We start from the raw sequence: 57,671 nt of genomic DNA, 5'->3' as shown, positions 1-57,671 counted from the left end.
GGTATAGAGACTAATGTTTAGCTATAAAAATGATTATATAATATCAAAATCGCAAAGGTTTATGCATTTTATCTTTTAAAGCCAGATAAATTAACCCTGAGTAATGACAGATGCCATAATAAAAAGATCAATTAGGAATACATATAAGTGCAGGGACAGCGCATTAAGACCATTTTAATTTATACATTTGTCTGATTTCAAAAAATTAATATTCAATACCTCTCCATGAGCGTCTTTCCAGAACCTAAAAATGAGCCTTTACGCTTAAAAGCCTTACAATCTTACGGGGTTTTGGATACGCTTCCAGATATTGATTTTGATGAGCTCACCGTGCTGGCTTCCGAAATCTGTCAGTCGCCAATTGCCCTGATCAGTTTATTGGATGATAAAAGACAATGGTTTAAAAGTCACTTTGGCCTAAATGCCACCGAAACACCTAAAGAACAGGCTTTTTGTTCGCATGCCATTATGCAGCCAAGAGAGCTGATGATAATAAATGATGCCCGTGCCGACCGCCGTTTTGCTAATAATCCATTGGTAACCGGAAGCCCGAATATTGTATTTTATGCTGGTGTGCCCCTGGTTAACAGCGAAGGCTTCCCTTTAGGAACACTTTGTGTAATAGACCGCAAACCACGCGAACTGAGTGAACAGCAGCAAAATTCGCTAAGGATCCTGGCTAAACAGGTAATGACGCAATTAGAACTTAAAAGAAAAGTTGTTGAACTGGAAAAAGCGAACAATGTGCTCGAAGAAACAAATGCATTTATCAGGCAGTTTGCCCTTTCTGCGGCTCATGATATCAAAAACCCGCTGAGTTCGATAAAAATGACTTCACAGATGCTGCAGAAACGCCTGCTTACATCGGGTGATACAGATAACCTGAAACTGGTTGACATGAGTCTTGCTTCGGCACAGAAATTACTGAACCTGGTAGACGACATGCTTGATTATTCTTTTAAACCGGAATTACTCACCTCTGCACAAGCCGAAATAGACCTGAATAAACTACTGGAAAGGATTTCGACAATGATTAAAGTTGATACCGGGGTAAACATCACCTTCCCTGCTTTAACACAGCCCATTTATTGCTCTGTTATTGCTGTTGAACAGATTTTCTTAAACCTGTTAACCAACGCAATCAGGTATAACGACAAAGCAGCGGTTGAAATAAAAATAGTTTTTGAGGAAAGTGATCAGCAATATCATTTTGAAGTGCACGACAATGGAATGGGTATAGATAACAACCATTTAGCAAAGATATTTGATAAACACGTTACACTAAATAAAACCGATCGTTTTGACCAAAAAGGGACAGGCATCGGGTTGGCCAGTGTAAAAAGCCTGGTAGAAAAACTTAACGGACAAATCGCGGTAGAATCGGAACCTGGTTTAGGAAGCATCTTTAAATTTAGCTTAGGTAAGGTTAAACTGTAGCGGTTTAATTAATCGTGGCCCTTTTCAACCTAACCTTTTTTCCGTACCGGAAGCAATGTTAAAAAAATACTTTCCCGTATATTTTATTTAAATGAAATAATTCTAACTTTAGCCCATACGATTCTATCCATCTACTTTTAATAGCAGCAGAAATCGTAATTCCGCAAGCCAATATGCATCCCGATCTACTGGCAGGCGATTTAACATTTACATAAGAAAATCAAAGCTGAAAAATGCCCTATGAGCAACAGTTTTATAACCTTAACAATTTAACCGTTGCCATAGGGCAAAAAGGTATTTAACAGAATTTTGGCTTTAAAATACAGCCAGTTAAAAGAGCATTCCTGTTTAATACTTACACGGGATGGTGGATGATTTTGGGATATGGAAACAGCAGGAAACTTGCCCTGATTAAAGGCAAACGGATTGTGAATTACGTTTGTTTCCTGTAACATCTGATATATGATAATGGCGTAATAAATAAAAGCGAATGAACAAAATTTACAATGACAGCAGACATCACATGTTAAATATACTTAAGGTGTAATCCCCCATTAAGGTAAAACGCCATACTGGCTTAAACCCGTATTGATACTTTGTTATTCAATCAAATATAAAAAATTAATTTAAAATACGGTAATAAATAACCGCAAATATTTTGAATAAGTTGGAGACTTTGGGCTCAGAACTATTTAACCCCAATGATTAAAAAGGAAGGCTCAGCTATTCAGAATAATTTCGGTTTCAATTTGAAGAAAATCAGGAACAGCAAGGGCTTGAGTTTACGTGCAATGGCAAGAAACTGCGACATTGACGATAGCAATATTTCCAAAATCGAGAATGGTAAATTTGACGTTCAGTTATCTACCATTTTTGAACTGGCCAAAGGGCTTGATATCCATCCGAAAGATTTACTTGATTTTTAGCTTCCGGTAGTGTACCCTACCATATCTTTATCCAAAAGCAACGAAGCCAGCTCGTCGTATTCTTCAGTTTCCAGTTCCATCAATCCATTAAACAATTCGAATAATTGTACACGTTGATCTGAGTGCAGTAAAAGATCGATCAAATGCACTAAAGTTTTTTTCTGGTCGGTATTTAAGCTGCTAAATAACTTAGGTTCTATCTCATACAAAGCTTTCAATAAATTTACGAGCTTTGGTTTCTTTAATTGCTTATCACGTTCATTGGCGTAAACGGGAAATATTTCATCCTGCTCGTAAGAATCAATCAGCCGGTTTGCATATTCTTTTAAAAAGGGTTTACGTTTTTCTTTAAGGTATGCAGTAAGTTCTTTAATTAAAAAGCGGTATTCAGGCGAAGATTTAGCTGCACCAAATATGGCCACCTGTCCTTCGTTTTCGAAACTCTTAAAATCAAAGTCCCTGAAGAAATCGCTGTCTATATAAATGCTGTGGAAATAATCGTCGCTCTTTTTATTCAGCGTGGTATAATCCTTATAAATTTCTTCCCCTCCTGCCAGGAAATAATATTTAGACAGTTCTTTATGCAGGTTTTCTTTCCAATGCACATATTTAATTTTGAAGGTAACAGCCGTATCCGGATAAAAAAGATTAAACTCTTCAAGGGTTTTTACGTTAGTGCTAAAATCCAATGCTTCTCCATTTACTACAATAGAATAGTTTTTATGTCTGTTCAGCTCAATAAACCAGCAAAACTCATTGATCAGATAAGGCAAAACCAATTCTTTCATTTCCTGTTCGCCTATGCGCAGGTTAGTAAAAGAAACAGTAGTGCCTGTATTACCCGTAGCGGTTGGAATGGTGGTAAAATCGTGACTATAACTATTTAAGCCGCCGGTACTAATGTGTATTTCACCAGAACGAAAGCCTTGGTCGGCCTGGTAGGTGGTTTGCCAGGTGGCATCATGCGCAAAGGTAAAAAAGGTAAGCCGGCCTACCCCGTTACGTCCATGCATTTTTGAAGTGTGTTTTGGTGCTACAATCTGCAGTGATTTTTCTGATTCGTAAAAGGGATCGAATTTTTGCTGTAAACGTTCAAAATTAATTCCGTAACCATTATCGGCAATGGTTAAACTTTCCAAAAGCCCCAGGGCGTTGGCAGTATAATCTATCTCAATGGTATCTGCATTAGCATCAAAACCATTCCAGATGTACTCGGCAATGGCCTGTTTTTCGTTATAGTTTTTGAGTACCTTTTGTATTCCTTTTGAAGTGATGTTAACCTTTACCGACATATACTTACTAAATTAATTAGCAAATATATTATTTAATCTGATGATTGGAAGTGCCGGCAGCCATAAGTTTTAAACATCTTTAATTCCGTTCAGAATTAAACTGAAAATTATTCATCACGCTGACTAAAATGCCTGCGCAGTTTTTCTTCTTCTAAATCGAGCAATTCTAATTGTTCTTTAATCAGCTGATCGTTAATCTGTTCCTTTTTATTCAATCCTTTTAGCAAGGTGCGCTGTTCATTCATGATATCTTCGAGCGCCAAACGATAATCGTGGTAAAAGTCTTCGGCCCTCTGTGTATTCTCTTCCTTTTCCCAATCACTGAGCAGTTCCATTTCGGCTTCGATACGGATTTTTATCGATCTGATCATATCATTATGTTCAAGGGCATCATGGTATTTTTCATCGAGGATTTTGAGTGACAGCATGGATAATTTCTTCCTCACCATCTGTTTTTGCTGTTCAAAAGAAATGGTATAATCGGGATCGGGCATATCTACCCATTTAATCAGCCAGGGCAATGTTAAACCCTGCAATACCAATGTAACCAATATCACGCTGAAGGTAATAAATAGGATCAGGTTGCGCTGGGGAAAAGCTTCTCCTGATTTTAAGGCTATCGGGATAGAAAGTGCCGCCGCCAGAGAAACCACTCCACGCATACCTGCCCATCCGAAAAGCAATGGTGCCTTCCAATCTGGATTTGGATCTGCAGTGGTAATGTAACGGCTAATAAAGCGGGTAAAAAATAAGGCACCGTAAGTGCTTGCCAGTCGCCCGAGGATTAAAACCATACAAATAATGGCGCTATAGCGGATGGCCGGCAAAAGACCATCGCTGCCCAAACCATGTATAATAACCGGAAATTCTAAACCAATTAGCAGGAAAACAAAACCATTAAGTACAAAGGCAACCGCTTCCCAAACGTTAATTCCCTGCAAACGGCTCCGGTGGGTAAGAATACGGTCTCTGCGGGCAGAAAGAAATAGTCCTCCGCTCACAACAGCCAGCACCCCCGAAAAATGAAACTCCTCAGCCGCCATGTACATTACATAAGGCGTTAAAAAGGTAAGAATGATATCAATATTAGTTGTAGTGGGCAACCACCGGTGCAGCGCATAAAAAACAAGGGCTACTGCAATGCCGATTAAGATGCCCATTGCAATGACCATAACAAAATTGCCCGCGGCTTTTGTGAGCACAAAACTCCCCGTCATTACTGCAGCCAGAGCAAAACGGAACACCACTAAACTGGATGCATCGTTAAGCAAGCTTTCTCCTTCTAAAATGGTGGTAAGCCTTTTGGGCACTTTTATATTTCTAAGGATGGCAGTTGCAGAAACTGCATCAGGTGGAGAAATGATTCCGCCCAATAAAAACCCCAGGGCTAAAGTAAAACCAGGAATTAAACTCCGGGAAATTAAGGCTACAATAGTGGAGGTGAAAATAACAATCGGAAAGGCAAAACTGCTGATTACCCTCCGCCATTTCCAAAAATCTTTCCATGAGGTATTCCAGGCTGCTTCGTATAATAAAGGCGGTAAAAAAATCACAAAAATAAGATCGGGTTCTATTTCAATATCCTGAAGGATGGGCAAAAAGCTTAATGCCAGGCCTGCAATTACCAGTAAAATAGGATATGCCACGCGGATTTTTTGTGCCAGCATAACAACGAAAAGAATTACCGCGAGTAAAAAAGCATACTGTATAATGAGTTGGTGCATAAAATTTCTGGCTTGGTTCTAAAATACAACTTTTGTACCGAACCGCAAACGCTGGCAGATTGTTCTTTTTTTTAAGATTAAATTTGGTTTTTCTATTATAAAGCCATAATTTCTGCCCTGTAATAGGTCATCCCAACTCTTTTACATTGGTTTAATTAATGAAGACCATTTTTTTTCTTCTTGTTTTCATTATCGGAAACAGTCTATGCATTGCTCAGCCTGTTATTCAGGTAGAGAAACAATCTTTTGTTAATGTAGGCAAATCAGGATATTATTGGCAGGACAGTCTCGGGAAAGCCTCATTCGGGGAGGTAGAGCAATTTAAGGCAACGCGGTTTTTAAAAGGAACTTCCTCAATTTTTAATGGTGGTACCAGCGGAAAAGTATGGTGGATGAAGCTCAGGTTTAAACGGAACAGCCAAACCATCCCTTACCTTTTTATCGGTTACGCCAACATCGATTCTATCAGTTTATATTATCGGGATGCAAAAGGAAACATCAAGATGATCAGTTCCGGCATGTACAATCTCAAAAAAAGCGATGCTTTACTGGGTACAGGTTATGTATTTCCGTTACAGCAGGTAAAAGCACCGGTTGGCGATATCTACATCAAAATGCAGGCTATGAATACCCTCCTGGTACCTGTTAAACTGGTTACCGAATCGGTATTAAACCACGCACTTATTAAGGCCTACAGCATACAACTGATTTATGTGGGTATAGCGCTGATGATCCTTATTTTCCACATTTTCATGTACATCATTACTCGGAGTAAACTTTTTGCACTTTACATTGCAAGGGTTATACTACTTTATTATATTGTAATGGTTTGTTACCTGCAGGGATATGGTTTACTGTTAGGACCACTGGTTGCTAAATTTATCCTGGTGCATGCTCATTTTTTTATCGCTTTGGGCTACATCTGTACCATCTTGTTTAACAGTCATTTCTTAAAACTTAAACGGCAGTTACCACAGCTTAATAAAATATTTAATGCACTGATGTTTGGCTGGAGCATCGTACTGATCTGTTCTTTATGGGATGCACGGAGCCTGACCAATATACTTACGCAGGCTTTATTTTTATTAACCTCCGTGCTTTTTCTTTTTAGCAGCGTTCAGGTAATTATTATACGCGGATATGCAAAAAACAACCTGCTCATCTGGTGTTATGTTTTGGGCTGGATTCCGGTAGCGCTGGTTTCCATTTACCTGGTTTTTAGCCTGATGGCCATTATCCCTTTTCAATCTTATAGTTTCAACCTGCTCACCTTTGCCGGGATAGTGGAGGGAATCCTGATCAGTCTGGGGCTTTTTGGTCAGCGCTTAAAATTGTTGTCCCGTCATAATGCCCATTTCCGCAGGCAACGCATTCTTTTACATGAGCAAATGTTAGGTTACCGCGAACAGCTCAATCAGAAAAATGAACAACCGGCAGAGCAGCTATCGCTGAAAGACCTTACCGCACTTGCGCAATCACAGGATCCTTCATTTATGAAAAAGTTTAGAGAAACCGAGGGACAGTTTATTGCTGAATTGCTCCGTATTTCTCCGCAGCTGCTGTTATCGGAACTGGAACTTTGTGCTTACATCAGGCTGAATTTCGACACGAAAGAAATAGCCCGCACCTGCAGGCTAAGTGTACGCGCAGTAGAAAGCCGGAAATACAGGGTGCGCAAAAAACTGGGGATCGATGGCGAAACAAATATGCAGGCCTGGATGCTGAATCTCACCAAATCGTCCTAAATAATATACAAAAATAACCAGAAAATATCTTTCACGTCAATTTAACGTTTAACTCAGCCCCGATAGCTAAAACGCTTTACTACAATCCTTTGAGTGAGCTTGCGTAGAAATGCGTATGGCGTAAAACCAGCTACCGCACCCTCTTTGCATATACATACACGAGTGCAAACGGTGCGATGCCGTATAAATTAAACAGACAAATCATTTGTCTGAATTGTACTCAAATTTTAGCCATGTCGACAGAAACGGTCTTATCCGGGATGATTTGTTACACGACTGACGGCATGGCTTATTAAAAACGTTAAATCACCCGAATCCATATCCCATGAAAGTTAACAATAATGCTGTTTTAATTTTACAACTGTAAACCAGGCACTTAAAAACGCTGCGTAATACTGCGTAGATAAAAATTTTGATTAGCCTTAAACACGCTATTCCTTTGTCCTATCTCTAATGTAACATTTAAAGTATTGCTGTGCTGCCGGAGGAGTAAATACGGGACAGTTTATCCTTCTGCATAACAACATATTAAACAAACTATGAAACCGAATAACACACCTGCCCAGATTATTGGTAGTATTCAGGAATTTTACAATGGCCGAGAGCCAGAAGAAATCTGCGCTGAACTGGCTATCGACAAGCCTTTATTTGATGCCTGGATAAGAGAGTTTGGCAGCATAGCCAATGAGCTTTTAGAGCTGAGAGATGAAAATGAAGCACTGCGGACGATGTTTACCAACCTAAGCCTTGTTAACCAAAGTCTGCGCAACTCACTTGACAGTCTTACCAAATCGGATTCGAAAATATTTGAATTATTACTTAAAAAGCGGGGAACCGGCAACCTCACCTTTCCTTAAACACCTTAAATGCGCTCCCTAAGCAAACCTAAAATATTAATTATCGAAGATCATCATGCAACGCTTGATGCAATCAGGATGATCTTCGAATTTGAAGGTTATGAAGTTCTCGGCCTTTCCAATGCAGTAGCTTTGCATCAGGAAGTAACCACTTTTGCACCGGATGTGATTTTAATCGATGTGCTGTTAGGCACTACCGATGGACGGTCGATATGCACCGAATTAAAATTATCGGTGCATGCACACATTCCTATTTTATTAATGTCGTCCAGAAGTGGTTTTCAGAACAGTTCTTATTATAAAGCCCATTGGGATGACTATATTGATAAACCCTTTGAAATGGAAGCCATAACCGAAAGGATAAAAAATCTCATCTTAAGTAAAAAACAGTAATGATTTTATCCAAAAAGATCGCTGCTGAGGTAACGGTCGCCACGATCGCAGGTAATGAATACGATGGTACCGTGATCCAGCTCCGAAGCCAGTTTCAGAGCCGCTGCACAGGCACCGCCCGAGCTCATGCCGGCAAATAAACCTTCTTCTTTAGCCATCCTCCTTGCCATGATTGTGGCTTCTTCCTGCGCAATGTCCATCACACGGTCAACACGCTCCGGTTCAAATATTTTTGGCAGGTATTCTGTCGGCCATCTTCTGATACCGGGTATAGATGAACCTTCAGTAGGCTGGCAGCCAACAATCTGAATATCCTGATTCTTTTCTTTAAAAAACCTGGAGCAGCCCATAATCGTACCTGTAGTACCCATCGAACTTACAAAATGGGTTATCTGTCCTTCGGTATCTTTCCAAATTTCAGGGCCAGTAGTTTTGTAATGTGCCATATAATTATCGGGGTTGGAAAACTGGTTGAGCAGGAAATAACCTTTGTTACTGCCCTTTTCTTCGGCATAATCGCGGCAGTCTTCAATGCTTTCGAGCAAAGTTACTTTTGCCCCAAAAGCTTCCATTGTTACTTTACGCTCGCGGGTAGAATTGGCTGGCATCACCAGTTCGATATCTAAATTGTATAAACTGGCAATCATGGCCAGTGCAATGCCCGTGTTACCGCTGGTTGCTTCAACCAGTTTTGTGCCTTTTGCTATTTCGCCGCGTTCAATTGCGCTTCTGATCATGTTGAGCGATGCCCTGTCTTTAACACTCCCGCCCGGATTATTGCCTTCTAGTTTTGCAAAAACCTTTACAGCCGGATTGATATTCATTTTTTGAAGCTCGGCCATTGGCGTATTTCCGATCAGATCGATTATTCCTGCCATTATAATATATATTAATTGGTTTCTTTATGATTTCTTATGGTAATGATTGGAGAGTGATATGCGATAGAAAAAGCCGGAATACTTTCAGTAAGCCATACGTTGCCCCCAATGATGCTATCGTGCCCGATAACGGTTTCGCCGCCTAAAATGGTGGCTCCGGAATAAATCACCACCCGGTCCTCTACAGTTGGATGGCGTTTGCTGCCGGCCAAAGTTTTTTTAACACTCAAAGCCCCCAGGGTTACGCCCTGATACAGTTTTACATAACGGCCAATGGTACTTGTTTCGCCGATTACAATTCCGGTGCCATGATCGATATGAAAATATTCGCCAATACTGGCAGCCGGATGGATATCGATCCCTGTTTTAGAGTGGGCATATTCTGTGAGTATTCTTGGTACCAGCGGTATGCCAAAATTATACAGTAAATGTGCTATGCGGTAAAAACAGATGGCATAAAAACCGGGGTAAGTTCTAATCACTTCGAACCTGCTTTGTGCCGCCGGGTCGCCTTCGTAAATGGCCACAATATCGGTATTTAATACGCGGTAAAGTTCCGGAAGTTCTGTAAAGAACTGCCCTGCTGCGTTTTTACACTCGTTGTTTTTTAATTTACAACTTGCCGAAATAATGTCGTAAAGCTCGAGCTCTAAAGCCGATACCTGTGCTTTAACTTCCTCAACCGTAGAAAATACTTTGGCTGCATTTTCCGGAAAAAGTACCTGGATCAGCCTCTCCGCCCAACGGGATATTATTTCATTCGGTGGTATATTGTGCTGCTCAAGCGGATTCTTAAATATTTGTTCAAAAAAATGGTTATCCATAATTGGTGGTCAAACCTGGCCGATCTGCTCATCGACTAGATATATAGATTTAATCGCTAATGTAGGTTTTGTTTTTTTAAACCAAAACAACTCCTTAAGTTTTATTATAAAAATTGCGGGGAAATAACAGAAAATGCCGTGAGTCTGCAGTCCATAACCGGAAGTCGATTAGCCTGGAGTTTGGAGTAGATTGAGATAACCTGAAGGCTCAGCCAGGCTAATCTGTCTGGATAGATCTCTCCGCTTCGCGTTGCTCCGGTCGAGATGACGATGCGACTAACAAACCAATGACTAATAAACCAATGACCAATAAACCAATGACAAATGAACCAATGACAAATGAACCAATGACCAATAAACTAATGACCAATAAACTAATCACCAATGACTAATGAACCAATATCCACTCCTTTTAGGAATAAGAATAACATCTTTTGTCAAAACAAGACTTACATGGCAATGTTAGCAATATATGGTGATTACTGTGGAAACGACTATAAAAGAATTAGATAAGATTTATATCGGTGAGGAGATCACTTTTGAGAAGAAGTCGGGCCTGGTGTACCGCATTGCGATTTTTAAGTCGGTAAGCATTTGCAGTTACATCTTTCAGTTGGTGAACGGAGAAATTATTATTATCCGCAGGAATTAATATAAAAGCATTTCCGATCGTCATATCGACCGGAAATGCTATTAATGATTATTTTTTCTGTTCTGATAAAAAGGTAACCAAAGAGGCAAGTTCTTCATAAGATAAAGAATTGGCCAAACCCTCCGGCATCATGGAGTTTTCCATCTCTTTGCGCGATAAAATATCACCGGCTTTAATGGTAAAAACCTCGCCTGCAATATTACGCATCACTACTTTAGCTGCAGTTTCTTCGGTAATAAAGCCCATATACGTGCGATCGCCTTTTGCTGTGATCATTACGGTAGCAAAGCCTTGTGAAATAGAAGCACTGGGTTTTAAAATCGATTCAGCAATCTGTTCACGGTTCATAATCGAGCCGATCTGTCCCATAAACGGACCTTTCATTTTCTCGGTTTTGCTTAAACTGTGGCAGGCGATACAGCCCTGATTGTTAAAAATGTTTCTACCTTTTAAAGGGTCGCCCTGTAATTTATTGATGGCCAATAATACATCTTCAATGGATGATTTGCCAACCTGACCTTTTTTGTTTTTAATTTTTTCGAGATCAATTTTAGGCTCTTCCGTTGCAGCCACTTTTTCTTCTTCGGCAAATTCAGGGATATCCATCCTTTGGCGCGAATTTAAATCAACATAAAACTGTTTGCCTTGTGCACCGGCTTTTATTGCTTCCTCTTTTAAAAATTTCTCAATCGCAGGCGAACCTTCCCAACTTACGGCCTTAAAATAAGGACCATGAGAATCAGGACGGGTACCCCACCACCATGAGGCATCGTAAGCAATTTCCTTTTTATACAAACGCCCCAGGGTAACCAGAATCTGTTGTTTCAGTTTTTCATCTGTTGATTGTTTGTAGGTATCAATTAAACCGTTTACCACTTTTTCGTTATGCATATAACGTAGTGCCCAAAGCGCAAGGGTTGAGTTTTCAGTTTTCACAGCTGCCAGTAGAGTATCAACCGCATTAAGCTGAACCAATGCACGTACGGCAAGGTGCGGCAATATAATGGCAGCGTTTGGTGTGGCATGCGGACCTTCATTACCTTTTGCCGGCGCTACAAATGAAGCCGGAACTTTGGTTTGTAAAAGCACATTGGCAACTTCTGGCCTGCCCAAACGGTTTAAGCCAATAATAGAAGCTGCCTGCACACGTGGCGAAGCATCTTTTAATCCTTCCAAAAATGGTTCAACAGGTACTTTACTGATATACGTTTTACGATCGGCAAGTGCTTTTAAAGCAAATTCCTTTAAGGCAGCATCTTTGGTAAACCCTGCTAAAGTTTCAATGCCGTTTTCTTTTGCCAGTTGCGCATAGGTAAATAAACCGGCCACACGTACATCAAGTGCTAAACTTTGATCGGATGCTGTTTTTAAAGCGGTTTCTGCTGCCTGTTTATTGTTGCGGGAAACGAGTTCCTGCGAAGCATTTAAACGTGCAACGGCACTATTCGACTTTAACAATTCGGTTAATTTTTTAATGGAAAGTTTTTTTACATCCGGAAAAGCTTTATAAGTCCAGTTGTTTGGCACCGCACGGACAATATATCCTTTATCAGGGCTGCCAGAATAACCTGCCCCATCCCAGGCCGAAAGGTAAAGCCTTCCTGATCCATCAACATCCAGATCGGTAATCTGTGCAAGTTTAATGAACTCTTCGTCTTTTTGGGTAAAAGTTGGTCCATCGGGGCTAACCCTGTGAATATACAGCATACTTCTGCCCCAATCGGCCATCATTGGTACATGATTGTATTTTTCCGGCCAGTTGGGCTCATCCATAAATAATGCCCCCGTACCCGAGCCACCGCCTAAATCGGCCAGTGCAGGAATAATTTCATCTGTAAAATTCTGAAATAAAACCGGATAACCGTATTCTCCTGATTGAATGTGGTGCGAAAAACGCACGTTCCAACCACCCCCATCATTGGTGTTTTCGCGGGTAAAAACATTCATGTATGGATCAATGGCTACATCATACACATTTCGGGTTCCGTGTGTATAAACTTCCATTTCGGTTCCATCGGGGCGTACGCGCAATATACCGCCGCCTAACATGGTCAGTTTTTTACCTGAACGGTCTACAGCATCATGGAAGCCAAAATCGCCAACAGAGATATAAATCCAGCCGTCGATACCCATTCTGATGCCATTTGTAGCATGATCGGTACCACGCTCGCGGATATATTTTTCATTGCTGATGTGTTCAATCAGTGGTTTTTCAGGTCCGTCGGCTTTTCCATCGCCGTCTTTATCTTCAAAAACAACCAGGTTCATTCCTGTAGCCTGTTTTGTTTCTTTTGAAAATGTGGTATGCAATACAAATACCTGACTACCCTGCACAATAATTCCCCGCGGGTTATCAACTTCAGCAAAATCAATATGCTGATCCATTTTGCCATCGTTGTCTTTATCAATCAGTTTAAGGATATGGCCTTTGCCCGGATCTTTACCGAGCGAGCCGATCATATCAACACCAACATATACCTCACCTGTTGGGGCAACGGCTAAGCAAGCCGGACTAGGCGTAACATCGGGGCCAGCGAAATTGGTTATGGTTAATTCTGAAGGTGGTACAGGTTGTACCTTTGGTTCGTGGAAAAAGCTTTTTATTCCAAAAAAGAACAAAGCGAAGGAAATTAAGCTAAGAGAAAATTTAATCATTTGTGTGTATTATTGTTTTTTTGGTTAGTTGTGTGGTAAACATACAAAAAAATCTAAATTACCTATTGCCACAATTTTGTGTTATTTATCCTGAATATTAACCAGGCTTTTCAAAATCTCCGGCATTAGCAGGTATTACTCATTTAAAACATCAAAATCTCTAAATAAATAGGTCAAACAATAATATTGTACAGAAATAAGGGTAAAACAGCAGGAAAAACCTGAGATAATAAGAAATATTAGTTTTATCTCTTTTTATATTTGGTAAACAGCAGATATTTTATTATATTTACTAAATCCAACATTCATTAAATCAGTACGTTATGAAAAATATTTTTTATTTCTTCCTGACTGCCCTGATCTCCTCCATTGCGTTGTTGCTTACAAAGGATTCATTTGATCCTGAATTGGTTTACAGCACGGTGGTGTTAATATGGATTCTGTACATCTGGTACCATATTTATGCTGCTGACAAGAGGAATTACAGCGAGTAGCCTGTATCTTCGATAGTTTTTATATCCCGCAAAAATACTGTGGGCCAATCGCATACGGCCATATATTTTCAACAGCAGCGCCTACCCTACGTTTGTCGTCATATAAGGGTTTTACCACAATGCAACATTTTTTAACTAAACAGAGCTTTTATTTAACGTTTGGTGTAGGTAAATCACTAACTAAAGTTATTACCTTCGTAGAAAACTAAAACAAGCTGGTTTACGTTTGTATTAGAAGCAGGGCGAATTGCCCTTAGAAACAAAAAAGCTTAATGAACTTGGAGTATCGACCTTGTACATGGGGTAGATAAGAGTACAAGATCATGAAATTAAAAGCAAAATTCCCGTGTTTGCCGGGAAACTCCTTTTACGCTGAGGTGCGCCGCAGGGTAAACAACGACTTTAAAGAAAATAACAGAAGCACCAATGCCAATAAACTGATGTGGTTTAAGGCTTGCCTTTTCCTTACGGTATTTCTGTCCCTCTATTTAATAATATTGCTTTTACCGTTACATACCCTCATTCTTACAGGCTTAACCATTTTGCTGGGCGCAACCTGTGCATTTATTGGGTTTAACATCTGTCATGATGCCATTCACGGCTCTTTTTCAAGTTCTAAACGGATCAATTCATTTTTCAGTTTTTTGTTTAACATGGTTGGCGCCAATCCGTACGTTTGGAACATTACGCACAATGTGGTGCACCATACTTATACCAATATTCCAGGGCACGATGAAGATATTGAAGTGGCGCCCGGATTGATCCGCATTTGTAGTGAGGATGAACTAAAACCGCACCAGCGTTTTCAGCAATGGTATGCTTTTCCCTTATATAGCCTGGCTTCGCTATCGTGGGTATTTCGTAAGGATTATAAAAAGTTTTTTCAAAGAAGTGTTGGTGCTCACCAGAGTAAACACCCGAAAGTTGAATATTTCAACCTGTTTTTCTATAAATTCTTATATTATTTTGTGTTTATCGGATTGCCAATGCTGGTGATGCCGCTTTTGTGGTGGCAGGTTGTAATTGGTTTTGTGATATTACATATGGCCCAGGGCTTAACAATGGGTTTGGTTTTCCAGCTGGCCCACGTAGTGGAAGGCACTACTTTCCCGGTAACCAATAATGAAGGCAATATGGAAGAAGCCTGGGCAGAGCACCAGATGCGTACTACGGCTAATTTTGCTACAGAATGCCCTGTTTCAGCCTTTTTTCTGGGTGGTTTAAACCGACAGATCGAACATCACCTTTTTCCTAAAATCTGCCATGTGCATTACGGGAGGATATCAGGGATTGTAAAACAAACGGCTTTTGAATTCGGGCTGCCCTATCATGAAAATACAACTTTCTTATCGGCGCTGCAATCGCATTACCGGATATTAAAGAAAATGGGACGCGTTGTTTAGTCCGGAGTCTTAATTCCAAGTCGATTATACGAATAATAAAATATCGGATCTCGAGATTGGGGTGGACTAACCGATATTAATATTCTGACCATTAAGAAATTAAGAACATTAAGGTAGTTAATTTATAAAATAATATTAGTGAGAGAGAATCTTTAAACTTTCGGTAACATCTTTCAAAGCTCTCGCCGCTCCGCGTTGCTCCGGTCGGGATGATGATGAGACTATTGTTTAGTTAGGCGTTTGAAGTTTGGAGTCAGTTAACCACTTACAACAATTAACCGATTAACCAATTTAGAAATTCAGAGTTCGGTGCTTTGGCTCAGTTAACCAATTTCAACAATTAACCCATTCACCAACCCCTCCCCACTTTACACAAACTTAACACATCCTCCATTCCTATAAAAGGCAGATCTTTTTATCTTTAGCAATATGTATTGGTACGAAGAAGAGGTTAAACAATTAGAAAAAAGATACCGTTTAGACCGCGAGCATCCGGGGATTATTTTTTACGGGAGTTCTTCTATACGTTTATGGAATAGTATTGAAGATGATTTCGACTTTACCAAAGTAACCAATCTGGGTTTTGGAGGATCTACCTTAGCAGCCTGTGTTTGGTTTTTTGAGAGGATTATGACCGGTTATAAGCCAAAAGCACTTGTGGTGTATGCGGGCGATAATGACCTTGGCGATGGCAGGAACCCTGAGGAGATCTTTATCTTTTTCCAGCAATTGATGGTTAAAGTTAACCTCAGGTTGGGAACAATCCCCTGTTATTTTATTTCTTTGAAACCGAGTATTCACCGCTGGCATATTGCAGATCAGTTCAGATACACTAACAACCTGATAGAGAGCGAGATTATTAAACTTAATGGTAACTGGAAGTTTATTGATGTATTTAAAAAAATGCTCGATAAATCAGGTCACCCTAATCCGGCACTTTACGATCACGACGGACTGCATTTAAGTGAGGAAGGTTATCGGTTATGGGCAGAAACCGTTAAAGAAAAAATAGGTTAATCATTACGGTGAATTAATATCCCGGTAACATCTGAGCACTATTTTTCCATCAAGATTTTTAAACAGATGAACAGGGAATACCACAAATGGTTCAGCCATAACCTGCAAAGGGATATGGAGCTGCTGGTTTTTGGGCACAGCGGACGGGCAGTCCTCTTTTTCCCTACCCGCATGGCCAGGTTTTATGATTATGAAAACTGGGGGATCATTGCTTCGCTCAGTCATCAGCTCGAAAATGGCGAACTCCAGGTTTTTTGTGTGGATAGCATTGATGGCGAAAGTTTTTATAACGACGATGTTTTTCCTTCAGTTAGAATTGAGCGGCACCTGCAATACGAAAAATATCTTTTAGAGGAAGTAATGCCTCTGATCTATCAAAAAAACGATGGTAATTATATAGAAACGGCTGGCTGTAGCATGGGTGCTTACCACGCCATTAATCTGGCTATGAAATATCCCTGGTTATTTAAAAAAGCGGTAGGCATCAGCGGAAGGTATGATCTTACAGATAATATTGGCGATTTCAGGGACCTGTTAAACGGATTTCATAACGAAAAGGTATATTTTAATATGCCCGCACAATACCTGGCCAACCTTAATGATGATAAATTGCTTTCGGAAGTGAGAAATATGGAAATTATTTTGGCCGTAGGCGAAACAGATCCGTTTCTGAACGGAAACCAGCACTTCAGTAGTTTGCTATGGGAAAAAGGTATTCCCAATCAGTTTCATACCTGGGAAAGCAATGCCCACCGTGCCCGTTACTGGCGGAAAATGGTACCCATTTATATTTAGATTATTATAGGCAACCAAAACTATTATACCACTTCCTTAACGTTGATTGAACAAGAAAATATTAAGTTTGTGTACAAACAAATTAAATCTGCAAGAAACATGAAACAAGGATTATTAATAGATATGGACGGGGTGATTTACAGCGGGGAGGAACTGATATTTGGTGCTGATAAATTCATAAAAAACTTAATTGACGAAGATATCCCTTTCGCTTTTATGACCAATAACAGTCAAAGAACAGCTCTGGAAGTTATACGTAAATTAAAAGGATTAGGGATAAAAGTTGAAGAAAAACATGTGTACACCAGCGCCATGGCTACAGGAAAATTTCTTTCAGATCAAAGCCCCAATGGTACAGCTTATGTATTGGGAGAAGGTGGTTTATTAAGCAGTTTACACGACCATGGCATTACACTGGTAAATACCGATCCTGAATTTGTAGTGTTGGGCGAAGGAAGGAATTTTACACTCGAAATGGTTCAGCGGGCAGTAGATATGATCCTGGCCGGAGCCAAATTTATAACCACTAACAGAGATCCCTCACCTAAAAAACCAGGGTGGAATAATTTGGGGATTGCCGCTACTACAGCGATGATTGAAGAAGCAACCGGCAGAAAAGCATTTGTAACTGGCAAACCGAGCCCCGTAATGATGCGCTCGGCACGTAAATTTTTAGGCCTTGAAACCAGCGAAACTACTGTAATTGGCGATACGATGGAAACGGATATACAGGGTGGCGTACAAATGGGCTATAAAACTATCCTGGTACTTTCTGGCATCTCGAGCAAAGATACATTAGGCCATTACGCTTTTAAACCTGATATGATCGCCAGTTCTGTTGATGAGATTAAATTTCCTTTAACCTGGTGGGAGGAGAAATAGTTTGGAGCCGGGAGTTTTGAGTCCAGAGTCTTGAGTCGTTAGTCCAGAGCCTAAAAATAAGAGTCGATAAAATATGCTGTCAGATATCCCCTCTGACAGCACGACAATCCGATGTTTTGGCAGGTCTTTCTACAAACTCAGAATGACAATTAGCAATCTGACCATTGAACAAATGACCAATGAACTATTGACTATTGAACTACTTCCCTACTGATACCAAAAAATGTTCAGGCATTTCGGCTGCTTTTAACATGAAGTTGTGCAGTTCGTAATTTTTAACAAAAGGTTTTAATTGTTCCGAACCAGGACCGAACATTGTAAGTTCAACATAGTCGCCTGTATGGTTCATACCTGCCCATTGCACGTCGGTATATTTACCTAGAATTTTGCCGTACTCGTAAAAAGGAAGGTTGGCTTCATTATATAGCTGACCGGGAACAATATCCTTAAAATGGCTGAGCAACGATTTTATATCTTCACTCTTCATTTCAATACCCTGGTTTTCTTTAATCATTTCCCTAATTTTCTGCTCACTGAACGATTGATTCAATTGTGCAAGCAGCCAGGTATTGCTATGCTTAAAACGTTGCAGGCTATCGAACTTTTTGTTGGCCTCATCTGCATAAAACAAACCCGGATTTGAATTTCCGTGGTCGGTTGTAATAATGACCAAAGTTTCGCCATCTTTTTCGGCAAATTCGATCACTTTACCAACCGCCTCATCAAAAGCCAACTGATCGAAAATCAATCCGCCCAAGTCGTTAGAATGCGCGGCCCAATCTACCTTTCCACCCTCAACCTGTAAGGCAAAACCATCTTTATGGTCTTTCATTAGTCAATGGCTTTCATTGTCATTTCAGCCAGCGTTGGTACGGTTTTCTGCAATCCGGCATCGTGCATGCGGTCTACTTCATAAGGTAGTCCATCTTCTGCAAAAAGGCCTAAAACTGGTTTCGATTTATCTAAGACCAGCATTTCATTCCTGTTTTCGGCAACTTTATAACCCTGAGTTAAAAACTTCGGCAACAGGTTACCACCAGCTCTGTGTTCTCCGAAATACTTGCTGCCACCACCCATCATTACATCGAATTTTAAACCGAGGTAAATTTCTGCAATAATATCCTGTCCGCCACGGTTATCAATATTTACACAAAAACCTGCTGGTGTAGCATGTGTAATGGGAACGGTAGTTACGCAACCTACTTTCTTCCCTTTTTCTTTAAATTTCTGAAGGATAGGCTGAGGTTTTTCGCCATTCATCCCTACGTTTAGCGAGCCATTTTTAACCCGCATCCCACCGCCCCATGATGAGCTTGCTGCTGCAGAATCGGTAACCATCGAGCTGGCCGAAGCAGTATCCATTAAAGCGCGAACGGCTTTATTATCGCGGTATAAACCCAACCATTTACTGCTTCTGCCATAGGTTCGGTTAGCATATAGATCGGCCATATTTAAGGTACCTGTACTCATTCCGTCGCTCACCATCATGATGATGTTTTTTGCTTTTTTGGTCCCCCCAACCGGAGCGGCCATTACATCTTTTAGCCCCACAAGTGGAACACTTAAGCCAGCCAGCAGGCCACCTTTTAATAACGATCTTCTATTCATATTCTGGTAAAGCAATAATGCTTTTATTTATTATCTGTAATTTCGGGATTGGGTTTAACAGCCCTTTTCGCTGTAAAATCCAGTGGCTTTTGAGCAGGTAAATGGTTTACTTTAGAAAGCAGTACAGAATCAGGATGCATGGCTTTTTCATGCACATTAGCGCTGGCTTTATCCTGTTGATGTGCTTCAGTAGCAGCATGAGGCTCATTACTATGGGTAAGCAATGCAATTGCCGGTATAACCATTAAAAGACCTACGCATGAAACCAATCTCATATTATTTAACCTCTGATTCTTTTATTACAAAAATGATTTATAACTATTAGCAGTATAAACAGAAAGTGTTATGATATTATTAATATTAACGATCTGATTTTAAGTAAATATTAAGGGGAAGCAGGCAGTAAAACATTATACCGGTTGGAAGGGCAAAAAATAATGCTACTGGTTCGTGAGGATACGAACCACGGAATTCAGGGAAGCAGGAAGTAAAGCATTGCACCGGTTGGAAGGGCAAAAAATAATGCTACTGGTTCGTGAGGACACGAACCACGGAATACAGGGAGGCAGGAAGTAAAACATTACACTGGTTGGAACGGCAAAAAATAATGCTACTGGTTCGTGAGGACACGAACCACGGAATACAGGGAAGGGAAGCAGGAAGTAAAGCATTGAACCGGTTGGAAGGGCAAAAAATGATGCTACTGGTTCGTGAGGACACGAACCACGGAATACAGGGAAGCAGGAAGTAAAACATTACACTGGTTGGAAGGGCAAAAAATAATGCGACTGGTTCGTGAGGACACGAACCATGGAATACAGGGAAGCAGGAAGTAAAGCATTGCACCGGTTGGAACGGCAAAAAATAATGCTACTGGTTCGTGAGGACACGAACCACGGAATACAGGGAAGCAGGAAGTAAAACATTACACCTGTTGGAAGGGCAAAAAATAATACTATTGGTTTGTGAGGACACGAATCACGGAATACAGGGAAGCAGGAAGTAAAGCATTGAACCGGTTGGAAGGGCAAAAAATAATGCTACTGGTTCGTGAGGACACGAACCACGGAGTACAGGGAAGCAGGAAGTAAAACATTGAACCGGTTGGAAGGGCAAAAAATAATGCTGGTGGTTTGTGAGGACACGAACCACGGAATACAGGGAAGCAGGAAGTAAAGCATTGAACCGGTTGGAAGGGCAAAAAATGATGCTACTGGTTCGTGAGGACACGAACCACGGAACACACACATAAAAAAAGCCTGAAAAAACAAAGGTCTTAGCGTCCCGCTAAGACCAGTAGAAAACGCTAAGACCAGTAAGTATTCAGTTTATCGTATTAATGCTGATTTCCACTCCCATCGGTTTGGTAAGCACCGATATCATTTCCCGGAGGAGTAATAATTGCCCCAAAATTACCCGTTGTTTTTACAACTGTCATCGGCGTAAAATCTGTTTTGGCTTTATTGTGCCCTGGTGAGCTTGCCTGTAAGCTGAAGTTAGCCGTGCCAACCCTAGTAATATATGCCGGCATTAACGACGCGGTTATCGGACCCGGGTTTGCGGTATAATCGTACTGATCGGCATTGTAATTAAAAAATAACGGATTTTTATCTTTTGCTGTTGCACTTTTAACATCGGCTGATTGGTTTTTTGCTACACCATCACTGGCTAAAAACTGGGCCAGTATCCCGGAAGTACTTCCGTAATAATATTGGTTGTTGTATTTTATATTTACCTGATCGGCATCAGTGGTAATTCTTAATCCAAAACGGCAGTTCGAAATGAGGTTGTTGTAAATTAAACCCCTTGCCCCCTGTTCGTAATTGATTGATCCGCCACGGCCGGTTTTGGTTTGGCGGAACCCACAATTGGTCATGGTATTATTGTACATATTTACGTTACACTGGATGGTGGTTGCCCCTGAGTTTGATGCTTTAAGGGCATTGGTTGCCGAACCGATTAACATGTTATAAGCTAAATCGCCAACCGTTCCGCTTTTCATGTTAAAACACTCCCCACCTGCTTTTCCACAAAGCTCGAAGGTGTTCCGCATGATTGCTATCTTACCCCCAACAGTTCTGATTCCATCATCTGCACTGCCAAAAATCCAGCTGTCTTCTAAAATAAAATCCTTTTCGATGTTGGCGAAATATATCGCATAACGGGCATCACCATCTTTGTATATCGATGCGTCGTTACCATAAGATGCCGCACCTGCAAATTCGATGTGCGTCCACTTGATAATCACATCGCCACCTTTAGGATTTGGCTTTGCTGCTGTAACTGGCGCCGGACTAGCCAGAATACCACCCCACGAGCCTTTAAATACATTATCATATTTTGCCGCACTGGCTTCCGTATGGTAAGTTGCTGCATTTTGAATGGTAATATAATTCGGCTTTTCTTTAGTGCCCAAACTGATAAACGTACCGTGAACAGTAAGCTGAGGAGCTTTATCTTTAGTACCATCACCCACAGCGATGAGCGTAACTCCGCTTTGCATCAATAAAGTATCGCCATCATTTACGGTAATATCTTTATCAAAATAATAGGTTTTTCCGGCTTGCATGGTCCCTTTAACATTCCCAACAAGGTTTTCAGAACTGATTAATGAACCGGCCTGAACTACCGGCACAGAAAGGATCAAATCCTCCTCTTTATGGCATGCATTTAATAAAATGGCCAAAACCAGAATAAACAACGACTTTAAAATATTTTTCATCTGTTTAAATTTTGTTTCTGTTTGTGGTGAAGCGATCATGATCTTATAATTTATAGCGTAGGCCTAACAAATAGAATTGCTGATATTCATCTTTGCGGATAAAAACATTTTCTCCGATGGTTTGATTGGCTACATCCTGATTTACTGTTGCTGTAGTTATTTTATATGGTCGTCTGATTTCCAGTTCGGATGGCGTGTTTAACAAATTGTTTATTTTAATATAAACCGAGAAGCTTTTAGTTATTTTTTGCTCTGCTGAAAGATCTAAAGTAACGGTTCCTTTTTGCCAAACATCGTTATCCAGAAATGGTGATACGGTATAAATCCTCGCGCCGGTATATACTGCTGCCAACTGTGCATCTAAACCCGAAACGGCATCTTTAAACAATAATGATAAGTTACCGATGTGTTTAGACTGGCCCTGTAAAGGACGCGTTTGCTCTTCGGTACGCTGTGTATAAGAGGTTGTTACCGGATCTCTGTACAATACCGTTTTTGGTGTGGTAATTTTAGAATCGGTGAAGGTATAATTAGCACGGAAACCAAATTTGCTGATGTATTTGGTAAAATCCATTTCGAAGCCGTAGTTAGAAGCATTACCGAAATTACCTGCGGTGTAAAATATACTCGTAGCCTGGTTGACCAATGCATACTCAATCGGGTTTTTAATGTCTTTATAAAACACTCCCACCAATAACTGATCTAACTGTTTTGGAAAAAATTCGTATCTCAAATCATAGTTATCAGAGGTAATGCGCTTTAATTTGGGATTACCCAATTCCTGATAATCGGCATCAGGATTGCCACCTGTATGTGGAATTAATTCGTAAAATCCTGGACGACTGATTGCGGAATAATAAGATAAACGAAGATTTTGTTTATCGCCAAGTGCATATTTAAAGTTTAAACTGGGCAATAAATCAGCGTACTTATTTGAACCGATTGCACCCACGGTTTGATCTACTTTGGCCGAGGTTACCCAATCTTGCCGGGTATTTTCGTAACGCACACCACCCAATGTTTGCAATTTGCCAAGGGTAAATTTAAACTGCGCATAACCTGCGGCAATTTTTTCATTAAAAGTATAGTTTAAAGGATCATTGAGCGAACCACCAACGGTTTGTACCATAAAGGTATTATTGTTGATGTTACCATCGTAAACCTGCGTGGTACTTCCTGATAATTTCAGCGAATAATCATCATAGTTGCTGGTTCTTCTTTTATCGCGGTACATTCCACCAACGCTAAATTCTACCTTTGTATCGCCGATTTTTGGTTTATAAATAAAATTCAGGAAACCGGTTTTATCTTCATCTGCATTTTTTGCCCAGATGTGCGATTGTGCTGCACCTGTTGAATTAAACAAAGCAGGATTTTGTGCCGAACCGATTTTATTTCCGGCAGCATCCAATATAGCTGTCCGCCCGGTTACAATGGTCAATATTGCCTGATCTGGCTGGTTTGCTGTTGCTTTTGCATATACTGCAGACCAGTTCATTTCCAGTTTATCGGCCAGTTTATGCTCTCCATGCAAATTGGCACTAAAAATCTGCTGTACGGTACGGGTGCTTCTGTAGGTATTCGTTACACGTCCGGTTCCTACGCCAACACGGCCTAAATTCAGGGTAGTATCGCTCTGGAAACGGAATTCGTTCTGCGCCAGATTCATGTACGAAGCATAAAGATCAATTTTATTTTCTTTATTAAATTTATAATCCAGCCTGGTATGTAAACCGGTACGTTCCTGCTGAATGCTGTATCTTCTGCTCTGCACGCTTTTTAATGCCGGTTCGTTTGTATCCCTGTCTACATCGGTATCGTAAAAGATGGTGCTGGTACCACGAAAAGTATTCTGATAGCTGGCCGCTGCCAATGCACCGAATTTCTTGTTGGCTGAGCGGCCACCGATGCTGAATCCCAACACGGTTGATACAGGTGTATGCCTGGTTTGGTAATTAAAACCACCATTAGAGAAATCGGAAATATTTGCAGTGTAATTGCTTCCATTTGAAATGCGTGGCGATAAACCTGCACTTCCGGCATGATCGAAAGCAGTAAAGTTGTTTTTAACGGCAAAAGTACCTGCCAAACCAACGGCCGCATTGGCACGGATGGTTAAACGGTCAGGCGCGTCCTTTAAAACCAGGTTAATTCCGCCGCCAATGGCATCGCCTTCTAAATTTGGGGTTAAAGATTTATAAACCTCCATCCTATCCACAATATCAGCAGGAAAGATATCCAGTGGCACATAACGGTTTTTATTATCCGGACTTGGAATTTTTACACCGTTAACCAAAGTATAGTTATAACGTTTATCCATACCGCGGATAATGGCATACTGACCTTCGCCGTTGTTACTTCTTTCGATTGATACGCCTGAAACCCTTTGAGTAACATTGGCAATGGTTAAATCGGGAGAAATTTCGATAGCCCTGGCCGATACTGCATTTAATACCTGATCGGATTTACGTTCGATGGAACGCGATTTATAATCACCTCCTTCATCAGATTTGCCAGAAATTTTTACTTCATCCAGACTGCTCGATTTGCTTTCGATCTGAAGCGAAATAATTTTAGTTTCTCCGGCTTTAAGGTCAAAATCTTTGTCTTCATCCTTGTAGGCTACAAACTTGGCTTCTACCTCATATTTGCCGGCAGGAACATTTTTAAAAACATAACTCCCGTCGAGGCCGGTGCTTACGGCAAGCTTAAAGGTTTTCTTTTCATTTTTTAGCGTTACGGTAGCGCCTATTAATGTTTCTTTTGAATCTTTATCGGTTACAATCCCCCGCACGGTACCATTGTTCTGGGCAAGTGCAACGAGGCATAAAATCACATTAAAAAGTGTAAGTAAGAGTTTCTTCATACAGGGTTTTATTTACCCGCAAAGGAACTCTTCGAACTTTAACACTAACACCTAAACAGATTAAGTTTATGTTAATTTTTTATGGTGATTTCATTAAGGAATCCGCAACCTGATTACGATTATTTTAACTTGAGTAAATATTCGTGCATATTATCCTGAAGACCTAAGTTTAAGGTTTTCAACCGTTTGGTATAATGGTTTCTTACCGCTGTCCAGCTGTAATATGGAAAGGTTTTGGTGTTTAAACCATTAATGGCAACTTCTTTTTCGTTCAATAAAAACTTCACTAAATGGTCTCCCCCTGACTGGTTTTGATAAACAATCCACTGGATGTTGGCACTAAACGGGATTATATTTTCGGCTTTCCAAACCTGCTCAAAAGTTAAAATATTATTGGTGGCTTCGGCTGCGCCATGTACCCCCATTAGGGCGGCAAAAGGTGCAATGGTTTCAGCATGGGCAAAACGCAGGTAGGCTATTACAGGCTTGTTTTTTAGATAAGCATCAGTCGTATTGATAAAATCGGCCAGTAAAGGTGCTGCTACCCTTACCTGGATGCCATTACTGTTTAAACCCGGGGCTTTCCTTAAAAAATCTTCGGCATTGCCCAAAGTATTTAATGCGGCTAAATCGGCCGCGGTAAAATAGGCTTTGAAGTTGAGGTCTTTTTCGGTTAAACCAACAGCTTTAATTTCGGCACTTACCGCATTCAGGATGGTGTAAAAGCCATAAACATCTTCTACAAAATTAATTTTCTCGGTTTGACTTAATTTCGCCAGGTAATTGGGTTTAAAGATTTTTTGAGCAAAACGGCTGGCAATATCATTTAGTTTTTTAGCCCTTGCGAGTTTTTGATAGGCAATGGTCCAGTTGCCATTTTCTTTAAACTCATCGTAGGTTTTAGAAAAATCGTAAAAACGCAGGTGGTCATCATCGGCATAATTAAAAGTGATGTTCTGGCTTAACGGGGCCGATTTGGTTTTAAGTCCGGCCAGAAACGCTTCTGCACTTTCTTTAGTACGTCCCTTTTTAGTGGTCGAAACCAAAACCTGGTTACCCGAAGTAAAAACATTTTTCTGGTTTGTAAACATCCGCTCAGCTATTCCCTTTAACTCGTTTGCACCGCTTTGGGAAATAGAAGCCACATGGTTTTCTTCTTCTTTGCCCAGGTTTAAAATGAGTTGCTTTAAAGTTTTTCCTGCTGTGGTTAACACATTTAAACTATCGGCTTTTGAGATAACAGTATAGGCATAAGAAAGTTTAACATCCTTGGTTAAATGCCTTGCCCCATGCCTGCCTACAAAATTAATGTAAACAGCCTTAAAGCCGCTAGGTACCGGCGTAAACTTGGTTTGTTTTGGTATATATAACGTTTTTGTTCCCAGTAATGCGGTTGATGGTGTTTGCGCAAACCCAAAATAAGGAAGCCATAAAAGCAGGTAAAGTAGTTTTTTTCTCATAACAATTGAGCGCAAATTTAGCTTTCCAATATTAAGATTAAGTTAAGTAACAGGGTTTGTTAATTCAAAACAAAAAACCGTGGAAATACTTTCCCACTAAAAATTATACGGGGAAAAATATCTACACCCCCTCTTTCCTATTCCCCACATTACAGGTATAGTTAAAAAAACTTACACTCAAAAATATGGCTTAATGATCCAAATTATAAGGTTTGCTGAACAGAAACGCCTGTAAGAAATAATACATCAAATAATCAGTTCCAATACAAAATCTGTGGTTTAAATTTTGCCTGATGTTCTTTAAGTAATTACCTGATCTAATTTTTTAAGATTAACCACCAATTAAATATAACTATAATGGATTGGAGCACAGACCCTGAGCCAGTTAATGCTAAAGATAATATCACAGCTATTGATGCTGCCGATACCCTAAAGGGAGCAGGCCAGCCTGCCGTGCAGGATCCTGACCGTTCCACAACGAACACAGAAATTACCGAGATTTTGGCCTGCCATGGTGCAAAATGCACCTGCGATCAGGCTTCCGATCCATCTTACAAACCATTAAAAGTACTCAGCCATAATAAATACGTAATCAACGATAACGGTGAAACCAAACTGATTGCCACCACTTTAGAAAATAAACTGCTCAACCTTAACTTTGGCCAGTGTAAAGTACCGGATCCGGGAAAACCCGTGCCCTGTACGGCCAAGCTGCAATGGAAAGATTATTACGAAAAAGTAGAGCTCCCCAACGGGGCTTATGTGCTAACCGATAAAAGCACGGCAATATGTACAGCAAAAGGCGGAAACATAAAAATTGTTCAGCATGGCCAACAGCTTGATATCACTCCCCGCGAACTCGAAAATACCAGTGCAGGCAGCTGGGTAGCTGATGGCCCCTTGCTTACCGAGGAGTTTATGTACACCAGTGCGGTGGCAAAAAACAACGACGAAGACGGTGCGGCCGTAAAGTCAATTGCCCCGCTAACTTATGGCAAACTGCAGCCGCTCAATAGCCCTGTTACTTTCAGGGCAGAATTTTACGGACAGCCCGGCGATGCCGAAAAGCAGGGCGTAAACTGGGTAATTTACGATACAAACGGCGAGCCCATGCAATTGCGCAGCGATGCCGGCGAAACCATCACCATTACCTTCAAAAAAGCAGGAATATACCTCATTGAGGCCTATGGCAAGGCAAATGGTGATAAAAAAGTAACCAGGGCTTATACCATCAAGGAAAACACGATCGAAACGGTTACCACGGTAGACGGAAAAACCAAAGTGAGGGTACAGGTACCTGTAACATTCAGGCTGAAAAGCCTTTTTCCTGGCCTGGCCGTACCCGGCGATATCAGTACCATTAGCTGGGAAGTAACCAAAACAAGTGGTACCGGGGTGCCTGCCCTTTTAACCCCAACAGGGAACATTACCCAGGTCATCTGTAATGATGAATGCACTTACGTGGTATCGGCCTGTTTTAACGGTGTCCCAAAACAATCAGAGCAGATCCATGCCCTGAGGAATGGGATTACATCGGTGATTGCCTCTGTTGAAAGTACGAGGATAAAAGAACAGATCATATTTAGCGTAAAAGACCATTTTAAAGTTTTACCTGCCCTGCCCGAAGAAAGTGCTGCGGTAAAATGGATTTGTAAAAACGATGAAGGAAAACCTGTTGAAGCATTTGAAACCAAAACTGGTGAGACGGTAAGCCATCAATTTGAAGAGCCAGGCGAATACACCGTACAGGCCTATCTGGTACAGCCAGGTGCAAAGGTAGCGGTTAAGATAACCGTCGCCCAGCCCGCGCTTATCCTCGCACAATGGGAATACCCCGAAGGTGGCAGAAAAACAAAAACGGGCTGGGGAGAAAAAAACCACGCTTACCTTAAATTCAAAGCGGCAGAGGGCATTACCGTTAACCTGGAGTACGGCTATATCGATGGTGATGGCAATGCCAGGGCCATGCACGTCATCAATGGCTTCAAGGTGCCCAAAAACCAGGTACCAGATACCGAAAAATATCCTTTTATAGCACACGCAGCCCAATATTCAAAACTGTTAAAAGCAGGAACAGAATTTTATTTCAAGGTACATGCTGCCGATAAAAAATATGAAATTTTAAACGGGGATATCCCACAGCCACTGCAAAAACTAAAACTGGTTACAGGTGAAGAAATTGTAAGCATTGAATTTTTAACCGATGGTAAAGCAGTTATACAGGCCTTATATGGCAGTAAAATGCAATGCCGAATCCGCACCCGGAACCTTAGCGCAAAAAACATCTCGGTAAAAATATACCGTAAAGAAAGCCGGCTGGGACTGGATAACCTCAGAAACGATACCCTTGTACACCATAAAGAATATCCATTAAACCCTGACGGTACAGTTGAATTTGATTTCACACTGGACAAAAGCTGGGAAAAAAGTTATAGCGAAAAGCTGCACCGATTTTATGCCGTGATCGGAGAAATGGAGTTTTTTGGCATCAGCAATACCCTGATGGCCTTTAAGAATGATGTGCCCGCCAATGGTGGCAAAGCACTGGTGGGGATTGGAAGGCAGGAAGGTGGCAATAGTAAATGTTATTGTAAAGAAAATTCTTTTCATTGGAGTAACAGATTAACATGCGAGCAACGTAAAAAAGTATTACAGGTTTGTGCAGAGTTGTGGGGAGAAGATAAGAAAAAGGAAAAGGCAAGTGAATTGATGTCGGTAATGCACTTAGAAACAAATAATACATTTTCTCCTTCATCTGATAATGGTGTAGGATTCTCCGGTTTGATACAATTTAGCGATGCTGCAGCAAAATCTGTAGGAACAACAAGAGCTGAACTAAAGCAGATGACTTTCATAAAGCAAATGGATTATGTAAAAAAATATCTTGAGAAGAAAAAAGAGAAATTAAATGCGATATCAGATTTATATCTGATGGTATTAAAGCCTAATGCTGTTGGGCAAGGCAGCAATCCAAATTATGTATTATTTGATGAGAGTATCGAGGTGCCAAATGTTCCTTTCGACAAAGACAATATTGATAAAGAACCATGGGTAACCAAATATGGCTACTCCAGTAATTCTTCTTTCATGCAGGAAAAAGGAGAATGGGATAATAAACGGATGTTTAAAACATACTCTAAAGGAATGAAACAACGAAGAGGATTTACTAATGGAAAGACATTTGTTTGGGAGGTAACAAATGTTTTAATTGATCACCATTACAATCCTGGAAAATCAGAAATATTCATTGGTAAATGCGCAAACATTGAAGAAGAAGACCTGAAGAAAGTAACTAACAAAAGAACTCCATGGATGAAAACTGTAATAAATGAAGCGCAACTTTATGGAGGAAAAAGCCAAAGTAAAATTCAAAGTAGAGTAACTGCTTATCATAAAGTCGGAGCTAATTATTCAGGTATTGAGGATGCATGGTGTTCTTCATTTGCTTGTTGGTGTTTAGAAAACAGCGATCCAAGATTTGAAACTCCACATTCACCTGGCTCAGCATCATTTATAAACCATAAAACAGTTGAAAAGTGCGAAGCTTTCTATGGTGCAATTGCGACTTTTTCTGATTGTGATCCACAAGGAAATATAACTACGGGTAAAGGACATGTGACTTTTATATATGGAAAACTATCTGGCGATAAAATTTATGCAGTCCTTGGTGGAAATCAAAACAATATGATTAAAGTATCAAAATATGATTGTTCAGGAAATGTTTTCTTTAGTTATCAAAAGAAAAATGGAACTAAAATATATAAAAAATTCAGAGGCTTTTTCAAACCGAAAGGATATATAATCAAAGAAATTGATAAACTAGTCGACTCAGACAATTACAATAACATTGATGATGCAAATAAAAAAATTGGATTATCATCAATAAAAACTATTGCCGGAGAAAGAGATAATTAAAAAAACTACAAAATGAAAAAGAAAATTACAATATCTACAATAATCACAATATTTTTTTTAAGTTTTTCCTGTAGAGAAAAGGAGAACAGCAATAAAACAAACAGTATGATAGACTTAAATATTAGGCCAATTTTAATTGAGCAAATAAAATCTGGTAATGATCCATCTTATGGAGGGTTTGATGATTACGGAGAGAAAGACCTAAACGCACTCGTTTTAATAGAGGCTAAGATACTAAATAACAATGGTTATAAAAAAATAGATACAAAACTATTTAATCAGAAAGTTGAAGAAATTTTTGATAGGAATATTGATCAAAACTCAAAAAATAAATATATAAAAATTGAGACATATAGTGATAACAAATGTAACAAAAAATTAATTTATGCCCCATACACTGCTGATGCACAATACCTTTACATCACAAAAAAACAACAATTCATAACCGATTTCCATGCTCTTCCGCAGGTTTTGGATTATTTAAAACTCTATCCCGAACTATCTGAATATGAGAAGAAAGATATTGAGATTTATGATGCAGTGGAAAATACAAAAGTCAGAGCATCACAATGGAAAGACAATTTAAAAGAACTTACTCAAGAAAGAGAGAAAAACATTTTAACAATAGTCAATCGTAATAAGTATCTATTCAACGATGATAAAGCCAGTTTCGCATGGTTAAAATTTAACGACGATAAATTTTTAAACGATCTTGTAAAAATTTTCGGATATGTTAAAGATGAAAAATTATTATCATTTGTATTATCCAAAAACATAAATGATGAACAAGAGTTTTGTAAAATATTATGGAATCATAAATGTGATAGGAAAGCAATTTTTCATCAAGAAGTATTTAATCTTGTTAAAACTTACGATGAGAAAAAAAGACATGATTTTTTAGATAATTTATCACTTAAGATTATTAACCTAAAAAAAATTATAACCGAAAATCCAGAAATTACCTTTTCTCAAAAAGCGGAACTTTTAGGGAAAATAGCATATAATGCAGAAAAATTGGCTCAGCTCGATAATTATCAAACTTACCAATTTTTCAAAACTTTGAATGAAGATGTTTTTCAAAAAGAATTTGAAAAACAAAATTATTATAATATCCAAGATTTTAAAGAAGTTTATGACGAAGCTAAAACAGGTGGGATTAATTTTGCAGAATAAGTGCATTATAAATTAATCAAATATTTGGTTGATGTAAATAAAACTGGCGGCCATTCTAAATAAACAACTATTTCGAGAACCTGTACCTAACTGCATTTAAAAAGTGGGGAGAGTATGAACTATAGTGCCGACACTTTGATCAACGGCAACCTGAATAAAAAAAAGGTGAGCGCGACAGTCCACCGTTTTCGTATTTCAGCAAACATGATGATGCTTATAAATATAGCCGTACCAAAGACCATGCGGTGAATCAAAAGATGATCGCCAATTTAGCCTACGCCGATAAAAACAGAAGTGTAAATAACAGGGTCGGAAATACCCAGGAAGGTGATGGCTGGAATTTTAGGGGCAAAGGCCTGATCCAGCTTACCGGTAGAGAAAATTATACCAAAGCAGATGCTTATACTTTAAAATATGAAAAAACAGATATCCTTAAAAATCCTGATATCGTATCGAAAGATATTAAGATAGCAGTACTAACCTCTATGGCCTTTTTTAAATGGAAGGGGTTGATTGCCTTATCTAACGGATCTTCCGAAAGTAAACCAGTTTCTCAAGGAGTAGGTCACGAAGTTGGCAACAGTTATATACTAAAGCAGAATGCTTTTGATAATTATACATCCAAACTATTTAAGGTTATTGAATGTGACTGGAAAAATATCGATATTAAAATATTTGGTAAGCGCGCTCCTTGGATGGAAATAGCATTAAGTGAAGCCAAAGCGATGAAAGGAAATTTAGAGTCAGAAGACCCCATGTACTCTAGGGCAAAGAGCTATCTTGAATATTGCAATAATAACTATAAACCAACGAATGGAGAATATGGAGCATGGTGTGCAGCTTTCATGAATTGGTGCATTCATAAAACCAATAATCCAAAAACGAAAAAACCATATAATCATTCCAATTCCGCTAGCTCATTAGAACCTACATATAATGAAAAATACAAACAAATTCCAAACGCTATTTATGGTTGTTTAGTAGTTTATAAAAGTACAGATGGATCCGGTAAAGGACATACAGGTTTTTTATATGGAAAAACAAAGGATAATCGATTTATTTTACTAGGTGGCAATCAGGGAAATTCTATCCGCTTTAGCAGTTATGGTGAATCTTTTACTTATAAAAAAATCACAAAAAAACTTGTAGGTTTCTACATTCCAAGTGATTATGAAGTTACAGAAGTGGATAAATTGAAAAACATCGATACTTATATAAGCTCTGAGGAAATAAACAAAAAATTTGCTATAAAAGAAAAAGATAAAACAAATTAATAAATGAAAAGAATATTATTCTTTGTTATCGCCATTTCCATACTAGGCGGTTGCAAAAACAAGCAAAATAATGACAACATAGTTCAAAAAAAACAAGAACAAATGCTTTCAATAAAAATAATTGAGGAAATAAAACAACATCTAAAAGACCAAAAAAGAATACAAATTGATGAAGATGACGGTGAATTCATTGAACATCCATATCATTTAACTTCCAGAGATTTAGAATTAGCTTCTATAGTAGTAGTGTTTGAGGGATTAAAAAATAATGGTTTTAAACCTATTACGGATGATTCATTTTATCAAAGGATTAAAGAGGTATTTGGAATTGAAAATCTGAAAAGTCATCATTATAAAATGAATGTAACAATGAGTTATATTTCATTATTTGGGAACCAAAGAGAAGATTATAAAAAAAATGGTTAAAAATGAATTTGAAGACCCATTATATTACGACAACTATTTTTTACTAAGGAAAGAGCATCTCTTTTTTGGATTCCAACTGCTAGACGATCTAATCAAAGTTAATAATGATAATAGTTATACAATTCGTATTGAACCTTATCATATCCACAGGAATAAATATTTATTCAATAATGATAAAGCGAGCTTGGCATGGCTTTTAAATAACGATAAAGGCTTCTTAAGTATGTTACTTCAAAGATATGGCTACGATAAAGAGTCAAAAATAGACAAAATGATGCTTGATTCTTTATATAAAGAGAACATACAAGCAAATCCTGTAAGAGGACAATATATAGCAGATTTGTTTTTTATTAAAGACAGTTATAATAAATTACAGATCAGAAAAAATTTATTAAAATATGTGGAGGAGAATACCAGTACTACTGATAATCGTTTCATTTATGCGTTAGGCTATTTTATATTTACATTATACGATGGAGATGCAAAGGATCCTAGCTATAAAATCTTCGACGAAGATCCCTCCAAAAAATTCACTGATGTAGAAAAAGCAGAAATTGTAGCCAACATTGCCAATATCGAAAACCCTGCTATAGAAAAATACAAATCTCCTGCATCATCTGATGTATGGAATCTTCCGGGTTCTTCATTATACAACCTTTCGGTTTCGCATCCTGAAGTAATTAAAATAATAGAACAGCATAATTATTTCGGCCTGCCTAAAATGAAAGAGATCATAGCTAAGTTACAGGAAGAGGCTCCACCAACCGGTGCAGATCCGGAATAAGCCGTAAGGTTAGCCAATTTTAAACCCATAAGCAAGTAGTTGTTTATGGGTTTGACTTTAAAAAGCATTCCAGAACCTATTTATCGCTACTTCGCAGTTTATAAACATAAAGATGGAATACGTGGGCATACTATAAACTATTCCGCTAAAACTAAAATTGCGCAGCAACATCCATCGCTACGCAATCATTAACTAATCAAATAAATGTAATTGCCGCAAAATACCAGGTAACCAATCTGATTATTTAAACGGCGTGTGGTAAATTTTAGACATTCTAATCAAACGAGCATACCATGGGCTTACATTTAAATCTTTATTTAAAATCCCAGCTGATGCTGTCTTTTATGGTTTTGCCATCTTTTATTGCGGTGGTTTCAATTGTATTTTTACCTTTTTTAAGGGTTAAATTTTCGAATTTATACAATACATTACCATCTACCAGTTTAGGTTCGGCATTTACTTTCTTTCCGTTTAACGATAGCTTTGGGGCACCGATATTCGAGTACACCACCACTCCGGTAAGCTGGTGCTTGCGGATTGTTGCCCTCCTTTCGGTTAGGTACAAAACAGGTTCTTTGCTCCAGTTGGCCTTATACCAGTAAAAAGCATCTTTCTTTATTTTACGGTCGAAGGTAACCAGGCCTTTCATATTACGGGCGGGCATACTGCCACGGTTCCACATGGGGGTGGCAAAATCGAACATATTCCACACATATGAAGCCAGTATATAGGGGTGTTTGGCTATTATAGGCCATTGGATTTCGTGGGTTTTTGTTTCGTAGGTTTCCGGATAATCGGGCAGGGTATAATTGTAGGTATCCTTTAAATCTCCCTGCTCCTGCTGGTGCAAAATATTGCCATCGGCACCGTACTCTGATAAAATAACTTTATTGTTTGGGTATCTGGTTTCCAGATCTGTAGCCCATTTTTCTAAGGCATCAATTTTCCCTTCGTACCAGCCATAATACCGGTTCATGCCCTGCACATCGGCATTGAGGTTGGTTGGGCGATCCATTTCGCCGTAGCCACTTACGGTGACGGTATAACGGTACGGATCGAGTTGTTTGGCCAGGTCGTTTAAATCGCGGGTAAGTGCCGCAGGGAAATCAGCTGGCGTTTTGCCATACACTTCGTTATGCAAACCCCACAGGTAAATAGAGGGGTGATTGTAATTCTGTTTAATCAGTTCCATTAACTGCTGCCTTGCATTCTCGCCTTCCTCACCCGTGTACACATTTACAAATGGAATTTCGGCTGAAATGATAAAGCCCATACTGTCGCATTGCGAATAGAGGTATTCGGCCTGCTGATAGTGTGCCAAACGAATGGTGGTAGCCCCCATTTCTTTAATGATACCAAGATCTTCCTTATGCTGCGCATTACTAAGTGCATTACCATACTGCCACCGGTCCTGATGCCTTGAAACACCATACATGTTATAACGCTTTCCATTAAGCATCATGCCTTTTCCGGCTACCAGTTCGAACTTACGGATACCAAGGGGCTGCGTAACCTCATCAATTACCTGGTTATCTTTAATAAGCTGCGTAACGATTTTGTAGAGATATGGATGGTTAAAACCATCCCAAAGTATTGGATTTTGAACAGCCATTTGCTGAATATACTCCTGCCTGCCCTGGGTATTTACATTATAATTATCGGTTTGGTGTACCACACTTTTCCCTGCCTGGTCGTAAATGGTTGTTTTGATCAATACATCGGTTGCAGCTGTCAATTTGTTTTCTACTTTAACTTCAACTGAAATATCAGCTGATTTTTCTGAAACATTTTTCTGCGTGATGTAAATTCCCGGCGAAGCATAATCAGTAGTGGTAATGTTGAGTTTATTTGTTGCAATGAGTTCAACCGGACGATAAATGCCTCCGTAAATACCGAACAGGAAATGGTTTACGGGAATAATATCACGTTTCGCCGTATTATTCGCCTTTACCATAATCGTATTATTTTTGCCGATGTTTACCGCATAGCTGATATCTAAACAAAAAGCACTGTAAGATCCTTTGTGTTTGCCCACCAGTTTATTATTTACATAAACCTCGGCGGTTTGCCCTACACCTTCGAACTTTAAAAAGAGACGTTTATCTTTATACTCGTTTCCAAAAACGAAATCTTTTTTATAGATGCCTTCGCCTTCGTAAAAGTTTTTGGTGGTTTGCATATCAACCGCATTCCAGGTGTGCGGAAGGGTTACTTTTTCCCACTTTGTTGCGGCACTGTCTTTTGTTTTTTTAAACGACCAATCAGCATTAAAAGGTAAGGTAATCCTGGCCTGTTGTTGGGCTGATGCAAAGCCAGCTGTAAGGGCAAATAACGCGGTTAAAAGTGTTTTTCTAAATCTGGAAGTATCTATCTTCATTCTAATGTATAATTGAGGTTGGTTTAACCTCTACTTGTTTTAATAATTTATGTAAGGATCGTCATTGCTGAGGCACGAAGCAATCTTAATGCGCTCGCTAGTTTGCCTAACCTTTAGTTGCAGGATTGCTTTGTACCTCTACATCTTCGCATCCATCAGCTTCGCCGATTTTGCTTTAGGTGCAACCAGTTTCATTTTGATTACAAATGCCCTGTTTGGTTGAAAATCATTTGGAAGTATCACGTCGTAATAAGTATTCTTATCCAGATCCAAACCGATATCAGACTGTTTAAGCATTAAATTTTTAGCCCCAGTTAAAAGTTCGGCTGTGCCCGGAACCTGCCTGGCATTTTTAGGTACCGCAATACGGACTATACCATTTACAGGACGGTTAAAAACGGTTAAATATAAATTATCCTCCTTTTGTGTAAAATAACCCAGTTTTGAAGGGGTTAACTCGGCATGACGGACGCCATAAACCGCTTCGGCATTTTGTTTAACCCATTCCCCGATTTCTTTTGCCAGTTTATCTTCTTCGGGATGCATGTTTCCATTTCCATCAGGACCAAAGTTTAACACAAAATTGCCGTTCATGGATACCGAATGCATCAGCATATCCAATAAATCATCGGTGGTTTTGGTGTAAATGCCCGACCAATCTTTCATGTAACCCCAGCCATTTGGCGGAATGGTCATTACTGCATCCCAATCGTTACCGTTTAGCCATTCAAATTCTGCAGGCAACTTACGCTCCCAACCCTGCTCGTAATCGCCAAGAATATTGCCGTTTGAATCAAAATGGCGTGATCCATGCTCATCGTTACGGAAACGGGAACCGATAATTAAACCCGGGTGTTTCTCACGAAGTTCTTTTTCCAGATTATAGGTAAACCCGTAAGCGCTTTTCCATGAGGCATCCCAGGTGCCATCGAACCAGAAACCTTTAATTTTTGGATAGTTATTAAGCAGTTCTACAAGCTGGTTGCGGGTATATTGCAGAAATTTATCAAACTTTGCTTTCTCTTCATCGGTTTTTGGTGCTTTGCCCATGTAATTCGGGTTATTCCATTCCAGAACAGAAAAATAGAGGTACACATCAATGCCTTCTGCAGTGTAAGCATCTACAATCTGTTTTACGATATCCTTTTTATATGGAGATGAGGAGATATTGTAATCAGAATATTTTGTAGGCCAAAGTGCAAAACCATCATGATGTTTAGTGGTAAAAATGACATACTTGGCGCCCATCTCTTTTGCCTGTTTGGCCCAGCGTCTGGCATCGAAATTTTTCGGGTTAAACTGTTTGTACAGGTTGTCGTATATATTAGTCCAATCTTTTGGTGCAGTTGGTCCACCCCATGAACGGATCCATTCTGAAGCCGCCGCGCCCCCCCTTGCACTTACTCCATTCCACTCGTTACCGGCGATGGAATAAATTCCCCAATGGATAAACTGCCCCAGGCCATAACTGCGAAAAGCCTGCATATCGGCATCGGTACGATGAGGCGGCGTTAAAGTGCCATATTTTACCTCCACTTTTTCTGCAGCCTGTTTTTTTGGTCCCGTCCACTGTGCATCTGCGTGGTTTACAGCAACCAGAGCAGCAACAAGCAATGCAGGCTTAAGTATATTTTTCATATTTAAATTTTGTGTGTATTAATCTTCTTTATAGTTCAATGGTTTCTATCCACCGGAATATCTGGATGCAGCAATGCTTTTGATTTTGCAGGTATAAGAACAATGACATCTGTTGTATCCCCGCATCTATATAAATAAACCATAGAATTGCTATATATAAAAGCCTCTTTAATTGGTTGTTATTTTTAAAACGTAAACCGGGATCTGATTCTCTTTCTTAAAATCATCAGGCAGGTTTAACTTTAATTGCTGATCACTTAGCGCCCACCGAACTTTGTTTTTATTGCCCAATAGTTCAATCTTTTTAATGCTTAATTTATTTTTGCTGATCTGTTGGAGCGTTACATTTGCGGATGACCAGCTTCTTAAAAAAACATATACAGCTTTATCTTTTGCTGTATAATACACATCAGGTGTAATGTTTTTAGGCGTACCATCAAAAACAGCGTCTTTAAGGGCATTTTTACTTTCTTCTATAGAGAGATTTTCTTTAGCAGCACTAACATTTTCTTTTACTGCGATCCAGGGATGACTATTGTAAATGGCTTCGTGGTTAACATCCATCCATTTGCCCAGTGCTTTTAACCTTTCGGTTGCCCAATCAGGAAAAGTCCCATCGCCTTTTGGCCCAACATTTAACAAGAGGTTACCGCCATTGGCAACAACTTCTACCAGGTGACGCACCAATACTTCGGGTGATTTCCAAAGGCTATCGTGACGGTTATAAGCCCAGTTTTGTCCGATGGTCAGGCATGATTCCCATGCTTGTTTTGATGAAGGGGTTAAGGATTGTTCTGAAATGGAAAAATCGCCATATCCATTTCCAATTCTATTGTTTACCAAACAGTTTGGCTGTAGTTTATGCACTAAAGCTTTAAGATCGGCGCTTTCTTTTTTACTGATCAGTTCAGGTGTATCGAACCATAGTACCCCAATGGGACCATAGTTGGTTAATAGTTCTGTAATCTGCGGCTTAACCTTTCTTTCGAAATAACGGTTAAACACCTTTGCATCTTCATCAGGATAATCCCAGGTATTGCTCCTGCCCGCTTTTACCGGCCAGTTGGTAGGTACATCAGGATCCTGCCAATCTCTCCCTAACGAATAATAAAGGCAGAGCGTGAGTTTGTATTTTTTACAGGCTTTGGCGAGTTCTGCTACCGGATCGCGCTTAAACGGAGTTCTTTTTACGATATTGTAATCGCTGCAGGCCGAATTGTACATGGCAAAACCATCGTGATGTTTAGCCGTAAAAACGATATATTTCATGCCGGTTTCTTTCGCTTGTTTTACCCAGGTATCGGCATCAAATTTTATCGGGTTAAATTGATTGGCGATTGTTCCATATTCCTGTACGGGAATACGCTCATAAAGCATAAAATGTTCGCCCCCTTTTACTTTGTGACCTTTCCAGTCGCCAGCAGTTTGGGCATACAAGCCCCAATGCAGAAATAGTCCAAATTTTTCTGTCCTGAATTTTTCCAATGCATTATTTTGTATTGTCTGCCCAAACAATAGCTGGACAAACAATACAAATAACAGACTTACGAAAAGTGGTTTTCTCATTTTTATTTAAGGTTTAAAACGTTTAGCATAAGCCTGATTAAAAATAATAATTAAAGGGCAATTACTTTTATAGACGATGCCTTATCGTTAAAAGTAGAAACATAGGTGCTTGATGAGGTTAGCTCGATGCTGCTTCCGGTAAAGTTATCTCCATCATACATAATCACTTTCACTCCTAAACCTACATTAACAGAAGAGACATCGTTATTGCTGATGCCACGGCTGATCAGATCGGCAGTTGTATATTGGCCAATGGGTAATGATATGCCATAACCACCGTAACTGGCATTCTGGTAAAATTTAGCTGAACCATTTGTGCCTACCTGCGGCACCCCATTTAAAAAAGAGAAAGAATAGGTTTTGCTTACATTGCCGCCATTCTTTAACAGCAGCTTTACCCTGATGTTGTAAGGCTCGTTGTTCTTATAATAAAGCTCGCTAAAAGGAATAGTTGCGGAAATGGTGTTACCAGTTGCAGGTGTTGACCTCCAAGCTACAGCGTTGTAATCAGCATCGCTGCTACCTAAATCAGGATCCATGTAAATCAGGATATCGCTCACTTCTTTATTACTGGTAAATGAACCTGAAACATTAAAAGCTTGTGTTGCTGAATTATAGGCAAACAAAGCGTTGATAGAAGTTGTGGCTGCCTCGTAAGGGATTTCGGTTGGCAAGGGATTTTGAAAAACCTCATTTCTGTTAAGGATAGCTGCATCAACCTCAGTTAAAAAAGTTGGCTGACCTTTACTAAAAGTTACGTTCCCGGATCCCATTAACGAAGTACCTAAAGTTGGTTGTTCTGAAGCATATTTGGCATGATCGTGTGGTAAATTTAAGCCATGACCAAGTTCGTGTAACATGCCGCCCAATAAATTGGAGCTTGCATTCGGGATCTTATCAACGGCCATGTTTACATTATCTACGGCAAAACAGTTTTTGCCATAGCCGTAAAAAGGTTGGTCGCCGCCATCTGTCCTGTTAGGCAAGAGAATAAGGGTGTGGCTCGAATTTGAAAACTCTGAGGCGTGTGTTGCTTTATAGGCAGCAATTTCGTTCAGGATTTTAGTTGCCGAAACACCTGAATCGTATGGATAAGCAGATTGTCCGAATTGTGCGGGGATTTCGATAAAACGTACCAATCCGGTTGAATCTACTTTAGGTAAGCCCATGTATTTATCATATCCATATCTTAACATTTCGGTATGGAACCAGCCCTGAAAATGTGCAAAAAGAGTAGTTAGCCTGGTTTTGTAATCAGAAAGGGCCGGATTATCAGTTGGCACAAACATTACGATGTTCAGGTTTTTGGTGTTGCTTACAAAACCGGGCGGTGTGGTTCCGGAGCCCAGTGCTAAAGTTTTTAATTTTGCCGATGTGGTTTCTGGTTCTGAAACCTGCGCTTTTTTACAGCTACTCATTAAAATGCCGCTTGAAATGGTTAAAAGCAGGGCAAAGCAAAGTTGTTTTTTGTTTTTCATTGTTTAGTGGTTTAAGATTTTATTGGTTTATTAGTTGATTGATTGTTCATTGGTCATTAGTCATTGGTTTATTGCTAATTCAATTCCATCATCCATCTTACATTTTCCATCTTGAAAGATCCTTCGATTCCGCTCAGGATGACAAAACGAGTTAAATATTCCGTGTTTCCGCGCCTCCGTGGCTAGCTCCTGAAACACCAATTGATCATTGTTGATTCAATTCCATCATCCATCTTACATTTTCCATCCTTAAAGATCCTTCGACTACGCTCAGGATGACAATACGAGTTAAATATTCCGTGTTTCCGCGCCTCCGTGGCTAGCTCCTGAAACACCAATTGATCATTGTTGATTCAATTCCATCATCCATCCTACATTTTCCATCCTTAGAGATCCTTCGACTCCGCTCAGGATGACATTACTCAATAATTAACTCCATACCAACGACTTAGAACTTCCGACTAAAACGTAACCTTTAACACACGCCCCATACTGCTTCCGCTAATTTCTAATCCTTCTGGCACCGAAATTCGAAGTCCTTTATAATCCTGTTTCCACTCCAGTTTTTCGTTCGTTTCCTGGAGGAATACTTCTTTTACCTTTAGCTGGCTATCAGAAAGTGATTTTATGATCAGCTCCCCATATTCTTTTTCATTCAAAAAAATCTGTAGCTCATCATCCTTACCGGAATAAAATATAATTGGCTCTAATGTCCTGATTTTGGTTGTTGATGGGTTCATTAGTTCATTCGTCATTGATTCACTTGTCATTTATTTATTCGTAGATAATTCATGGTTGATCGCCTGGAGGCAAATGTGTGCGGGCTTCGGAATTCAGGCGTTAACTACCATCCCGGGTTCTGCACCAATAATCCTTTTGATTTTAGCACCTCGGCATTCGGAATCGGAACAAAATACATTTGTGGCGAGATGAATATGGTTGTTAAAGCGGTAAAGCTGGTGTATGTAAAAGATCCATTGCTTTCTCTGTAAACCTTTGTGCCGTTTACACCTTCTTTTTCGGTTTGTTCGGCAGTTCTCCATCTTCTGGTATCGTAAAACCAGTGTCCTTCCTGGTAAAATTCTACCCTGTATTCGTTTCTGATGATTGTTCTGAGGTTTTCTTTTGTAATCCCTGCAGGTATGCCATATCTGCCATCGCTACCCGGTATGATGCCTGCCCTGTCTCTGATTTTATTTAGCCAGGTTACTGCCAGTTCGGTTTGACCTAGTTCGTTCAGTGCTTCGGCATAGCCCAGATAAACCTCGGCCAACCTAATGATCGGGTAAGCACGGTCAACATTAAGCGTACTGAAAGGAAGCCTGTCGTTACACATTTTACGGCTGTAGTAACCGGTTTTTGTGTAATACTGAGTAATGCCATCTGCGGAGGTAGTTCCTGTTGCCCGATCGGTAAAAATGCTGATGGGTTTTAAAACGGTAGTGGTTTTATCAGAAACCATGGCCTGGTTATAAATAATAGAATAGTAAAACCTGGGGTCTCTGTTGTTGTAGGGATTGGTGTCAACATAGCCGGAGGAAGGATCGGTTATTGCTTTACCATTGTTCATACCAAAGGCTTTTACAATATTCTCCGTAGGGTTACTCAGCGTTGTACCGCTAAATGGGGAGGTACCCAAACTTCTTGGAAACCAATAACTTTCGAGCGTTTTTCCCTTTGCAATATTATAAACATAAATATATTCGGAATTTTTACGGCTTTCGGTAAACATTTTCCAAAAACCGTTTCCAGGGTAAGCGGCCAAAGTGTTATCAATTACCAGCGCATATTCGGGCAAATCGATTACAGCTTTACAGGCGTCAGCTGCCTTTTGCCATAAACTGACATCGTAAGTATTAGAATAGGCCACTAAAGGAGCTTGTTCAGTTGTTGCGGTAACAGGTGTTCCATTAAACAAAGGACTGGCAGCCGTGATAAATAACCGTGCTTTTAAAGCCTTGCAAGCGCCTGATGTAGCTCTTCCATAATCTACAGCATCCAAGGTAAGGGAGCCGGGTAAATCCAGCGCGGCTTTATCATATTCAGCAGCAATGTAATCCACACATTGTTTATAGGTACTTCTTTTGTACTCATAAGTAGGGAAATCATCGCTGGCGTCATCACCCATTAACTGTACTGCTCCGTATAGCCTTACCAGTGCCTGATAATAAAAGGCCCTTAAAAAACGCGCTTCGGCTGCCAAACGTTTCTTTTTAGCCGATGATAGTGGCGTTTTTGGCAAGTTATTCAGCAGTTTGTTTGTGGCCCTTATTTTCTGATAATAAGCTGCGTAAGTAGCCTGAAAAGGTCCGCTTGAAGGACTGCTTCCCCCGGTAAGAAAAACATTCTGCCCGCTTAAACCACTTCCGTTGTTGGTACTGAGGTCGTCTAAATTTCCATTGTTATCGCTGGCGCCGCCGTTGCTCACCAGATTATTCCTTAGCGGAACAACATCCATACCTGTGGCGGCATAAATATTATTTAAAAAGTTGTTGGTTAAGGCACTGTCGGCAAAAACCTTATCTTCTGATAATGGCTCGGTTTTGGGATCCAGTAATCCGTTTTTCTTGCAGGAAACCATAGCAATTATGGTGATCAGCATTCCGATGATAAAAGATCTGTTTTTCATTTCAAAAAAATTAAAGGCCAAATTGAATTCCAAAATTAATTACGCGTTGTTGCGGGTATTCGCCAACCGTGGTAGAGGCTACCGATTCAGGATCTATCGCAGCAGGCAGGTTGGTATAGAGCAGCCCCATGTTATAACCGTTGGCATACAATCTTAAACTGTTCAATCTAAGTTTTTTGTAGATTGCAGACGGGAACCTGTAACCAATTTCTACATTCTTCCACCGGATATAATCGCCTTTTTTGTACCAGAAAGTAGACTGATAAGTGGAAGAAGGATCGTTGGCATTAGGCGCGCTTCCTGAAAGTTCAGGAAAAATGGCATCAGTGCCGGTAACAGGTGTCCACCTGCCCAGGTTTAAGGGCACCGAAACACGGTCTGGCCGGGCATAACTTACCGAACCCCTGTTCATGCTCAGCACATTCCCAAACGCCCCCTGAAACAAGGTAGATACATCAAATCCCTTGTATGAGAAACCAAAGCTAAAACCTGCGGTATAAAACGGATAATTGGTACCGATATAGCCTTTATCGTTCGCATCAATAATCCCGTCACCATTTAAATCTTTAAACTTTACCGAACCTAAGAACAGATTGCTCAACGGCACGGATGTGGTTAATTTTGGTGCGGTGTACAATTCTTCAAGGGTCTGGTAAAAACCGTCAAAAGTATAGGCAAATATCGGATTCGCCGTTTGTCCGGTTTGTGCCAGCCATGGGTATGGATAATCGGGTTCGTTTCTGTAGGTAACTTTATTTTTTGCAAAACTTAAGTTCAGGTTGGTAAAAACCGAAAAATCGGAGGTTATTCTATCGTTATAGGTCAAGTTAACCTCAAACCCTTTATTTTCCTGTGTACCTAAATTATATGGCGGCAGGCTGGCGCCAAAAGTACTCGGAACAGAGCCGGGTGTAGTGAATATATTTTTCGTTTTTTTCTTGAAAAAATCCAGTTCCACAGCAAACCTTCCTTTAAACATTTTTAGCTCCATACCGATGTTGGCATCGCGTGTTTCCATCCAGGTGATGTTATTATTGCCTAGTGTAGGTTCTGCCAAACCACCATAACTAACCGGATTTTCGCCGAATACATAAGAGGCACCTGAAGATGTGGTATAACTTTTAACATACACATAGGTACTCGTACCAATATTGTCGTTACCTGTTAAGCCATAAGATCCCCTTATTTTTAGCAGGTCGATAAACTTGATGTTATTTTTAAAAAACGGCTCTTCGCTAATGTTCCAGCCCGCACCTACCGCCGGAAAAAGCTGGTACTTTTTATCTGACACAAACCTGTCGGAACCGTTATACCCTCCGCTAAAATCGATCAGGTACTTTTGTTTATAATCATAGGTAACCTTCCCTGTTAACCCGCGGATATTATAAGGTTCGGTAACAATCGCCCCGGTATTCGGGTCTTTATTATACCTTGATTGTGTAGCCAGAACCAAAGCCGTAACGTTATGGTTGCCAAAACTCCGGGTATAGTTAAGGTTAAATCTTAAACTTAAATTTTTAGACATGGGCGAGTTTGAAGAACTCCTGGTTAGCGGCCCCATTCTATACAAGCCCGTAACCACCGGATCGTAAGCTTTTGTAAAGGTGTTGTAGGTATAAGCTAAAATCTCATTGGAATTCCGCGTTAAACTTCTGCCAAAATTGTAATCGGTAGCAAAAGAAACCAATCCATTAATGGCCAAACCTTTTGTAATAAAATCAAGCTGTTGATTGGCTTCGGTAACCATATTGAGGTTATTGGTGTAGTTTCTGTTATAACCCGAATACATGAGGTTAGCCACCGGATTTGGTTTGATACCCGCCGGGTTTGTAGAACTTGCAATTAAACCGTTCGGCCAGTAAACGGGATATGAAAAAGCATTCAGTTCACCATTCCACAGGTATTGAAAAGTGCTTCCTCCGCCATTCCAGGCCGCATCGTTTGGTTCGTTGGTAATGCCAAACCTGCCCGACATGTCAATCCTGATTTTTAAGGTTTTAGTCGGTTTTAAATCTACGTTTGACCTGAAAGTATAACGGTTATAGGTGTAATTAGATTCGTATCCCTGATCTTTCGAAAATTCTTTAAATAATCCACCCTGCGAGAGGTAGCCTAAACTAATAAAGTATTTCGCATTGTTTGTGCCGCCGTTTACATCAAAGTTAATGCGGTTCTGAACACTCACTTTACGCATTACCTCATCCCACCACTGTACATTCGGGTAATTGTATGGATCGTCGTTTAAACGGTAATGTTCTAAGGCATTATTGGCGTAGAATTTAGAGAAATCGCCAGTTTCCGGCGTTCTGGTTGTCCCCACGTACTGCTCAACCAAACGCTCACGTAATAAGCTCAATGTGGTAAAACCATCATTAACTACAGGTTTTTGTGTGGGCAACTGTAAACCTGATTCGTATTTAAAGCTAAGTTCGGGTTTACCCGGATTACCTCTTCTTGTTCTGATAATCAACACACCGTTTGAACCGCGAACGCCATAAACTGCAGTGGTAGAAGCATCTTTCAAGATGGTAACGCTTTCTACCTCATTCGGATCGAGCTGGTTAACCTGATCGAGTGTGTATTCTACATCATCAACTATAATTAAAGGGCTGCTTCCTCCGGCGTAAGAATTAATTCCCCTGATCTGGAAAGCAGCACCATCTTTTCCGGGCTGACCGCTACGTTGCTGGGAGAAAAATCCCGGCAACCTGCCTGCCAGTGAATTTTGCAGGCTCGCCGAAGGACTCTGCCTGATCTGCGCCCCGCTTATTGTGCTGGTTGCCCCTGTATTGGTTACCTTTTTCCCCATTTGTCCTACCCCTAATACCACAACTTCTTCTAAACCCTTGGCATCTTCTTCTAAGGTTACCGAAACATTCTTTTTACCTTTTACGTTAATTTCTTTAGGTAGATAACCTACTGATTTTACAACAATGATGTAATTGGAACCCCTTAATTTTAAGGTAAACCTTCCCTGTTCATCTGTTTTGGCTCCATTGGAAGTAAAATCCTTCTCAAATATGGTAGCGCCGGGGATTGCCCCTATTTTATCTGCTATTGTTCCTGATATGGTTTGTTCAGATTGACAGAAAGCTTGATTAAAGCTTGTCGTAAAAATCAAAAACAATAAACTATATATAATTTTTTTCATTTGATTTGCCTTAAATGTTACCAGTTTGGATTCTGTGTCATTGATGGATTTGAAACCAGCTCGTTAAACGGAACCGGATACCAGTACATTTTGCCGGCATCAAATTTTACCGGTGTTACCTCAACAACCTGATAATTTACAGTTGTACCCGTTAACTTTGCCTGGATGCCATGTAATGTGCCGTTTAAAACATTTTGCGCTATTTTCCACCTTCTGATGTCCCAGAAACGCTGTTCCTCAAAGGCCATTTCTACCCTGCGCTCGTGCCTGATTCTGGTTCTCATATCTGCCTGGTTTAACCCTGAGGGAAGATTGGGCATTCCAACCCTTGCCCTTATCGCATTTACAGCAGCATATACCGAATTATCTGGCCCAACAGCTTCATTTTGAGCCTCTGCATAGTTCAAAAGAATTTCGGCATACCTGAAAATTGGAAAAACATGGTTTGTAGCCGTAAAATCTGTTGTAGAAGAGTTACTCGTCATAAATTTTCTCATGTAATAACCGGTTCTGGTTTCGCCACTGTTGCGCACCCCGAATCCAAAGGGTCTGTCCAGCCCGCCATCATAAGTTTGCACGGGCCTGTTTAACCAGTAAAGGCCATTATAGGTTACTGTAGAAGGAAAGCGTGGATCGCGGTTATAATAAGGATTGGCAGCAACATAGCCTGATCCACTTTCCAGAATCATTTTACCATTGGTCATTTCATATTCATCTACCAGTTCCTGCGTAGGGTTTGTTTTACCCGCCCCGGCCCTGGTGTAGCCCACCGGATCGTTATTTGTTTCTACACTATTATTTGTGGTAGCCATGTAAGGCAAAATAATTTCGTTGTTTGATGCGGTAGAAAAAATGCTTAGAAATTTATTCACCGAAGTAACGTAAGCCGATAAATTGGCAGCAGTGGTTATTCCTGCCAGCGTTGTGGTACTATAATGCGAAGTGGTAGCAGAACTATGAAGGGCATAGGTAAATTTAGCTGCACTTACACTGTCCATAATGGCTTTAGAAGCTGCAGCAGCCAGTGCCCATTTAGTGATATCGTTACCCGGATTATTTAAGGGACTTGCGGCGTATAAAAGCAACCGCGATTTAAGCGCCATGGCTGCTCCCCTGCCAAAGCGGCCATAATAGTTGGCGGCAAAAGTTCCGTTGGCACCGGCGTTGGCTGTTAGTAAAAAGGGCATGGCCGAATCCAGTTCAGACAGGATATAATTTTGAACCTCATCGTAACTATTTCTGGGCACATTAATCTGTTCGGCAGCATCAAATACCTTGTTGCCAATTAAGGGTACCCCGCCCCAGCGTTTAAGCAGCTCGAAATAAAACATCGCCCTTAAACTTCTGGCTTCTGCTTTCCAACGGTCTTTCAGCCCTTTTGTAAAAAGTGGAACACGGTCTATTTTGCTTAAAAAGATATTTACTTTTCTAATTGCGGCATAATTTGCAGACCAGGTATTATCGGGGTTTACGCTTGAACTAATCCCACCGGTAGAAAAATACTGGATTAAGTCGGTATTGCCATTGGGTACAGCATCATCTGATCCCGCATCCAGGATATTACCCACACTTGCCGTTATTGAGAACAGTGTCTGAGAAGAAACACCGATCCTGTTGAAACCCCTTGGAAGGTCTGCATAGATATTGTTCAGGAATTTTTCTGCATTTACGCCTAACGAATCTTTGGTATCGAAAACCAGGTCGTCGCCAATCAGTTCTGCAGGAGGCGTATCGTCGGCAAGTTTTTTACAGCTCACCACTGCAAGGGCGATTACCATCACCAAAATGGCAAACGATACTTGTTTATATAGTTCAATATGTTTCATCATTATAATTTTAGAGTAACACCACCATTAATTATCCTGTTGTTGCCAAAACCTGTAGTTAGGGATTCAGGATCGAAGTAATCCAGCTGGGTAACCGTAAATAAATTATAGCTATTTATAAAGAAGCGCAGCTTGCTGATTTTCGCTTTGCTGATCAGCCTTGCGGGAATACTATATCCGATCTCCAGATTCTTTAACCTGAGGTAATTTGCCTTTCGTAACCAAAAATTTGATGTTTGTGTGTTATTGGTATTGCTACCCAAAGTAAGGCGTGGCAAAGTAGCCGTTTCAGTATTTTGAGGGGTCCAGCGGTTTTCGGTGGTATAATCCAGAACGTATCCGGTACTGTTGTTAAATGCCGACATGGAAAGTGAATTTAGCTGCACTTCTCTGTTCAGGATACCCTGAAATAACCCGCTTAAATCGAAATTCCTGTAGCTGAAGCCGAAATTCAGTCCGAAAAATATCCTTGGCTTATCCGTCCCGATTTGTTTTGCATCTAAAAAGTTAATCAGGCCATCACCATTTAAATCTTTGTATTTAATATCACCAGGCTGTGGGGTATAACCCTGCAGCGTAGCCGTATTGGCAGCGTTTTCGCCAGTTTTGTAAAAACCGATGGCTTCGTAACCCCTGCCGGCTGTTACCGGACTCCCCTGATTGTATAACCAGCTGTAGGGTAAATTCTGCTCATCGTAGGAGAGTATTTTGCTTTTTTCGAGCGAAACGTTTAGACCAACATTGTAATTAAACAGATTTGTTTTCTCATTGGCAAAATTGATGGTGGCTTCTATTCCGGTGTACCGCGTTCTGCCAATGTTTTCTGTAGGATAGGTTTGTCCGAATATGCCCGAATTATATCCGTTACCCGCAGCCCTGATTAAATCGCTATACCGGTTATTGTAATAATTAACACTTACATTGAGTTTATTCTGCAGAAAAGCAGCTTCGGCACCAAGCTCGTATTTCAAAGCTTTTTCGGCCTGCAGGTTACTCGCCACGCCAGATTCTGATGCACCGCCAACACTGCCTAAACTTGTTCCGAAAACATAACCAGCGGCTCCTAAAGAATATCGCTGGATGTAGCTATAATAGCTTGACGGATCTGCCCAGGCCGTTTGCCCAACGGTTCCTTTTAATTTTAAATAGTTAACCACGCCCGGTTTAAACCACGATTCGTTGCTAAGCAACCAGCCTAAACCCAGGGAGGGTAAGAAATTCCACCTGTTTTCGGGTGCATAACGGTTGTAACCTGCAAATACACCAGCCAGTTCTGCCAGGTAAGTTTTACCATAATTATAACTGGCTGTTAAACCAATATTCTGGTAAATTTGATTCAGCTGTATATAACTCACCAAACTGTTATCGTTATTATAAGTAGCAAGAACATTCATTTCATGTTTACCTGTCTGCTTATCATAACCCAGTAAAAAGTTAACATAGGTTTGCTTTAACTGCCCGTTGTACGAATATGTAGCCGTACCCGCCTGCAAAGTACCATCAGCTCCTGATTTTGTGTAAGTAGTTGTTCCTGCAACCGTTGTTGGATAATAAATGGCAAATGTTTTGGTTCTGCCAGAATACTGCTGATAATAATTATTGATAGACAATACGCCTTTTGCCCACAGTCCTTTTGTAATGTCGTCTAATTTATAGTTCAGGCTTACATCGGCACTCAGGGTACGGGTATCAACCGGGATATAACCTGTGCTGATGGTGTTAGCCAAAATGTTATTGGTAATCTGCGCCGTTCCGCCGTACGTACCATCGGGGTTTCTCGGGGCATAGGCCAGTGGAGAAGTGGCAAATATTGACCCCATAATGGCAGATGCGCCTAAATTTGGTGTGGGCGAAGCTATACTGCCCGGCCCGTTGTTGTTTTCGATGGCACCAAAAATATTCAGGCTTACTGTAATATCCTCATTAAAATCCATCTGGGCATTGGTTCTTACGCTGTACCTCTTGTAAAAATTATTGGTATTGTAGGCGTTATTGTCGTCCGTAATAAAATTACCATCCTGGTTAAAATGTTCCAGGCTTACGTAATAACGATAGGTTTTCGAATTTCCGGCTACATCCACATTATAGCGTTGCTGTGCGCTTTTCTTTTTATACACCAAATCGTACCAATTGGTATTGGGCTGTAAAAATGGATTATTGGTTCCGTTTTGATAGGCAGCAATGGTAGCGGCATCATAAAAAGGTGCAGAACCAGGATTAGTGTTTTGCTGGGCTTCGTTATATAACCTTGCATAAGCTGCACCGGTAATAAAATCAGGCGTTTTCAAATTGTTTAAAAAACCATACTGGCTGCTAAAGCTGATTTCGAAAGGTTTGCGCTCTGCCCTGTCTTTCGTGGTAATGTACACCACACCATTTGACGACCGCAAACCAAACATGGCAGTAGAAAGTGCATCTTTTATCACTGTAATCGTTTTAACATCATTCGGGTTAAAGGAAGTAAACGATCTGATTACGCCATCAACAACAATTAATGGCGTTTGTCCTCTCAGCCCAAGCGTTGCATTATCGTAACCGGAAGCGCCCGACGATTGAATGGTATATAATCCGGCTAGTCTGCCAGCCATCACATTAGAAATATCGGCTACGGGCGTTGTATTTACATCGGCACCGTAAATGGTGGAACTCCCTGCCAGTTGAAATTTTCTGCTTTTAACACTGTTCCAGTTATCTATAATGGTATTTAAGTAAGCTTTATTGGTATCAACCCGTAAGCTATCTTTATTTTGGGCGAATGATACAGTTGGAAACCCCAGCGCGCAAATACCCGTAATCATCAGCATCCGGCTGCATGCTTTAGGCATAAGTTCAGATCCAAATAATTTAATTTTTATGTATTTCTTTATCATATCAATTTATCTTTAAATGGTCTGATCACATCTGGCCCCTTACCAGTCCGTTGGGTTGTTGAGATGAGGATACCTGCAGGTAAAGCGTTGTTTGCGAAACTAACGAAGCGGCTGCCTCTGCGCTTAAGGTTACTGCACCGTCATTTTCCCTTTTATCGTTAAAAGAAGAAGCATCAAGCTTAATCAGTGCAGTTCCGTTTGCTCCTGCCGCACCCAGATTAATTACGGCACCGGCAGGGCTATCGCCGTTGTTTAATGGTTTATCGAAATAGATATAATAGTGCAGTTCATTATTATCCATTAAATAAACTGTAGCTACCGCATGGTCTGTTCTCCCTGTAATGGCGGGTATGATATTGGATGCGGATAAATCTGCCTTCCATTGTTTTCTGATGTAGATATCGGAAGTATATACCTCTTTCTTACAGGAAGAAAAAAACAGCAGCGCAAGCGCAGGCATCAGGCAATGCCTTTTTAGTGTAAATAGGTTCATAAATATTCAGGAGTTGATGGTTAAGGATGCGGGTTAGCTAAGCATCCGTTCTAATTGGTTACCTAAATGCGGCATGCAACGGTGCATAACCATCAAGCTTCTGAATTTTAAAAGCACTGCTTTTGGTGAAAGTAATTTTTGTTTCATGGTTGGTTTGGTTAATATGTACTGCTGGTTTTCTAACGGGTTAACATTAGCTTTACCTGCAGCGTTGGTTGTTAGTTAAATTTGGTTAGGCCATAAACAGAAATGGTTAATTCCTGCCTGGTGATGCACTTTTATCACCCCTGTATTAGCTTTACCAAAACTAGCCGGGCGGAAAATGAAAAAGGTCGAAAATTGTAAATGAAAGGGTAGAAAAACGGCAATTCTTCCATATTTTAATCAATTCGCACTATATTTAAGGTGAAATACAACCATCCCTAAAAAAATCTAAACCAAATGATGAAGCTGCGTTTTAGCGCGATAGGATTTTTCCTGCTGCTTTTGACATGCACATCGCTGTACGCACAAAAGCCTGTTGTTTTTAACCACCTCACCATGGAGAATGGCTTATCACAAAATTCGGTGATGGCCATTACGCAGGATAAAAACCAGTTTATCTGGATGGGCACCCGGCACGGACTAAACCGTTATGATGGTTACCGTTTTAAAATTTACAACAGCAGTCCGGATAACCAGAACAGCATTTCGGACCATGTAATTACTACCCTGCTAAGCGATAGCAAAGGACGGTTATGGGTGGGTACGGAAAACGGGCTGAACCTTTACAATGAAAATACTGACCATTTCATCCGCATCAACAAAAAGAGTTCAGCTCACTCTTTCAGCTGCGATTCGGTTGAATGTGTTTACGAAGACCCTCAAAAAAATGTATGGATCGGCACCTATAATGGACTCAACTTGGTTGTAAATGCAGAAAAACAGGTATTCAGGAAGTTTCTTTTCGACAAACCTGAACGTAAAACGGGTACGAATTTAATCCTCTCGGTTTTTAAAGATGATCAGCAAAACCTTTGGGCGGGTACATTTAATGGTTTAGTAAGAATTTATCAGGTAAAAGGCAAATACAGGTTCGAAATTTTCAGGCACAAGGCTAATGATCCGAATAGCATCAGTTCCAATGCCATAAAAAGCATCGTCATCGATAAACAAAAACGGCTCTGGCTGGGCACCTATAATGGTTTAAACCTGTTCGATTATAAACATAAAACTTTTACCCGTTATCAAACCAGTGCTACAGATCCTAACTCGATTGTAAATAACGACATCCGGAAACTTACCTGCGATAAAGCCGGCAACATCTGGATTGGTACGCAGGAAGGACTGAGTATTCTCGATCCCAACACGCGTAAATTCAGCAATTACCGTTACGATCCTGAACAAAACAGCGGATTAAGTCAAAATTCCATTCATAGTATCTTTCAGGATTTAAATGGTTTGATGTATGTAGGCACCTTTTATAAGGGTGTTAATGTGGTTTATCCTTCATCAAACCCGTTTACCGTGTACCGGAATTCGAAAAAACAACAGGGGCTCAGCAGCAATATTGTGAGTGCCATGGCCGAAGATCAATACCATAACATCTGGATTGGTACCGAAGGTGGCGGCTTAAATTATGTAAACCGCAGCAATCATACTTTTACCTATTACAAATCGGAACCGAACAACAGCAACGGACTCAATTCCAACCTCATCAAAACCCTATGCCTCGATAAAACCGGGCAGTTACTGGTGGGTACGCACCGTGGCGGACTGTATGTATTTAATCCATCTGCCCATAATTTCAGAAAAATAATTAACGTAAAGGATGCAAAAAATACACCTGGTGGTGCAGAAGTAATTGCGATAACGGAAGACAGTAACGGAACGGTTTGGGTGGGTTCAAGAGATGGTTTATCTACCCTGAAAAAAAAAGATGGACTTTATGCCGGCACCACGGTTAAAAGCATTGTAGAAAAAAGCTTAAGGAACAAATACATTGAGGTGATTTTTGAGGACCGGGCTAAAAACCTCTGGATTGGCACCCGGGCAGGATTATATGCCTACAATCCGGCATCAAAAAGAATTACCGCTTATTTCCAGAATAAAACCAAAGGTTTAAAGTCAGATTACATCAATTGTATCATACAGCTGCAAAATGGAAATATCTGTATCGGTACAGCTTTGGGTGGCTTGAGCATTTTCGATAATAAAAGCAGAAAGTTCAGGAATTATAATGAAAAAGATGGCCTGCCCAATAGCAACGTATTTGGCTTAATTGAAGATGATGAGAATAATTTGTGGATCAGTACCGATAAAGGTTTATCCAAACTGGTTACCGGTACTGGAAAGTTTATCAATTATACCAAAAGCGACGGACTTGCGGGAAACGATTTTAACCTCCGGTCGTTTCTAAAAGATAGCCATGGCCAGTTGTTTTTTGGCGGTTATGATGGTTTAACAGCTTTTTATCCCGGTCAGATCAACATCAACAAAAACATAGCGCCGGTTACTTTTACCGGGCTCAAACTCTTTAACCAGCCTGTTGCGGTAAACGGCACTGATGGCCTATTAAAGGAAGACATTAAAAATGCCAGGCAAATCACTTTTAATCACGATCAGAATAATTTCACCCTTGATTTCGCGCTGCTTAACTACATTAAACCCGACAAAAACAGCTACAGTTATATCCTTAAAGGCCATAGTAAAAACTGGACGAAAACGAATATTCCGAGCGTAAGTTATGCCGACCTGCCTTCGGGAAATTACACTTTCACCGTTACGGGAAATAATAACGATGGAAATCCGGGCGGTAGAGCAGCCTCGATAAAGATTACCATACGTCCACCCTTTTGGGCAACCTGGTGGGCTTACCTCATTTATCTGGCTTTCTTTTCTGGCTTATTGTTCCTTATTGTGCGCTATCTTTTTGTACGTGCGCTGTTAAAACGTACCGAAGATATCCAGAAAATGAAACTGAATTTCTTCACCTATGTAGCCCATGAGATCAGAACGCCGCTTACCCTGATCCTTGGCCCACTCGAAAACCTTTCCAATGAATACCAAACCGATGCAGAGCTGAACCGGCAGCTCGTTCCTATAAAAAACAACGCCAACAGACTGATGCGATTGATTACGGAACTGATGGATTTTAGAAAAGCCGAAACCGGGCACCTTACGCTGCACGTTACAGAAGATAACATTATCGGATTTATTAACGAGATTTTTATTTCCTTCTCCCACCTGGCACAAACCAATGGCATTCAATATGAATTTATACATAATAAAGAAAACATCTGTCTGTTTTTTGACAAGCGACAACTCGAAAAAGTATTGTTCAACCTGTTATCCAATGCCTTTAAATTTTGCGGAAAGGGTGGTAAAATTTCGGTTTCTGTAACCGAATCGGATGAGGAAGTAACCATCAGCATTTCGGATAACGGTGTGGGTATCCCTGCCGAAAGCCTGAAAGGTTTGTTTAGCGATTATTTCCAGGTTGATGAACAGCAGAGCCAGATTGGTTCGGGTATCGGACTTGCTTTATCAAAAGAGATTGTTGAGGAACATCAGGGAAATATTGCTGTAGAGAGTACCCCGGCGGAGAATGGTTCGAGGGGTTTCACCAGATTCACGGTAAAGTTAAAAAAGGGCAGGTCGCATTTCAAAACAGCACTTTTTGACGGGATAAAAGATTATCCTGCACATCCCGATCTCTACACACAACAAGTTGAGGAAATAATTACGGTTATAAATCCTGAAAAAGAAATTGATCCTGCTGCTGAAACCATTCTGGTGGTGGAAGATAACAGCGAGATCAGATCATTAATTACAGCTCTGGTGGGCAACAACTACCAGGTTGCCGAAAGTGAAAACGGATTTCTGGGCTGGGAAACGGCTGTAGAAACCCTCCCCGACCTGATTATCTGCGATATTATGATGCCGGTAATGGATGGTATTGAGCTTTGTCGCCGCCTTAAACAGGATGAACGCACCAGTCATATCCCGGTGATTATCCTTACTGCCCGTTCTTCGCACATCCATCAGGTAAACGGTTTAGAAACCGGTGCCGATGCCTACATCACCAAACCTTTTAGTCCGGAGCTGCTTTTACTGAACGTGCGCAATTTACTGATGTCGCGACAGGTCATGCGCCAGAAGTTTTTGAAACACATCCACCTGGCTCCTAAAGACCTTACCATTAATGCCATCGACGAAGCTTTTATGCAGAAACTGCTGGGCTACATCGATCAGCACATTGCCGACGAAGATTTTGGGGTATCGGAACTGGCTTCGATGATCGGCATGAGCAAACCGGTACTCTATAAAAAAATCAGACAGCTCACTAACCTTTCGGTAAATGACTTTGTGAAATCGATCCGCTTAAAAAAAGCAATGGAGCTGGTTAAACTGAACAGGTTTACCATTTACGAAGTGGCTTATCAGGTGGGTTTTAACGATCCGAAATATTTCAGCAGAGAGTTTAAAAAACAGTTCGGGAAGAGCCCGAGGGCATTTATGAATGGGGAAGATGGATGATGTAAAATGGAAGATGGATAATGGAGAAAGTTAATTCTGAGTCCTTAGTCTTAAGTCTCCAGTCCTTAGTCGATTTGCCGCGGTTTATACCCTCGTTATGTCACCCTGAGCGGAGTCGAAGGGCTTAATCGCCTGGTGGAGTCAATTTGTACCCCGCCAGTATCAATTGCGAAGCGTACAGTATGCTTTGCGTCCCCGCCAGTATCAATTGCGCGGCGTACAGTATGCCTTGCGTTCCTGCCAGTATCAATTGCGAGGCGTACAGTATGCTTTGCGTCCCTGCCAGTATCAGTTGCGAGGCGTATAGTAGGCTTTGCGTCCCCGCCAGTATCAGTTGTGAGGCGTACAGTAAGCTTTGCGTTCCCGCCAGTATCAGTTGCGAAGCGTACAGTAAGCTTTGCGTCCCCGCTAGTATCAGTTGCGAAGCGTACAGTAGGCTTTGCGTTCCCGCCAGTATCAATTGCGAAGCGTACAGAACAGTTTTCTTTGATACCAACAGTCGAGAAATCTATCGAGGCAGATATCTTGCAAGTGGTTCATGAGGACACGAACCACGGAATTTACGGATTATTTTACGCGATGTATCACCCGTTGCGCCACCTTTTATAAGTCCCCGTCATCTCGGGCGGAGTGCAACGAAGCCAAGAGATCTACCTCGAGACAGATCTCTCCACTCCGCGATGCTCCAGTCGAGATGACGTTCTTTTTATAAAGTTTGCAAGTGGTTCGTGAGGAAACGAACCACGGAATTTACGGATTATTTTACGCGATGTATCACCCGTTGCGCCACTTATTATAAGTCCCCGTCATCTCCTTTGGTTTATCAAACTGATTTTTTTGTTGCAAATCTTATTACAAGAAGAAAGCTTAGTAAGCGTTTAAATAAAAGGCAGGGTGAATTTTCGTCATCTCTAGTTTTAAAG

At 40.4% G+C, this 57,671-nt stretch carries 38 protein-coding genes; 17 read left to right on the top strand and 21 right to left on the bottom strand.

The window, feature by feature from the left end; all coding sequences use genetic code 11:
- Positions 1-225 precede the first annotated feature (225 nt).
- Positions 226-1,437 carry a sensor histidine kinase gene (locus tag ACTJKC_RS18225; RefSeq protein ID WP_440794124.1) on the top strand — a complete coding sequence of 404 codons (1,212 nt, stop codon included), beginning with the start codon at positions 226-228 and terminating at the stop codon, positions 1,435-1,437.
- Positions 1,438-2,138: 701 nt separating this feature from the next.
- Positions 2,139-2,363 carry a helix-turn-helix domain-containing protein gene (locus ACTJKC_RS18220; RefSeq protein ID WP_344851083.1) on the top strand — a complete coding sequence of 75 codons (225 nt, stop codon included), beginning with the start codon at positions 2,139-2,141 and terminating at the stop codon, positions 2,361-2,363.
- Here the strand turns inward: ACTJKC_RS18220 and ACTJKC_RS18215 are convergent.
- Positions 2,360-3,655, bottom strand: a complete 1,296-nt coding sequence (locus ACTJKC_RS18215; RefSeq protein ID WP_440794121.1) for an ATP-binding protein — start codon at positions 3,653-3,655, stop codon at positions 2,360-2,362. The two genes, ACTJKC_RS18220 and ACTJKC_RS18215, sit on opposite strands and share 4 nt — an antisense overlap.
- A gap of 107 nt (positions 3,656-3,762) precedes the next feature.
- On the bottom strand, positions 3,763-5,379 hold the full coding sequence (locus tag ACTJKC_RS18210) for a Na+/H+ antiporter (protein ID WP_344851085.1): 1,617 nt from the start codon (positions 5,377-5,379) through the stop codon (positions 3,763-3,765).
- A gap of 158 nt (positions 5,380-5,537) precedes the next feature.
- Between ACTJKC_RS18210 and ACTJKC_RS18205 the strand changes: the two genes are divergently transcribed.
- The 3 genes from ACTJKC_RS18205 to ACTJKC_RS18195 all read left to right on the top strand — a co-directional run bounded on the left by ACTJKC_RS18205 (position 5,538) and on the right by ACTJKC_RS18195 (position 8,374).
- Positions 5,538-7,124, top strand: a complete 1,587-nt coding sequence (locus tag ACTJKC_RS18205; RefSeq protein ID WP_440794119.1) for a 7TM-DISM domain-containing protein — start codon at positions 5,538-5,540, stop codon at positions 7,122-7,124.
- A 539-nt stretch (positions 7,125-7,663) separates the two neighbouring features.
- Complete coding sequence (locus ACTJKC_RS18200; RefSeq protein ID WP_344851088.1) at positions 7,664-7,981, top strand: hypothetical protein; 318 nt, start codon at positions 7,664-7,666, stop codon at positions 7,979-7,981.
- Positions 7,982-7,990: 9 nt separating this feature from the next.
- Positions 7,991-8,374: a response regulator transcription factor gene (locus ACTJKC_RS18195; protein WP_440794117.1), complete on the top strand. Its 384-nt coding sequence runs from the start codon at positions 7,991-7,993 to the stop codon at positions 8,372-8,374.
- A 5-nt stretch (positions 8,375-8,379) separates the two neighbouring features.
- On the opposite strand, the gene cysM is transcribed toward ACTJKC_RS18195, so the two are convergent.
- Together cysM and epsC are read right to left on the bottom strand one after the other, a co-directional pair.
- Positions 8,380-9,252 carry a cysteine synthase CysM gene (cysM, locus tag ACTJKC_RS18190; protein ID WP_440794115.1) on the bottom strand — a complete coding sequence of 291 codons (873 nt, stop codon included), beginning with the start codon at positions 9,250-9,252 and terminating at the stop codon, positions 8,380-8,382.
- An 11-nt stretch (positions 9,253-9,263) separates the two neighbouring features.
- The gene (gene epsC, locus ACTJKC_RS18185) at positions 9,264-10,076 is read right to left on the bottom strand and encodes a serine O-acetyltransferase EpsC (protein ID WP_440794113.1); all 813 of its coding nucleotides are present in this window, start codon (positions 10,074-10,076) and stop codon (positions 9,264-9,266) included.
- A gap of 484 nt (positions 10,077-10,560) precedes the next feature.
- Between epsC and ACTJKC_RS18180 the strand changes: the two genes are divergently transcribed.
- Positions 10,561-10,728 carry a hypothetical protein gene (locus ACTJKC_RS18180; RefSeq protein WP_344851092.1) on the top strand — a complete coding sequence of 56 codons (168 nt, stop codon included), beginning with the start codon at positions 10,561-10,563 and terminating at the stop codon, positions 10,726-10,728.
- A 48-nt stretch (positions 10,729-10,776) separates the two neighbouring features.
- On the opposite strand, the gene ACTJKC_RS18175 is transcribed toward ACTJKC_RS18180, so the two are convergent.
- On the bottom strand, positions 10,777-13,383 hold the full coding sequence (locus ACTJKC_RS18175) for a DUF7133 domain-containing protein (protein ID WP_440794111.1): 2,607 nt from the start codon (positions 13,381-13,383) through the stop codon (positions 10,777-10,779).
- Between the two features lie 323 nt (positions 13,384-13,706).
- On the opposite strand from ACTJKC_RS18175, the gene ACTJKC_RS18170 reads away from it, so the two are divergent.
- The 5 genes from ACTJKC_RS18170 (at position 13,707) to ACTJKC_RS18150 (ending at position 17,974) form a co-directional block, all read left to right on the top strand.
- Entirely contained in the window at positions 13,707-13,877 is a 171-nt protein-coding gene (locus tag ACTJKC_RS18170; protein ID WP_162799865.1) for a hypothetical protein, read from the top strand.
- A gap of 323 nt (positions 13,878-14,200) precedes the next feature.
- Entirely contained in the window at positions 14,201-15,280 is a 1,080-nt protein-coding gene (locus ACTJKC_RS18165) for a fatty acid desaturase family protein (RefSeq protein ID WP_440794108.1), read from the top strand.
- 429 nt (positions 15,281-15,709) lie between these two features.
- Positions 15,710-16,297: a GDSL-type esterase/lipase family protein gene (locus tag ACTJKC_RS18160; protein ID WP_440794106.1), complete on the top strand. Its 588-nt coding sequence runs from the start codon at positions 15,710-15,712 to the stop codon at positions 16,295-16,297.
- 66 nt (positions 16,298-16,363) lie between these two features.
- A complete protein-coding gene (locus ACTJKC_RS18155; protein ID WP_440794104.1) occupies positions 16,364-17,092 on the top strand; it encodes an esterase family protein in 729 nt (242 codons plus the stop codon).
- Between the two features lie 99 nt (positions 17,093-17,191).
- Positions 17,192-17,974, top strand: a complete 783-nt coding sequence (locus ACTJKC_RS18150) for an HAD-IIA family hydrolase (protein ID WP_344851099.1) — start codon at positions 17,192-17,194, stop codon at positions 17,972-17,974.
- Positions 17,975-18,173: 199 nt separating this feature from the next.
- Here the strand turns inward: ACTJKC_RS18150 and ACTJKC_RS18145 are convergent, their stop codons facing one another.
- The 6 genes from ACTJKC_RS18145 to ACTJKC_RS18120 form a co-directional block, all read right to left on the bottom strand.
- On the bottom strand, positions 18,174-18,806 hold the full coding sequence (locus tag ACTJKC_RS18145; protein WP_440794102.1) for an alkaline phosphatase: 633 nt from the start codon (positions 18,804-18,806) through the stop codon (positions 18,174-18,176).
- The gene (locus ACTJKC_RS18140; RefSeq protein ID WP_440794100.1) at positions 18,806-19,582 is read right to left on the bottom strand and encodes an alkaline phosphatase; all 777 of its coding nucleotides are present in this window, start codon (positions 19,580-19,582) and stop codon (positions 18,806-18,808) included. Before ACTJKC_RS18140 ends, ACTJKC_RS18145 begins: the two co-directional genes overlap by 1 nt.
- A 23-nt stretch (positions 19,583-19,605) precedes the next feature.
- Positions 19,606-19,857 (bottom strand): hypothetical protein, encoded by a 252-nt coding sequence (locus ACTJKC_RS18135; RefSeq protein WP_440794098.1) that lies wholly within the window; start codon positions 19,855-19,857, stop codon positions 19,606-19,608.
- 1,061 nt (positions 19,858-20,918) lie between these two features.
- Positions 20,919-22,304 (bottom strand): hypothetical protein, encoded by a 1,386-nt coding sequence (locus ACTJKC_RS18130; protein WP_440794096.1) that lies wholly within the window; start codon positions 22,302-22,304, stop codon positions 20,919-20,921.
- Between the two features lie 43 nt (positions 22,305-22,347).
- Positions 22,348-25,170, bottom strand: coding sequence for a TonB-dependent receptor domain-containing protein (locus tag ACTJKC_RS18125; RefSeq protein WP_440794094.1), 2,823 nt, complete (start codon positions 25,168-25,170; stop codon positions 22,348-22,350).
- 119 nt (positions 25,171-25,289) lie between these two features.
- Positions 25,290-26,630, bottom strand: a complete 1,341-nt coding sequence (locus ACTJKC_RS18120) for a histidine-type phosphatase (protein WP_440794092.1) — start codon at positions 26,628-26,630, stop codon at positions 25,290-25,292.
- 357 nt (positions 26,631-26,987) lie between these two features.
- On the opposite strand from ACTJKC_RS18120, the gene ACTJKC_RS18115 reads away from it, so the two are divergent.
- The 5 genes from ACTJKC_RS18115 (at position 26,988) to ACTJKC_RS18095 (ending at position 34,202) form a co-directional block, all read left to right on the top strand.
- Positions 26,988-30,545, top strand: coding sequence for a PAAR-like protein (locus tag ACTJKC_RS18115; RefSeq protein ID WP_440794090.1), 3,558 nt, complete (start codon positions 26,988-26,990; stop codon positions 30,543-30,545).
- 12 nt (positions 30,546-30,557) lie between these two features.
- The gene (locus ACTJKC_RS18110; RefSeq protein ID WP_440794088.1) at positions 30,558-31,718 is read left to right on the top strand and encodes a hypothetical protein; all 1,161 of its coding nucleotides are present in this window, start codon (positions 30,558-30,560) and stop codon (positions 31,716-31,718) included.
- A 257-nt stretch (positions 31,719-31,975) separates the two neighbouring features.
- On the top strand, positions 31,976-32,992 hold the full coding sequence (locus tag ACTJKC_RS18105) for a hypothetical protein (RefSeq protein ID WP_440794086.1): 1,017 nt from the start codon (positions 31,976-31,978) through the stop codon (positions 32,990-32,992).
- Positions 32,993-32,995: 3 nt separating this feature from the next.
- Positions 32,996-33,418 (top strand): hypothetical protein, encoded by a 423-nt coding sequence (locus tag ACTJKC_RS18100; RefSeq protein WP_440794084.1) that lies wholly within the window; start codon positions 32,996-32,998, stop codon positions 33,416-33,418.
- Positions 33,411-34,202 (top strand): hypothetical protein, encoded by a 792-nt coding sequence (locus tag ACTJKC_RS18095; protein WP_440794082.1) that lies wholly within the window; start codon positions 33,411-33,413, stop codon positions 34,200-34,202. The genes ACTJKC_RS18100 and ACTJKC_RS18095 overlap by 8 nt, the downstream gene beginning before the upstream one ends.
- 313 nt (positions 34,203-34,515) lie before the next feature.
- On the opposite strand, the gene ACTJKC_RS18090 is transcribed toward ACTJKC_RS18095, so the two are convergent.
- The 10 genes from ACTJKC_RS18090 to ACTJKC_RS18045 all read right to left on the bottom strand — a co-directional run bounded on the left by ACTJKC_RS18090 (position 34,516) and on the right by ACTJKC_RS18045 (position 52,230).
- Positions 34,516-36,579, bottom strand: coding sequence for a glycoside hydrolase family 2 protein (locus ACTJKC_RS18090; RefSeq protein WP_440794080.1), 2,064 nt, complete (start codon positions 36,577-36,579; stop codon positions 34,516-34,518).
- 138 nt (positions 36,580-36,717) lie between these two features.
- On the bottom strand, positions 36,718-38,217 hold the full coding sequence (locus ACTJKC_RS18085) for an alpha-L-fucosidase (RefSeq protein WP_440794078.1): 1,500 nt from the start codon (positions 38,215-38,217) through the stop codon (positions 36,718-36,720).
- Positions 38,218-38,385: 168 nt separating this feature from the next.
- Complete coding sequence (locus ACTJKC_RS18080; RefSeq protein WP_440794076.1) at positions 38,386-39,783, bottom strand: alpha-L-fucosidase; 1,398 nt, start codon at positions 39,781-39,783, stop codon at positions 38,386-38,388.
- Positions 39,784-39,833: 50 nt separating this feature from the next.
- Positions 39,834-41,261: a hypothetical protein gene (locus ACTJKC_RS18075; RefSeq protein WP_440794074.1), complete on the bottom strand. Its 1,428-nt coding sequence runs from the start codon at positions 41,259-41,261 to the stop codon at positions 39,834-39,836.
- A 461-nt stretch (positions 41,262-41,722) separates the two neighbouring features.
- Complete coding sequence (locus ACTJKC_RS18070; protein ID WP_440794072.1) at positions 41,723-42,016, bottom strand: hypothetical protein; 294 nt, start codon at positions 42,014-42,016, stop codon at positions 41,723-41,725.
- 89 nt (positions 42,017-42,105) lie between these two features.
- Positions 42,106-43,890 (bottom strand): RagB/SusD family nutrient uptake outer membrane protein, encoded by a 1,785-nt coding sequence (locus ACTJKC_RS18065; protein ID WP_440794070.1) that lies wholly within the window; start codon positions 43,888-43,890, stop codon positions 42,106-42,108.
- A 10-nt stretch (positions 43,891-43,900) separates the two neighbouring features.
- The gene (locus tag ACTJKC_RS18060; protein ID WP_440794068.1) at positions 43,901-47,041 is read right to left on the bottom strand and encodes a SusC/RagA family TonB-linked outer membrane protein; all 3,141 of its coding nucleotides are present in this window, start codon (positions 47,039-47,041) and stop codon (positions 43,901-43,903) included.
- A gap of 17 nt (positions 47,042-47,058) precedes the next feature.
- The gene (locus ACTJKC_RS18055; protein ID WP_440794066.1) at positions 47,059-48,870 is read right to left on the bottom strand and encodes a RagB/SusD family nutrient uptake outer membrane protein; all 1,812 of its coding nucleotides are present in this window, start codon (positions 48,868-48,870) and stop codon (positions 47,059-47,061) included.
- Positions 48,870-51,737: a SusC/RagA family TonB-linked outer membrane protein gene (locus ACTJKC_RS18050; RefSeq protein WP_440794064.1), complete on the bottom strand. Its 2,868-nt coding sequence runs from the start codon at positions 51,735-51,737 to the stop codon at positions 48,870-48,872. The genes ACTJKC_RS18055 and ACTJKC_RS18050 overlap by 1 nt, the downstream gene beginning before the upstream one ends.
- 25 nt (positions 51,738-51,762) lie before the next feature.
- Positions 51,763-52,230: a CHRD domain-containing protein gene (locus ACTJKC_RS18045; protein ID WP_440794062.1), complete on the bottom strand. Its 468-nt coding sequence runs from the start codon at positions 52,228-52,230 to the stop codon at positions 51,763-51,765.
- 540 nt (positions 52,231-52,770) lie between these two features.
- On the opposite strand from ACTJKC_RS18045, the gene ACTJKC_RS18040 reads away from it, so the two are divergent.
- The gene (locus tag ACTJKC_RS18040; protein ID WP_440794060.1) at positions 52,771-56,748 is read left to right on the top strand and encodes a hybrid sensor histidine kinase/response regulator transcription factor; all 3,978 of its coding nucleotides are present in this window, start codon (positions 52,771-52,773) and stop codon (positions 56,746-56,748) included.
- Positions 56,749-57,671: the final 923 nt, after the last annotated feature.

The sequence above is a fragment of the Pedobacter sp. 22226 genome, assembly GCF_052045455.1.
GTDB classification, from domain to species: domain Bacteria; phylum Bacteroidota; class Bacteroidia; order Sphingobacteriales; family Sphingobacteriaceae; genus Pedobacter; species Pedobacter jeongneungensis.
This window is presented reverse-complemented; position numbering and strand designations above follow the sequence as displayed.

Excerpts from the sequence above, each read along its gene's own strand:
- ACTJKC_RS18225 (WP_440794124.1), top strand. The coding sequence starts at position 226 with ATGAGCGTCTTTCCAGAACCTAAAAATGAGCCTTTACGCTTAAAAGCC.
- ACTJKC_RS18220 (WP_344851083.1), top strand. The coding sequence starts at position 2,139 with ATGATTAAAAAGGAAGGCTCAGCTATTCAGAATAATTTCGGTTTCAAT.
- ACTJKC_RS18215 (WP_440794121.1), bottom strand. The coding sequence starts at position 3,655 with ATGTCGGTAAAGGTTAACATCACTTCAAAAGGAATACAAAAGGTACTC.
- ACTJKC_RS18210 (WP_344851085.1), bottom strand. The coding sequence starts at position 5,379 with ATGCACCAACTCATTATACAGTATGCTTTTTTACTCGCGGTAATTCTT.
- ACTJKC_RS18205 (WP_440794119.1), top strand. The coding sequence starts at position 5,538 with ATGAAGACCATTTTTTTTCTTCTTGTTTTCATTATCGGAAACAGTCTA.
- ACTJKC_RS18200 (WP_344851088.1), top strand. The coding sequence starts at position 7,664 with ATGAAACCGAATAACACACCTGCCCAGATTATTGGTAGTATTCAGGAA.
- ACTJKC_RS18195 (WP_440794117.1), top strand. The coding sequence starts at position 7,991 with ATGCGCTCCCTAAGCAAACCTAAAATATTAATTATCGAAGATCATCAT.
- cysM (WP_440794115.1), bottom strand. The coding sequence starts at position 9,252 with ATGGCAGGAATAATCGATCTGATCGGAAATACGCCAATGGCCGAGCTT.
- epsC (WP_440794113.1), bottom strand. The coding sequence starts at position 10,076 with ATGGATAACCATTTTTTTGAACAAATATTTAAGAATCCGCTTGAGCAG.
- ACTJKC_RS18175 (WP_440794111.1), bottom strand. The coding sequence starts at position 13,383 with ATGATTAAATTTTCTCTTAGCTTAATTTCCTTCGCTTTGTTCTTTTTT.
- ACTJKC_RS18170 (WP_162799865.1), top strand. The coding sequence starts at position 13,707 with ATGAAAAATATTTTTTATTTCTTCCTGACTGCCCTGATCTCCTCCATT.
- ACTJKC_RS18165 (WP_440794108.1), top strand. The coding sequence starts at position 14,201 with ATGAAATTAAAAGCAAAATTCCCGTGTTTGCCGGGAAACTCCTTTTAC.
- ACTJKC_RS18160 (WP_440794106.1), top strand. The coding sequence starts at position 15,710 with ATGTATTGGTACGAAGAAGAGGTTAAACAATTAGAAAAAAGATACCGT.
- ACTJKC_RS18155 (WP_440794104.1), top strand. The coding sequence starts at position 16,364 with ATGAACAGGGAATACCACAAATGGTTCAGCCATAACCTGCAAAGGGAT.
- ACTJKC_RS18150 (WP_344851099.1), top strand. The coding sequence starts at position 17,192 with ATGAAACAAGGATTATTAATAGATATGGACGGGGTGATTTACAGCGGG.
- ACTJKC_RS18145 (WP_440794102.1), bottom strand. The coding sequence starts at position 18,806 with ATGAAAGACCATAAAGATGGTTTTGCCTTACAGGTTGAGGGTGGAAAG.
- ACTJKC_RS18140 (WP_440794100.1), bottom strand. The coding sequence starts at position 19,582 with ATGAATAGAAGATCGTTATTAAAAGGTGGCCTGCTGGCTGGCTTAAGT.
- ACTJKC_RS18135 (WP_440794098.1), bottom strand. The coding sequence starts at position 19,857 with ATGAGATTGGTTTCATGCGTAGGTCTTTTAATGGTTATACCGGCAATT.
- ACTJKC_RS18130 (WP_440794096.1), bottom strand. The coding sequence starts at position 22,304 with ATGAAAAATATTTTAAAGTCGTTGTTTATTCTGGTTTTGGCCATTTTA.
- ACTJKC_RS18125 (WP_440794094.1), bottom strand. The coding sequence starts at position 25,170 with ATGAAGAAACTCTTACTTACACTTTTTAATGTGATTTTATGCCTCGTT.
- ACTJKC_RS18120 (WP_440794092.1), bottom strand. The coding sequence starts at position 26,630 with ATGAGAAAAAAACTACTTTACCTGCTTTTATGGCTTCCTTATTTTGGG.
- ACTJKC_RS18115 (WP_440794090.1), top strand. The coding sequence starts at position 26,988 with ATGGATTGGAGCACAGACCCTGAGCCAGTTAATGCTAAAGATAATATC.
- ACTJKC_RS18110 (WP_440794088.1), top strand. The coding sequence starts at position 30,558 with ATGAAAAAGAAAATTACAATATCTACAATAATCACAATATTTTTTTTA.
- ACTJKC_RS18105 (WP_440794086.1), top strand. The coding sequence starts at position 31,976 with ATGATCGCCAATTTAGCCTACGCCGATAAAAACAGAAGTGTAAATAAC.
- ACTJKC_RS18100 (WP_440794084.1), top strand. The coding sequence starts at position 32,996 with ATGAAAAGAATATTATTCTTTGTTATCGCCATTTCCATACTAGGCGGT.
- ACTJKC_RS18095 (WP_440794082.1), top strand. The coding sequence starts at position 33,411 with ATGGTTAAAAATGAATTTGAAGACCCATTATATTACGACAACTATTTT.
- ACTJKC_RS18090 (WP_440794080.1), bottom strand. The coding sequence starts at position 36,579 with ATGAAGATAGATACTTCCAGATTTAGAAAAACACTTTTAACCGCGTTA.
- ACTJKC_RS18085 (WP_440794078.1), bottom strand. The coding sequence starts at position 38,217 with ATGAAAAATATACTTAAGCCTGCATTGCTTGTTGCTGCTCTGGTTGCT.
- ACTJKC_RS18080 (WP_440794076.1), bottom strand. The coding sequence starts at position 39,783 with ATGAGAAAACCACTTTTCGTAAGTCTGTTATTTGTATTGTTTGTCCAG.
- ACTJKC_RS18075 (WP_440794074.1), bottom strand. The coding sequence starts at position 41,261 with ATGAAAAACAAAAAACAACTTTGCTTTGCCCTGCTTTTAACCATTTCA.
- ACTJKC_RS18070 (WP_440794072.1), bottom strand. The coding sequence starts at position 42,016 with ATGACGAATGAACTAATGAACCCATCAACAACCAAAATCAGGACATTA.
- ACTJKC_RS18065 (WP_440794070.1), bottom strand. The coding sequence starts at position 43,890 with ATGAAAAACAGATCTTTTATCATCGGAATGCTGATCACCATAATTGCT.
- ACTJKC_RS18060 (WP_440794068.1), bottom strand. The coding sequence starts at position 47,041 with ATGAAAAAAATTATATATAGTTTATTGTTTTTGATTTTTACGACAAGC.
- ACTJKC_RS18055 (WP_440794066.1), bottom strand. The coding sequence starts at position 48,870 with ATGATGAAACATATTGAACTATATAAACAAGTATCGTTTGCCATTTTG.
- ACTJKC_RS18050 (WP_440794064.1), bottom strand. The coding sequence starts at position 51,737 with ATGATAAAGAAATACATAAAAATTAAATTATTTGGATCTGAACTTATG.
- ACTJKC_RS18045 (WP_440794062.1), bottom strand. The coding sequence starts at position 52,230 with ATGAACCTATTTACACTAAAAAGGCATTGCCTGATGCCTGCGCTTGCG.
- ACTJKC_RS18040 (WP_440794060.1), top strand. The coding sequence starts at position 52,771 with ATGGAGAATGGCTTATCACAAAATTCGGTGATGGCCATTACGCAGGAT.